The sequence below is a fragment of the Kitasatospora sp. NPDC034023 genome (assembly GCF_055575795.1).
The window spans coordinates 57,106-113,448 of sequence record NZ_JBVIRY010000004.1 but is presented as its reverse complement, the minus strand read 5'-3'; the positions used below and the strand labels follow the sequence as shown (position 1 = coordinate 113,448).

At 72.6% G+C, this 56,343-nt stretch carries 50 protein-coding genes and 1 pseudogene (2 of these 51 cut by a window edge); 25 read left to right on the top strand and 26 right to left on the bottom strand.

Annotated features, from left to right (window positions below):
* Both ACZ52R_RS07620 and ACZ52R_RS07615 read right to left on the bottom strand, forming a co-directional pair.
* Positions 1-164, bottom strand: partial view of a hypothetical protein gene (locus ACZ52R_RS07620; protein ID WP_465616753.1) — the beginning only. The gene continues 973 nt to the left of window position 1, outside the view; the window shows 164 of its 1,137 coding nt (coding positions 1-164); its start codon is at positions 162-164; the stop codon falls past the left edge of the window.
* Positions 165-258: 94 nt separating this feature from the next.
* On the bottom strand, positions 259-1,914 hold the full coding sequence (locus tag ACZ52R_RS07615; RefSeq protein WP_465616755.1) for a M48 family metalloprotease: 1,656 nt from the start codon (positions 1,912-1,914) through the stop codon (positions 259-261).
* Between the two features lie 203 nt (positions 1,915-2,117).
* Between ACZ52R_RS07615 and ACZ52R_RS07610 the strand changes: the two genes are divergently transcribed.
* Complete coding sequence (locus tag ACZ52R_RS07610) at positions 2,118-3,272, top strand: cystathionine gamma-synthase (protein WP_360506445.1); 1,155 nt, start codon at positions 2,118-2,120, stop codon at positions 3,270-3,272.
* Here the strand turns inward: ACZ52R_RS07610 and ACZ52R_RS07605 are convergent.
* A complete protein-coding gene (locus tag ACZ52R_RS07605; RefSeq protein WP_360506448.1) occupies positions 3,269-3,757 on the bottom strand; it encodes a MarR family winged helix-turn-helix transcriptional regulator in 489 nt (162 codons plus the stop codon). The genes ACZ52R_RS07610 and ACZ52R_RS07605 overlap by 4 nt on opposite strands.
* A gap of 123 nt (positions 3,758-3,880) precedes the next feature.
* Here ACZ52R_RS07605 and ilvA point away from each other — a divergent pair, with 123 nt between their 5' ends.
* From ilvA to ACZ52R_RS07590, 3 genes are all read left to right on the top strand, one after another.
* A complete protein-coding gene (ilvA, locus tag ACZ52R_RS07600; protein WP_465616757.1) occupies positions 3,881-5,092 on the top strand; it encodes a threonine ammonia-lyase in 1,212 nt (403 codons plus the stop codon).
* Positions 5,093-5,417: 325 nt separating this feature from the next.
* Positions 5,418-6,494, top strand: coding sequence for an ATP-binding cassette domain-containing protein (locus ACZ52R_RS07595; RefSeq protein WP_465616759.1), 1,077 nt, complete (start codon positions 5,418-5,420; stop codon positions 6,492-6,494).
* A gap of 1 nt (position 6,495) precedes the next feature.
* Entirely contained in the window at positions 6,496-7,353 is an 858-nt protein-coding gene (locus ACZ52R_RS07590) for an ABC transporter permease (RefSeq protein WP_465616761.1), read from the top strand.
* Positions 7,354-7,432: 79 nt separating this feature from the next.
* Here the strand turns inward: ACZ52R_RS07590 and greA are convergent, their stop codons facing one another.
* The gene (greA, locus tag ACZ52R_RS07585; RefSeq protein WP_030055385.1) at positions 7,433-7,933 is read right to left on the bottom strand and encodes a transcription elongation factor GreA; all 501 of its coding nucleotides are present in this window, start codon (positions 7,931-7,933) and stop codon (positions 7,433-7,435) included.
* 340 nt (positions 7,934-8,273) lie between these two features.
* Positions 8,274-8,687 (bottom strand): DUF4307 domain-containing protein, encoded by a 414-nt coding sequence (locus tag ACZ52R_RS07580; RefSeq protein WP_360506461.1) that lies wholly within the window; start codon positions 8,685-8,687, stop codon positions 8,274-8,276.
* A 216-nt stretch (positions 8,688-8,903) separates the two neighbouring features.
* Between ACZ52R_RS07580 and mca the strand changes: the two genes are divergently transcribed.
* The 4 genes from mca to ACZ52R_RS07560 all read left to right on the top strand — a co-directional run bounded on the left by mca (position 8,904) and on the right by ACZ52R_RS07560 (position 13,080).
* Positions 8,904-9,809, top strand: a complete 906-nt coding sequence (gene mca, locus ACZ52R_RS07575; protein ID WP_360506463.1) for a mycothiol conjugate amidase Mca — start codon at positions 8,904-8,906, stop codon at positions 9,807-9,809.
* Between the two features lie 49 nt (positions 9,810-9,858).
* Positions 9,859-10,050, top strand: coding sequence for a hypothetical protein (locus ACZ52R_RS07570; protein ID WP_465616764.1), 192 nt, complete (start codon positions 9,859-9,861; stop codon positions 10,048-10,050).
* A gap of 43 nt (positions 10,051-10,093) precedes the next feature.
* Complete coding sequence (locus tag ACZ52R_RS07565) at positions 10,094-12,136, top strand: thioredoxin domain-containing protein (RefSeq protein WP_465616766.1); 2,043 nt, start codon at positions 10,094-10,096, stop codon at positions 12,134-12,136.
* 83 nt (positions 12,137-12,219) lie between these two features.
* Positions 12,220-13,080: a GNAT family N-acetyltransferase gene (locus tag ACZ52R_RS07560; RefSeq protein ID WP_465616768.1), complete on the top strand. Its 861-nt coding sequence runs from the start codon at positions 12,220-12,222 to the stop codon at positions 13,078-13,080.
* A gap of 55 nt (positions 13,081-13,135) precedes the next feature.
* Here the strand turns inward: ACZ52R_RS07560 and ACZ52R_RS07555 are convergent, their stop codons facing one another.
* A complete protein-coding gene (locus ACZ52R_RS07555; protein WP_465616897.1) occupies positions 13,136-14,068 on the bottom strand; it encodes a hypothetical protein in 933 nt (310 codons plus the stop codon).
* Between the two features lie 258 nt (positions 14,069-14,326).
* On the opposite strand from ACZ52R_RS07555, the gene ACZ52R_RS07550 reads away from it, so the two are divergent.
* Together ACZ52R_RS07550 and ACZ52R_RS07545 are read left to right on the top strand one after the other, a co-directional pair.
* Positions 14,327-14,983, top strand: coding sequence for a papain-like cysteine protease family protein (locus ACZ52R_RS07550; protein ID WP_360506474.1), 657 nt, complete (start codon positions 14,327-14,329; stop codon positions 14,981-14,983).
* Positions 14,984-14,991: 8 nt separating this feature from the next.
* Entirely contained in the window at positions 14,992-15,903 is a 912-nt protein-coding gene (locus ACZ52R_RS07545; protein WP_465616770.1) for a hypothetical protein, read from the top strand.
* An 87-nt stretch (positions 15,904-15,990) separates the two neighbouring features.
* On the opposite strand, the gene ACZ52R_RS07540 is transcribed toward ACZ52R_RS07545, so the two are convergent.
* Complete coding sequence (locus ACZ52R_RS07540) at positions 15,991-16,647, bottom strand: TetR family transcriptional regulator (RefSeq protein ID WP_465616772.1); 657 nt, start codon at positions 16,645-16,647, stop codon at positions 15,991-15,993.
* An 8-nt stretch (positions 16,648-16,655) separates the two neighbouring features.
* Positions 16,656-18,215, bottom strand: a complete 1,560-nt coding sequence (locus tag ACZ52R_RS07535; protein ID WP_465616774.1) for an MFS transporter — start codon at positions 18,213-18,215, stop codon at positions 16,656-16,658.
* 310 nt (positions 18,216-18,525) lie between these two features.
* On the opposite strand from ACZ52R_RS07535, the gene ACZ52R_RS07530 reads away from it, so the two are divergent.
* A complete protein-coding gene (locus tag ACZ52R_RS07530) occupies positions 18,526-19,134 on the top strand; it encodes a hypothetical protein (RefSeq protein ID WP_465616776.1) in 609 nt (202 codons plus the stop codon).
* Here the strand turns inward: ACZ52R_RS07530 and trhA are convergent.
* The gene (trhA, locus tag ACZ52R_RS07525; RefSeq protein WP_465616778.1) at positions 19,105-19,797 is read right to left on the bottom strand and encodes a PAQR family membrane homeostasis protein TrhA; all 693 of its coding nucleotides are present in this window, start codon (positions 19,795-19,797) and stop codon (positions 19,105-19,107) included. The two genes, ACZ52R_RS07530 and trhA, sit on opposite strands and share 30 nt — an antisense overlap.
* 284 nt (positions 19,798-20,081) lie before the next feature.
* On the opposite strand from trhA, the gene ACZ52R_RS07520 reads away from it, so the two are divergent.
* Positions 20,082-21,908, top strand: coding sequence for a phosphoenolpyruvate carboxykinase (GTP) (locus ACZ52R_RS07520; RefSeq protein WP_465616780.1), 1,827 nt, complete (start codon positions 20,082-20,084; stop codon positions 21,906-21,908).
* Between the two features lie 191 nt (positions 21,909-22,099).
* Here ACZ52R_RS07520 and ACZ52R_RS07515 read toward each other — a convergent pair whose 3' ends face one another.
* Entirely contained in the window at positions 22,100-22,669 is a 570-nt protein-coding gene (locus ACZ52R_RS07515; RefSeq protein ID WP_465616782.1) for an RICIN domain-containing protein, read from the bottom strand.
* Between the two features lie 198 nt (positions 22,670-22,867).
* Positions 22,868-24,082, bottom strand: coding sequence for a pyridoxal phosphate-dependent aminotransferase (locus tag ACZ52R_RS07510; protein ID WP_465616784.1), 1,215 nt, complete (start codon positions 24,080-24,082; stop codon positions 22,868-22,870).
* A gap of 306 nt (positions 24,083-24,388) precedes the next feature.
* Here ACZ52R_RS07510 and ACZ52R_RS07505 point away from each other — a divergent pair, with 306 nt between their 5' ends.
* Positions 24,389-25,102: an A24 family peptidase gene (locus tag ACZ52R_RS07505; RefSeq protein ID WP_465616786.1), complete on the top strand. Its 714-nt coding sequence runs from the start codon at positions 24,389-24,391 to the stop codon at positions 25,100-25,102.
* 117 nt (positions 25,103-25,219) lie between these two features.
* Here ACZ52R_RS07505 and ACZ52R_RS07500 read toward each other — a convergent pair whose 3' ends face one another.
* Complete coding sequence (locus ACZ52R_RS07500) at positions 25,220-26,815, bottom strand: chitinase (RefSeq protein ID WP_465616788.1); 1,596 nt, start codon at positions 26,813-26,815, stop codon at positions 25,220-25,222.
* Between the two features lie 434 nt (positions 26,816-27,249).
* Between ACZ52R_RS07500 and ACZ52R_RS07495 the strand changes: the two genes are divergently transcribed.
* From ACZ52R_RS07495 to ACZ52R_RS07480, 4 genes are all read left to right on the top strand, one after another.
* Positions 27,250-28,044 carry an isoprenyl transferase gene (locus ACZ52R_RS07495; protein ID WP_360506502.1) on the top strand — a complete coding sequence of 265 codons (795 nt, stop codon included), beginning with the start codon at positions 27,250-27,252 and terminating at the stop codon, positions 28,042-28,044.
* Between the two features lie 252 nt (positions 28,045-28,296).
* Entirely contained in the window at positions 28,297-29,631 is a 1,335-nt protein-coding gene (locus tag ACZ52R_RS07490; protein ID WP_465616790.1) for a PhoH family protein, read from the top strand.
* Positions 29,632-30,082: 451 nt separating this feature from the next.
* Positions 30,083-30,805 carry an aggregation-promoting factor C-terminal-like domain-containing protein gene (locus ACZ52R_RS07485; protein WP_465753075.1) on the top strand — a complete coding sequence of 241 codons (723 nt, stop codon included), beginning with the start codon at positions 30,083-30,085 and terminating at the stop codon, positions 30,803-30,805.
* A gap of 529 nt (positions 30,806-31,334) precedes the next feature.
* Complete coding sequence (locus tag ACZ52R_RS07480) at positions 31,335-32,870, top strand: AI-2E family transporter (RefSeq protein ID WP_465616794.1); 1,536 nt, start codon at positions 31,335-31,337, stop codon at positions 32,868-32,870.
* Positions 32,871-32,959: 89 nt separating this feature from the next.
* Here ACZ52R_RS07480 and ACZ52R_RS07475 read toward each other — a convergent pair whose 3' ends face one another.
* Positions 32,960-33,502 (bottom strand): alkyl hydroperoxide reductase, encoded by a 543-nt coding sequence (locus ACZ52R_RS07475; RefSeq protein WP_360506514.1) that lies wholly within the window; start codon positions 33,500-33,502, stop codon positions 32,960-32,962.
* A gap of 3 nt (positions 33,503-33,505) precedes the next feature.
* Positions 33,506-34,057, bottom strand: a complete 552-nt coding sequence (locus ACZ52R_RS07470) for a peroxiredoxin (RefSeq protein ID WP_360506517.1) — start codon at positions 34,055-34,057, stop codon at positions 33,506-33,508.
* Between the two features lie 191 nt (positions 34,058-34,248).
* Between ACZ52R_RS07470 and ACZ52R_RS07465 the strand changes: the two genes are divergently transcribed.
* Complete coding sequence (locus ACZ52R_RS07465; RefSeq protein WP_360506520.1) at positions 34,249-35,199, top strand: LysR substrate-binding domain-containing protein; 951 nt, start codon at positions 34,249-34,251, stop codon at positions 35,197-35,199.
* On the opposite strand, the gene ACZ52R_RS07460 is transcribed toward ACZ52R_RS07465, so the two are convergent.
* Entirely contained in the window at positions 35,196-35,816 is a 621-nt protein-coding gene (locus ACZ52R_RS07460) for a TetR/AcrR family transcriptional regulator (RefSeq protein ID WP_360506523.1), read from the bottom strand. The genes ACZ52R_RS07465 and ACZ52R_RS07460 overlap by 4 nt on opposite strands.
* A 137-nt stretch (positions 35,817-35,953) precedes the next feature.
* Between ACZ52R_RS07460 and ACZ52R_RS07455 the strand changes: the two genes are divergently transcribed.
* Positions 35,954-38,149: an MMPL family transporter gene (locus tag ACZ52R_RS07455; protein ID WP_465616797.1), complete on the top strand. Its 2,196-nt coding sequence runs from the start codon at positions 35,954-35,956 to the stop codon at positions 38,147-38,149.
* A gap of 18 nt (positions 38,150-38,167) precedes the next feature.
* Here the strand turns inward: ACZ52R_RS07455 and ACZ52R_RS07450 are convergent, their stop codons facing one another.
* The 3 genes from ACZ52R_RS07450 to ACZ52R_RS07440 all read right to left on the bottom strand — a co-directional run bounded on the left by ACZ52R_RS07450 (position 38,168) and on the right by ACZ52R_RS07440 (position 44,275).
* Complete coding sequence (locus ACZ52R_RS07450) at positions 38,168-40,012, bottom strand: ATP-binding SpoIIE family protein phosphatase (RefSeq protein ID WP_360506528.1); 1,845 nt, start codon at positions 40,010-40,012, stop codon at positions 38,168-38,170.
* A 55-nt stretch (positions 40,013-40,067) separates the two neighbouring features.
* Positions 40,068-40,739 (bottom strand): class I SAM-dependent methyltransferase, encoded by a 672-nt coding sequence (locus ACZ52R_RS07445; protein WP_465753231.1) that lies wholly within the window; start codon positions 40,737-40,739, stop codon positions 40,068-40,070.
* A 575-nt stretch (positions 40,740-41,314) separates the two neighbouring features.
* Positions 41,315-44,275: an AfsR/SARP family transcriptional regulator gene (locus ACZ52R_RS07440; RefSeq protein ID WP_465753073.1), complete on the bottom strand. Its 2,961-nt coding sequence runs from the start codon at positions 44,273-44,275 to the stop codon at positions 41,315-41,317.
* 214 nt (positions 44,276-44,489) lie between these two features.
* On the opposite strand from ACZ52R_RS07440, the gene ACZ52R_RS07435 reads away from it, so the two are divergent.
* On the top strand, positions 44,490-44,774 hold the full coding sequence (locus ACZ52R_RS07435) for a hypothetical protein (protein WP_465753070.1): 285 nt from the start codon (positions 44,490-44,492) through the stop codon (positions 44,772-44,774).
* A 261-nt stretch (positions 44,775-45,035) separates the two neighbouring features.
* On the opposite strand, the gene ACZ52R_RS07430 is transcribed toward ACZ52R_RS07435, so the two are convergent.
* Positions 45,036-45,236: a hypothetical protein gene (locus tag ACZ52R_RS07430; RefSeq protein WP_360506536.1), complete on the bottom strand. Its 201-nt coding sequence runs from the start codon at positions 45,234-45,236 to the stop codon at positions 45,036-45,038.
* A gap of 137 nt (positions 45,237-45,373) precedes the next feature.
* On the opposite strand from ACZ52R_RS07430, the gene ACZ52R_RS07425 reads away from it, so the two are divergent.
* On the top strand, positions 45,374-46,132 hold the full coding sequence (locus tag ACZ52R_RS07425) for a GntR family transcriptional regulator (protein WP_360506538.1): 759 nt from the start codon (positions 45,374-45,376) through the stop codon (positions 46,130-46,132).
* 25 nt (positions 46,133-46,157) lie between these two features.
* Here the strand turns inward: ACZ52R_RS07425 and ACZ52R_RS07420 are convergent.
* Positions 46,158-46,223: pseudogene (locus ACZ52R_RS07420) on the bottom strand (Txe/YoeB family addiction module toxin); the annotation flags it as partial.
* Positions 46,224-46,322: 99 nt separating this feature from the next.
* Positions 46,323-47,990 (bottom strand): fumarate hydratase, encoded by a 1,668-nt coding sequence (locus ACZ52R_RS07415; protein WP_360506547.1) that lies wholly within the window; start codon positions 47,988-47,990, stop codon positions 46,323-46,325.
* A 332-nt stretch (positions 47,991-48,322) separates the two neighbouring features.
* On the opposite strand from ACZ52R_RS07415, the gene ACZ52R_RS07410 reads away from it, so the two are divergent.
* The gene (locus ACZ52R_RS07410; protein ID WP_360506550.1) at positions 48,323-48,934 is read left to right on the top strand and encodes a DUF1707 SHOCT-like domain-containing protein; all 612 of its coding nucleotides are present in this window, start codon (positions 48,323-48,325) and stop codon (positions 48,932-48,934) included.
* A 320-nt stretch (positions 48,935-49,254) separates the two neighbouring features.
* A complete protein-coding gene (locus ACZ52R_RS07405; protein WP_360506580.1) occupies positions 49,255-49,632 on the top strand; it encodes a WhiB family transcriptional regulator in 378 nt (125 codons plus the stop codon).
* A gap of 148 nt (positions 49,633-49,780) precedes the next feature.
* Here ACZ52R_RS07405 and glpX read toward each other — a convergent pair whose 3' ends face one another.
* Positions 49,781-50,821 carry a class II fructose-bisphosphatase gene (gene glpX, locus ACZ52R_RS07400; protein WP_360506553.1) on the bottom strand — a complete coding sequence of 347 codons (1,041 nt, stop codon included), beginning with the start codon at positions 50,819-50,821 and terminating at the stop codon, positions 49,781-49,783.
* A gap of 214 nt (positions 50,822-51,035) precedes the next feature.
* Here glpX and ACZ52R_RS07395 point away from each other — a divergent pair, with 214 nt between their 5' ends.
* Complete coding sequence (locus tag ACZ52R_RS07395) at positions 51,036-51,572, top strand: DUF4245 domain-containing protein (protein ID WP_465753068.1); 537 nt, start codon at positions 51,036-51,038, stop codon at positions 51,570-51,572.
* A gap of 71 nt (positions 51,573-51,643) precedes the next feature.
* On the opposite strand, the gene ACZ52R_RS07390 is transcribed toward ACZ52R_RS07395, so the two are convergent.
* The 4 genes from ACZ52R_RS07390 to ACZ52R_RS07375 form a co-directional block, all read right to left on the bottom strand.
* Positions 51,644-52,246, bottom strand: a complete 603-nt coding sequence (locus ACZ52R_RS07390; RefSeq protein ID WP_465753066.1) for a malonic semialdehyde reductase — start codon at positions 52,244-52,246, stop codon at positions 51,644-51,646.
* A 129-nt stretch (positions 52,247-52,375) separates the two neighbouring features.
* Entirely contained in the window at positions 52,376-52,642 is a 267-nt protein-coding gene (locus tag ACZ52R_RS07385) for an exodeoxyribonuclease VII small subunit (RefSeq protein ID WP_360506561.1), read from the bottom strand.
* Positions 52,643-52,674: 32 nt separating this feature from the next.
* On the bottom strand, positions 52,675-53,904 hold the full coding sequence (gene xseA, locus ACZ52R_RS07380; RefSeq protein ID WP_465616807.1) for an exodeoxyribonuclease VII large subunit: 1,230 nt from the start codon (positions 53,902-53,904) through the stop codon (positions 52,675-52,677).
* A 10-nt stretch (positions 53,905-53,914) separates the two neighbouring features.
* Complete coding sequence (locus ACZ52R_RS07375; RefSeq protein ID WP_465616809.1) at positions 53,915-55,270, bottom strand: APC family permease; 1,356 nt, start codon at positions 55,268-55,270, stop codon at positions 53,915-53,917.
* 109 nt (positions 55,271-55,379) lie between these two features.
* On the opposite strand from ACZ52R_RS07375, the gene ACZ52R_RS07370 reads away from it, so the two are divergent.
* On the top strand, positions 55,380-56,343 hold the 5' portion of the coding sequence (locus ACZ52R_RS07370) for a 4-hydroxy-3-methylbut-2-enyl diphosphate reductase (RefSeq protein WP_360506570.1). It continues 11 nt past the right edge of the window; the window shows 964 of its 975 coding nt (coding positions 1-964); the start codon lies at positions 55,380-55,382; its stop codon lies beyond the right edge, outside the window.

Sequence of the window (56,343 nt, the reverse complement as noted above, 5' to 3'; positions counted from 1 at the left end):
ATGGTGTTCTTCGCCCGCGCCTCCTCGGTGAGCCGCGCCTCGTGGGCCGCGATGGTGGCCTTGGCCCGCTCCAGCTGGGCCAGCTTGCGCTTGGCCAACCGGGTCATGACGACCGGGAACAGCAGGACGAGGCCGACGACGACGAGCACGATGATGCCGATCAAGGAAGCTCCTTCCGAGGTGTGGCGGCCGGTCCGCCCGGTGGGTCGGTCCGCCGGGTGGATCAGAGAGCCGGGCGGGGTCAGGCAGCCGGGTGGGTCAGACGGCCGGGGCGGTGGGCGACGGGAGGCCCGCGCCGGCGAGCAGCGCGCGCATCGGCGCGGTGTCCGGGGTGTCCGTGCAGGCGGCGTCGAGGGCCGGGTCGAAGGCGTCCTCGAAGCCGTCCGGCAGGCGGAGTTCGGCCGGCCCGGACCAGGAGAGCTCCCAGTCGGCCCGTCCGGCTTCGGCCAGGGCGACGACGGCGGCGTGCGCCAGCTCCTCGCGCAGCGCCGGGCGGGCGAACTCGCGGGCGGCCCGGCCGGTGGCGGCGGCGGCCTGTTCGCTCTTCGGCAGCCGGTCGGTGAACTCCCAGGCCCGGCCGGCGTCGACGGCGTCGAGCAGGCCGTGGACGGTGGGCGGCAGGCCCAGTGCCGTCAGTGCCCGGCCGGCCGGGGCGGCCGCCTCGCGGGCGTGCGTCAGCATCGCCCCGCGGACCAGTGCGGGCCACTCGACCCGCTGCTTGCCGGCCGCCTCGGGGATCAGCGAGACGACCTCCAGCTCGGCCAGCACCCGCTCGGCGTCGTGCAGCAGCGCGAGGGCGGGTGCGTCGGCGCCGGGGCCGCGTCCGTCGTCGGGCAGCGCCTCGATCGCGGCGACCCGGCGGTCGATCGGCGGGTGCGAGTCGTACGGGTCGGGCTCGTGCTCGGGCAGTTCGAGCGCGTACTCGGCGAGCTCCTGCCGGCGCTTCGGGTCGCTCAGCAGGTGGAGCAGGCCGCCGTAGACCTGGCCGGGCGGCGGGAGCAGGCCCGCGTCCCAGCCGATGGTGGCGTAGCGGCCGAGGTAGAAGTCCTGGGCGGAGTCCAGCACCGGCATCTTGCGCAGCGCCGAGGCTGTGGCGTCCCGGCCCGCCAGCCGGGCGGCGACCAGATCGGCGGCGTACTCCTGGCGGCGGCCGACCGCCTCGGAGACCCGGAAGTAGAGCTTGGCGTACAGGGTGAAGAGCTTGGCGAGGGCCCGGTCGACACCGCCGCCGGCCTCCTCGCCGGCGGGCTTGCGGCCCTTGGCCAGCCGCTTCTCCGACTTGGCGGCGAGCTTGGCGGCCTCCTCGGCCTGGTGCAGGTCGGCGCGCTGGTGGAGACCGCCGATGGTGTGCAGGACGGCGCGGCGCCCGGCGACCGTCACGGCGGCCAGCCGTACGTCCCGGTTGCTGTAGTGGCCGAACTCGTGCGCCAGGACGGACTCCAGCTCGCCCTCGGTGAGGCCCATCAGCAGCGGGGCGCCGATGACCAGGTGCCGCTTGCCGGGGACCAGGCCGAGCAGCTTGGTCTCCTCCAGCACGCCCGCGTTGACCTCGGGCACCAGGCGGATCTCGGCCGGTCCGCGGACGCCGGTCCGCTCGGCGATCCGGTCGACCATGCCCCAGACGGCGGGCTGCTGCTCGCGGGTGAGGCGGACGCCGGGCAGCTCGCCGTCGTCGGTGCGGCGGCGGGTCAGGAACACCACCCGGAGCACCGGGTAGCCGATGACGGCGGTCACCCCCCAGATCTTGATCAGCCCGGGGTTCAGGTGGCCCGAGGCCTGGAACAGGGCGATGTCGAGGGTGAGCAGGCCCGCGACGATGCCGAGGGCGAGCAGGTAGAAACCGGCGAGCAGGGCCACGGCCGTGACGGCCCGGACGGATGTGCTCATGCCGGTGGAACGCTGGGGCGCGCCCATGCGGTGGTCCTCCCGGGGCGCGACGGCAGGACGGCGCGCGGTTGTTGCGTGGTGAACATGTGTACGGCAGGTGGGGATCGTAGCGGCTGCCGGTGCCCTACGCACCGCAGTTCGTGCCCGCCGTAGCCCCGCCCCGTCCACGGGTCCGGCCCGGCTTCCCGTTCCGGGGGGCGCGCGGGCGTGCGGCCATTAGGCTCGGACTCATGACCGAGCACCAGCTTCCCCAGGGCTTCGAGACCCTCGCCATCCACGCGGGTCAGGAAGCAGACCCCCAGACCGGGGCCGTCGTCACGCCGATCTACCAGGTGTCCACCTACAAGCAGGACGGGGTGGGCGGCCTGCGGGGCGGCTACGAGTACAGCCGCAGCGCCAACCCGACCCGCACCGCACTGGAGGAGTGCCTCGCCGCGCTCGAGGGCGGCGCCCGGGGCCTCGCCTTCGCCTCCGGCCTGGCGGCCGAGGACACCCTGCTGCGCACCATCCTCAAGCCGGGCGACCACATCGTGATCCCCAACGACGCCTACGGCGGCACCTTCCGGCTCTTCGCCAAGGTGCTGACCCGCTGGGGCGTCGAGTTCTCCGTGGCCAACACCCAGGACCTGGCCACCGTCCGCGAGGCGCTGCGCCCCAACACCCGCGCGGTGTGGGTGGAGACCCCGTCCAACCCGCTGCTGGGCATCACCGACCTGGCCGCGCTCGCCGAGATCGCGCACGGCGCCGGCGCGCTGCTGGTGGTCGACAACACCTTCGCCAGCCCGTACCTGCAGCAGCCGATCGCGCTCGGCGCGGACGCGGTCGTGCACTCCACCACCAAGTACATGGGCGGCCACTCGGACGTGGTCGGCGGCGCGCTGGTGCTGGCCGACGCGGCCCTCGGCGAGGAGGTCGCGTACCACCAGAACGCGATGGGCGCGGTCTCCGGCCCGTTCGACGCCTGGCTGGTGCTGCGCGGCATCAAGACGCTGGGCGTCCGGATGGACCGGCACAGCGCCAACGCCGAGAAGGTCGCCGAGCTGCTGGCGAGCCACCCCAAGGTCAGCCAGGTGCTGTACCCGGGCCTGCCCGAGCACCCCGGCCACGACATCGCCGCCAAGCAGATGAAGGCCTTCGGCGGCATGGTCTCGTTCCGGGTCGCGGGTGGCGAGGAGGCGGCCGTCGAGGTCTGCAACCGCGCGCAGCTGTTCACCCTCGGTGAGTCGCTCGGCGGCGTCGAGTCGCTGATCGAGCACCCGGGCCGGATGACGCACGCCTCGGTGGTCGGGTCGGCGCTGGAGGTGCCGTCCGACCTGGTGCGCGTCTCGGTCGGCATCGAGTCGATCGACGACCTGCTCGCGGACCTCAAGCAGGCGCTGGGCTAAGTCTGTTGGCCCTGCTGGTCCGCCGTGTACGACTCCATCGCGTGGTTGAAGCGGGCCAGCAGGGCGCAGAACGCCTGTTGCTCCTCCGGCGGCCAGTCGGCCACCAGGCGGCGGGTCAACTCGGCCCGTCCGTCCCGGACTTCGTCGAGCCGGCCGGCGCCGAGGGAGGTCAGCGCGAGCCGTACGGCGCGGCGGTCGGCCGGGTCCTGCACCCGGCCGACCAGTCCGGCGGCGACCAGCGGGGCGACCTGGCGGGTCACCGTGGAGGAGTCCACGCCCAGTGATTCGGCCAGTGCCTTGACGTTGGCGGGCCCGTGCCGCTCCAGCCGGTCGAGCAGCAGGTAGGCGGCCCGGTCCAGTGTCCCGACCCCGCCGCCGGAGGTCCGGACCTGTTCCATGCGGCGCGCGAACACCGCGAGCTGGTACTGGAGTTGGGTGTGCACGGGGTCGGTGCGGTCGGTGGCCTGGGGCGAGGTCGTCGTCATCGCGGCTCACGATCGTCGTGCGGTGAGTGAGGCTCAGAAGCAGCAGCGTACGCGGGCGCGGCGGACCCGGGAACAGGCCCGGCGTCCCGGATTGCCACCGTCCGGGCCTCTAACCTGGGGGACATGCACAACTGGCCGATCACTCTCGACGACGTCCGCGGCGCCCAGAAGATGCTCGCCGGGATCGCCCGGGTGACCCCGATGGAGGGCAGCCGGCACCTGTCCGGGCTGATCGGCGCGCCGGTCCACCTGAAGTGCGAGAACCTGCAGCGCACCGGCTCGTTCAAACTGCGCGGGGCGTACGTGCGGATCGCGGGGCTCTCACCGGTGCAGCGGGCCGGCGGGGTGGTGGCGGCGAGCGCCGGGAACCACGCCCAGGGGGTGGCGCTGGCGGCCTCGCTGCTGGGGGTGCGTTCGACGGTGTTCATGCCGGTCGCGGCGCCGCTGCCGAAGGTCGCGGCCACCCGCGAGTACGGCGCCGACGTACGGCTGCACGGCGCCACCGTGGACGAGGCGCTACAGGCCGCGCAGCGGTACGCGGACGCGACCGGTGCGGTGTTCATCCACCCCTTCGACCACTGGGACGTGGTCACCGGCCAGGCGACGGTCGGGCTGGAGATCCTGGAGCAGTGCCCCGAGGTGCGCACCATCCTGGTCGGGGTGGGCGGCGGCGGGCTGCTGGCCGGGATCGCGGCGGCGGTCAAGCCGCTGCGGCCGGACGTGCGGGTGGTCGGGGTGCAGGCGGCCGGCGCGGCCGCGTACCCGCCCTCGCTGGTGGCCGGGCGGCCGGTGTCGCTGGAGCACTTCGCCACCATGGCCGACGGGATCATGGTCGGGCGCCCGGGGGACATCCCCTTCGAGGTGATCAACACGCTGGCGGACGGCATCCGCACGGTCTCCGAGGACGCGCTGTCGCGGGCCCTGCTGCTCGGCCTGGAGCGGCTGAAGCTGGTGGTCGAGCCGGCCGGGGCGGCCCCGATCGCGGCGCTGCTGGAGCAGCCGGACTCCTTCGAGGGCCCGGTGGTGGCGGTGCTGTCCGGCGGCAACATCGACCCGCAGCTGATGCAGCGGGTGCTGCGGCACGGGCTGGCGGCGGCCGGGCGCTACCTGTCGCTGCGGGTGCGGCTGGCGGACAAGCCGGGCTCGCTGGCGGACCTGCTGGGCGTGCTGACCAGGCTGGACGCCAATGTGCTGGACGTGGCGCACGTCCGGATCGACCCGAAGCTGGGGCTGACCGAGGTCGAGGTGGACCTGCACCTGGAGACCAAGGGTCCGGAGCACTGCGCGGCGGTGGTAGGCGAGCTGCGGGACTCGGGGTACGTCGTCTCCGGCTAGCCGCCGGGTCTCCGGTCGGGTGTCGTTCGGGGCGTCGGGCGGGCGTCCGACGGGCGTCGGCCGGGGCCGGTGGGGCGGGAGTGGCCACCGGGTTTCCAGTTGCCGGTGGCTCGGGGCCTGATTGCCGGTCGTTGCTGCGGTGGGATGCCGGTTCTCCCTGGAACGATGGCGGAGCTGCATCCCTTGACGCGATATATCGCATCCTGGGAAGCTCGCGATACATCGCGTTCGAGTCCGGCGGGTCGAGAATCGGGTCGCCCGCGCGCCCGAGAGCGGGGCAAAGTGGGACAGATCGCTCCAGACGTCCGAGGAGATGAGGCAGGCCATGGCGCCAGCCATCCAAGCCGAGAACCTGGTGAAGACCTTCGGCGACGTACGAGCCCTGGACGGTGTCAGCCTCGACGTCCCCGAGGGCACGGTGCTCGGGCTGCTCGGCCCGAACGGCGCCGGGAAGACCACCACCGTGCGGGTCCTCACCACCCTGCTCCGCCCCGACTCCGGCCACGCGGTGGTCGCCGGCGTCGACGTGCTCAAGCACCCCGACCGGGTCCGCAGCCTGATCGGCCTGTCCGGTCAGTACGCGGCGGTCGACGAGTACCTGACCGGCTTCGAGAACCTCACGATGGTCGGCGAGCTCTACCAGATGAGCACCCGCGACGCGAAGGCCCGCGCGCTGGAGCTGCTGGAGTGGTTCAACCTGACCGAGGCCAAGGACCGCACCGCCAAGACCTACTCCGGCGGCATGCGCCGCCGCCTGGACCTCGCCGCCGCGCTGGTCGTCCGCCCGCCGGTGATGTTCCTGGACGAGCCGACCACCGGTCTCGACCCGCGCAACCGGCTCGGGCTCTGGGAGGTCATCGAGACCCTGGTCGAACAGGGCACCACGCTGCTGCTCACCACCCAGTACCTGGAGGAGGCCGACCGGCTCGCCCACGACATCGCGGTGGTCGACCAGGGCCGGGTGATCGCGCGCGGCACCGCCGACCAGCTCAAGGCCCAGATCGGCGGCGAGCGGATCGAGGTCGTGGTGCACGAGCCCGGCCTGGTCGCCGACGCCGTCGCGGCGCTGTCCGGCTACGCGCTGAGCGAGCCGGCGGTGGAGAAGAACACCCGCCGGATCACCCTGCCGATCAGCGGTGGCGCCCGGGTGCTCGCCGACGCCATCCGCGAACTGGACACCCGCGGGATCGAGATCGACGACATCGGGCTGCGCCGCCCGACCCTGGACGACGTCTTCCTCACCCTCACCGGCCACGTCGCCGAGCAGGCGGACCAGGAGGGCGGCTCCGACCCCAAGGGCCGGGGCCGGGGCGGCCGGGGCAAGGGCAAGGCCGACGACGCGGACGACGCCGGGAGCCGGGGACCGGACAGGCAGGCCGTCGCGGCCGGGAAGGAGAGCTGAGATGAGCGCCGCCACCGAGCACGCCATCGGCGCGCCGATGCCCAGACAGCGCCGGGGGCTGGCCGCCGCCCTGCACGACTCCTGGGTGGTCGCCAAGCGCAACCTGCGCCGGATGACCCGCATCCCGGAGATCGTCGTCTTCGGCCTGATGCAGCCGGTCATGTTCGTGCTGCTGTTCTCGTACGTCATGGGCGGGGCGATCAAGATCCCGGGGGCGGACTCCAGCTCCCACACGTACATCCAGTACCTGATGGCCGGCATCTTCGCCCAGACCGTCACCTTCGCCACCGCCGGGGCCTCGGCCGGCATCGCGGAGGACATGACCAAGGGCCTGGTGGACCGCTTCCGCTCACTGCCGATGGCTCGCTCGGCGGTGCTGGTCGGCCGCACCCTGGCGGACCTCGTCCAGACCGGGTTCATCGTGATCGTGCTGGGCCTGGTCGCGCTGCTGGTCGGCTGGCGGATCCACGACGGGGTGCTCAACGCGCTCGCCGCCTTCGGCCTGCTGCTCCTGCTCGGCTACGCCTTCTCCTGGATCGGCGCGCTGATAGGCCTGTCGGTGCGCAGCCCCGAGGCGGCCACCTCGGCCGGGCTGATCTGGCTGTTCCCGCTGACCTTCGTCTCCAACGCCTTCGTGCCGGTCGCCTCGATGCCGGGCTGGCTGCAGGGGATCGCGTACTGGAACCCGTTCAGCGCCACCGTCCAGGCCTGCCGGGTGCTGTTCGGCAACCAGGTCGGGCCGGTGGACAGTGCCTGGCCGATGCAGCACGCGGCCCTGGTGTCGGTGCTGTGGTCGGTCGTGATCACGGCGGTGTTCTCGTGGCTGGCGGTCCGCAAGTACCGCTCGTCCACCGGCTGAGCCGGCACCGCCCGGACAACGGAAAGGGCGGCCGCGGAGTCAGTCGACTCCGCGGCCGCCCTCGGCGTCGTGTGCCGGATCAGCCGGCGTGCGGCACGACCTTGACGATCTTCACCATGGCCGGCTTGCCGTTCGGCAGGTCGTAGGTGGCCTCGTCGCCGATCTGCTTGCCGTCGATCGCGCGGCCCAGCGGCGACTGCGGGGAGTAGACGTCCAGGTCGTCGGCGCCCGCGACCTCGCGGGAGGCGAGCAGGAATTCCATGAGGTCGTCCTCGTCGCCGTCGAAGGCGACCGTGACGACCATGCCCGGGGCCACCACGCCCGAGTCGGCCGGGGCCTCGCCGACCTTGGCGCGCTCCAGCAGCTGGGTCAGCTGGCGGATGCGCAGCTCGTACTTGCCCTGCTCCTCCTTCGCCGCGTGGTAGCCGGCGTTCTCCTTGAGGTCACCCTCCTCGCGCGCCGCCTCGATCTTCTGGGCGATCTCGATGCGCCAGGGCCCGGTCAGGTGATCCAGCTCGGCCTTGAGCTGGTCGTAACCGGCCTGAGTGAGCCAGGTCACGTTCTCGCTGGTCTGGGTCACGGGTGCTCCTCGTCGGTGCTGGGGCTGCGCTGAGCGTGTGGGTCGTCAGCAGGGTTGGTGGTGATATCGGTCTCAACTACAAAGCAACGCCCGCTCCCGTACCATCCGGTGCGGAAGGGGCGAAACCACGAGCCTAACAAGTCCTGCCGACAAGCGGGAGAGGCGCCGGCGCGCCATTGACGGTGGCGTTACGCCGCGGTGTACAGGACGGAGAGCGGGACCTCCTACGGATGCCCGCTCGCCCGATCGAATATGCGCCCCACCCGTATCCGCGCCACTCGTATGCGCCCCGCTCGGTTTGGGCTTACTGGGCTTGGGCTTGGGCTTACTCGGCTTGGGCTTACTTGGCGGGCGTGCAGCCCAGCAGTTCGGCGGTGGTGCCGCGCGACGTGGTGCGCAGGGTGACCGTCGCGTCGTAGCTGGAGCCGGCCGCCGGGACCGGGAAGTCGGCCACCCCGACCACCGCGTGGTCGTCGCCCTGCGAGCGGACCGTGCAGGTGCCGGCCTGTCCGTCGCTCTTGCTCACGGTGAGGTGCAGCTGCACCTCGGAGTCGGAGAGCACCTGGAAGGTCGGGACCGAGCCGTTGATCTTCGTCTCGCGCAGCAGGTAGGAGCCGCCCAGCCAGGCGATCAGCCCCAGGCCCAGCACGCCGCAGACCGCGCCGACCACCCTGAGGCGGCGGTCCGAGTCGCGGTTGCCGCCACGTCCGTAGCGTCCCTCGGGCAGCCGGGCGGCGGTGGTCTCTGCGGTCATCGGACTCTGTCCTCTCCTGGGGAGGGGCCGTGCGGGGTGGTGCGGGGAATGCGACGGACCTCCAGTCCGTCACTATAGGAGGGACACGCCCGCGGCCGGTCCGGCGGGGGCGGGGCTCGGCCGGGATCGACGACTTCCGAAGGCCGGCCGGCCCCGCGGCGACGCGGTCCCGTAGTGAGCGGTTGGTGCCCGATGATGTGGAAGGAACGCAAGGCGTTGACTGAGCAGTTGCGACTGATGGCGGTGCACGCCCACCCGGACGACGAGTCCAGCAAGGGCGCGGCCACCATGGCCATGTACATCGAGCAGGGTGTGGACGTGCTCGTGGCCACCTGCACGGGGGGCGAGCGCGGGTCGGTACTCAACCCCAAGCTCCAGGGGGACCCGTACATCGAGGAGAACATCCACGAGGTGCGGCGCAAGGAGATGGACGAGGCGCGGGCGATCCTCGGCGTCAAGCAGGCCTGGCTGGGCTTCGTGGACTCCGGCCTGCCCGAGGGCGACCCGCTGCCGCCGCTGCCGGAGGGCTGCTTCGCCCTTCAGGACGTCAAGGAGGCGGCCGAGCCGCTGGTCCGGCTGATCCGCGAGTTCAAGCCGCAGGTCATCACGACCTACGACGAGAACGGCGGGTACCCGCACCCCGACCACATCATGACCCACAAGATCACCATGCTGGCCTTCGACGCCGCGGGCGACCCGGACGCCTACCCCGAGGCCGGCGAGCCCTGGCAGCCGCTGAAGCTGTACTACAACCACGGTTTCCCGATGGGCCGCATCCGCGCCCTGCACCAGTACCTCACCGAGCACGGCCATGAGTCGCCGTACGGCGAGTGGATCGCGGGCTGGGAGAAGAGCGGCCGCAAGGAGCGTGAGATCACCACCCGGGTCCGCTGCGACGACTGGTTCGAGACCCGCGACCGCGCGCTGATCGCCCACGCCACCCAGATCGACCCGGACGGCCCGTGGTTCCGCGTCCCGCTGGACGTCCAGCGCGAGGTCTGGCCCACCGAGGACTACGAGCTCGCCCGTACCCTGGTCGACGTGGACCTGCCGGAGGACGACCTCTTCGCCGGCCTGCGCACCCCCACCCTGGCGGCCGAGGCCGCCGACACGCGCGACTGAACCACCCCCCGATGGCCCGGCTCCCCGTGAGCCGGGCCACCATAGAGATATGAGTGCCTCCGTGAACCTCGTCCACCTCGCCGCTGACCTCGCCGTCGACGACGCCAAGGTCACCCCCGGCCTCCTCGGCTTCGTCGTCTTCGCCGCCCTCGGCGTGGCGACCTGGTTCCTGGTCAAGTCCATGAACCGCCAGTTCAAGAAGGTCGACTTCGCGGAGGAGTCGGAGGCTCCGAAGGAGTGAGTCACCGGCGCCCCGCCGCCCGTTGATGCGCGAGGATGGGGGCATGCCGAACCGTCTCGCGGACGCGACCTCGCCGTACCTGCTGCAGCATGCCGAGAACCCGGTCGACTGGTGGCCCTGGGCGCCGGAGGCGTTCGAGGAGGCACGGCGGCGCGGGGTACCGGTGCTGCTGTCGGTCGGGTACGCCGCCTGCCACTGGTGCCACGTGATGGCGCACGAGAGCTTCGAGGACGCCGGGCTCGCCGGGTACCTGAACGAGCGGTTCGTCGCGGTCAAGGTGGACCGGGAGGAGCGCCCGGACGTCGACGCCGTGTACATGGAGGCGGTGCAGGCCGCGACCGGGCAGGGCGGGTGGCCGATGACGGTCTTCCTCACGCCCGACAAGGAGCCGTTCTACTTCGGCACGTACTTCCCGCCGCAGCCCCGGCACGGGATGCCGTCCTTCCGGCAGGTGCTGGAGGGTGTGGACGCCGCCTGGCGGGACCGCCGGCAGGAGGTCGGCGAGGTCGCCGGACGGATCCGCGCCGAGCTGGCCGAACGGGCCGCCGTCTACTCGGCCGGCACCCACAACCCGCCCGGCGAGGCCGACCTGCACCAGGCGCTGGTGACCCTCAGCCGGGAGTTCGACCAGGCGCGCGGCGGCTTCGGCGGCGCGCCCAAGTTCCCGCCGGCCATGGTGGTCGAGTTCCTGCTGCGCCACCACGCGCGCACCGGCTCCGAGGCGGCCCTGGAGATGGCCGTCCGCACCGGCGAGGCGATGGCCCGCGGCGGCATCCACGACCAGCTCGGCGGCGGCTTCGCCCGGTACGCGGTGGACGCCGGCTGGGTGGTGCCGCACTTCGAGAAGATGCTGTACGACAACGCCCTGCTGCTGCGCGCCTACCTGCACCTGTGGCGGGCGACCGGCTCGGCGCTCGCGCGGCGGGTCGCACTGTCCACAGCGGACTTCCTGCTGCGCGAACTCCGCACGCCCGAGGGCGCGTTCGCCTCCGCGCTGGACGCCGACAGCCTGGACGAGGAAACCGGGAAGCCCGCCGAGGGCGCCTACTACGCGTGGGAGCCCGGCCAGTTGGTCGACCTGCTCGGCCCCGCCGACGCGGCCACCGCCGCCCGGCTGTTCACCGTCACCGCCGAGGGCACCTTCGAGCACGGCACCTCCGTTCTCCAACTCCTCGCCGAACCCGAGGACTTCGCCGAGTACGAGGCGATCCGCGCCCGGCTGTCCGAAGCCCGTGCGGCGCGGCCCGCACCCGCCCGGGACGACAAGGTGGTCGCCGCCTGGAACGGCCTCGCCATCGCCGCGCTCGCCGAGACCGGCGCGCTGCTGGAGAGGCCTGACCTGGTCGAGGCCGCCGAACGCGCCGCCGACCTGCTGCTCGCCGTCCACCTCACCTCCGACGGCCGGCTCCTGCGCACCTCCCGGGACGGCCGGGCCGGCGCCAACGCGGGCGTGCTGGAGGACTACGCGGACACCGCCGAGGGCTTCCTCGCGCTGTACGCCGTCACCGGCGAGGCGGAGTGGCTGCAACTGGCCGGCGGCCTGCTCGACACCATCCTCAAGCACTTCACCGACGAGGTTTCCGGTGCGCTCTACGACACCGCCGACGACGCCGAGGAGCTGATCCGCCGCCCGCAGGACCCGACCGACAACGCCACCCCGTCCGGCTGGACGGCCGCCGCCGGCGCCCTGCTCACCTACGCCGCGTACACCGGCTCCGACCGGCACCGGACGGCCGCCGAGCGGGCCCTCGGCGTCGTCGGCGCGCTCGCCGGGCGGGCACCGCGGTTCATCGGCTGGGGCCTCGCCGTGGCGGAGGCGCTGCTCGACGGGCCGCGCGAGGTCGCCGTGGTCGGCCCGGCCGGGGACCCGGCCACCGCCGCGCTGCGGCGGGCGGCACTGCTCGCGACGGCGCCGGGCGCGGTGGTCGCGGTGGGCGAGCCGGGGGAGACCGAGGTGCCGCTGCTGGCGGACCGGCCGCTGGTCGGCGGGGCTCCCGCGGCGTACGTCTGCCGGCACTTCGCCTGCGACGCGCCGACCACCGACCCGACGGTGCTCGCGGAGCGGCTGGGTACGGCGGTCCGATAGCGGCGACCACGGGGCGAAGGGGGCTCGGCGCGGCGGCCGGATAATCGTTGGCGGGAGCGGACGGGCCGGGGCGACCATGGTCCATGACCTGGACTTTCAGTACCTCCCTCGACGATTTCCGCGCCCAGGCGGGTGCCTTTCTCGCCGCCCGCCCCGCCGAGAACACCGTCCTGCTCACCATTGCGCACCGGCTGGCCGAGTCCGGGCTGGACGTGTTCGGCGAGCCGCCGGTCTTCGGCTGGTGGCGGGCCGAGGAGGGCGGCCCGGTCGCGGGCGCCTTCCTGCAGACGCCGCCGTTCGACCCCCGGCTGTCCTTCCTGCCGGAGGCCGCGGCCTCCGAGCTGGCGGTCGAACTGGCCGCCGCCGGGGCCGGGTTCACGACGGTCAACGGGATCGGTGGGGGCGCCGTCGCGGTCCGCGCCTTCGCCGCCGCGTGGACGGCGGCCACCGGCGCCGAGCAGTCCGTCCGCTTCGAGGAACGGCTCTACCGGCTCGGCCGACTGACCGACCCGCCGCGCCCGCCCGCGGGCCGGCACCGCCTCGCCGAGCCGGCCGACCGCGAGCTGGCGATCCGCTGGTACGAGGAGTTCCGGGCCGAGGCCAAGGTCCGACTGCCGGACGTGCCGCGGGCGGTGGACGAGAAGACCGCGGCCGGCGGACTGCACCTGTGGGAGGACGGCGGCCGGCCGGTCGCGCTGGCCGGAACCAGCCCGGTGCTCGTCGGGATGTCCCGCATCGGCCCGGTCTACACCCCCGCCGAGCACCGCGGCCACGGCTACGGCAGCGCCGTCACGGCTGCCGCCTCGGCCCATGCGCTGACCTGCGGGGCCGACGAGGTGCTGCTGTACACGGACCTGGCCAACCCGACCAGCAACTCCATCTACCGGCAGATCGGGTACCTGCCGGTGGAGGACTGCCTGATCATGGACTTCCCGGCGCGGTAGGGGAGTTGCGGCGGCCGACGATCGCTCGCAGCCGGCCCCCGTCGGCGCCCGCCCGTCACTCCCAGTCCCAGCGGATCCCCAGGATGCACGGCCGCAGCGCGGTGGCGACGAGATGGACGCAGTGGTGGCCGTCGAGGGTCAGCTCCTCGGTCTCGTACGGGGCTTCGCCCGGGGAGTGGAGGGCGAAGCGGTGGCAGCGCACGGGGAGGGCGTCGGGGTGGAAGGTGACCTGGAGGACGTACTGGCCGGCGCCGGAGTTGAAGCCGCGGACGTACTCGCAGCTGGGGTCCGGGGAGGGCGCGTCGTCGAAGCCGTAGCCGAGCAGGTGGGTGTCGCCCGCGCGTAGCCGGCGGTCGAGGAGCAGTTCGGCGGCGAGCAGGTGGTGGGCCTGGTCGCGGCGGATGCGGCCGGGGCGGCAGTTCTCCTCGGCCCGGACGCCGACGCGGGTGATGTCGCTGCCCGGGTCGCCCTGGTAGAGGGCGAGGTAGCGGTCGATGCCGTCGCGGTGGGCGCGCAGCGCGTGCTGGGAGTCGCGGCGGGCGAGTTGGCGGTCGGGGCCGATCCGGATGCGCTCGATGTGGGTGACGGTGTGCAGGCCGGTGTCGCGCGGCCCGGCGAGGGCGGAGAGCAGGTCGTCGACGGCGGCGGCGGGGGAGATCAGGTCGCGGTACGGCCGGACGGGTGGGCCGGCGGGCGCGGTGCCGACGGCGCGGCGGGGACCGAGCAGCCGGGTGAGGGAGTGCTCGGGCAGGTCGAGGACGTTCTCCAGGGCGGCGACGGCGCGCAAAGACTCGGGGCGTTCGGGCCGGCGGCGGCCCTGCTGCCAGTAACTGAGGCTGGTGAGACCGACATTGACGCCGCGCAGCGCGAGGTGGCGGCGGATCCGGTGCAGCGCGAGGCCCCGGACGGCGATGGCGGTGCGCAGGGCGAGGTGGAACGGGCCGGTGCGCAGGGCGGCGGCGAGGTCGGCTGGGTCGCTTCGGTGGATGGCGGCCTCCTGAGGCGCGGACGGACCGGCTTTTGACCGTGAATATTCACATCGGTACGGCGGTTTGTCACCGGTCCGCGCCTGCTGCGCGGGGGTTTCCCGGGCGGCGTTCACATCCGCGCCCGGCCGTTCACACTCCGGCCCGGGCCCGTCCGAAGGCCGTTGACCCGCCTGCGGCCAGGCGCGATGCTCGGGGCGCGATCCGGACCGCGCCCCCACACAGCACCTCGCTCCACTCGTGCAAGGAGGCATTCCCCCATGCCAGTTCCACGGATACGGCTGCGCCGCGCGGTCTCGCTGCTCGCCCTCGGCGTGCTGGGCCCGGCGCTCACCGCCGCGGTGGCCGCGCCCGCGATCGCCGCCCCCGCCCAGGACCGGGCCCCACACCAGGTCCGCCAGGCGGCGGCGCCCGGCAGCACGGCCGATCTGGCCGGCACGTACAAGAAGCTCAACATCACCATGCAGCAGCAACAGCAGACCAACTGGTGCTGGGCGGCGAGCGGGAACACCATCGCCACCTGGTTCGGCTACAACTACAGCCAGAACCAGTTCTGCAACGCCGCGTTCGGCCGCGCGTCCGACTCCGGCTGCCCCAACAGCCAGGCCACGCTGGCCGATGTGCAGAACGGGCTGGACTGGGTCGGCATCAACCCGGGCTCGTACGTCACCGGCTACCTGCGCTACAGCACCGTGCAGGCCGAGGTGGACGCCAACCGGCCGGTCGAGACCCGCATCCAGTGGAGCTCCGGCGGCGGGCACATGCACGTCCTCTACGGCTACGACACCGGGAACAACTGGGTCTACTGGGGCGACCCGTGGCCGTCCAACTACCGCTACAACTGGGCGGATTACTGGTACTACGTGAACAACGACACGTTCTCGTGGACCCACTCCCTGTACCGGATCGGCGCGTGAGGGCGACCATGACCGAGAGCCGTAACCTCCGTCGGGCCGCCGTCGGCGCCCTGCTCACCGCCGGCCTCGCGCTGGCGCTCGCCCCGGCCGCGCATGCCGCCGCCCCCGGGTCGGCCGCCCCAGCGCCGGTGCCCGCCGCCGAGCTCGACCAGGCCCGCAGCGCGGTCCTGGACCCGGCCGTCCTCGACAAGGTCGGCCACTTCTTCGCCCGCAAGGGCGTCCCGCCGACCCAGCAGCTGACCCTCGGTGCCGCCGAGGAGGCGCGGGTGGCGAGCGCGTCCGCGCCGCGGCTGGCCGGCGACACCGTGCCGGTGTACGTCCTGGACGCCGGCTTCGTGGCCGGCACCCCGGGCGCACCGGTGGCGAAGGCCGAGTTCACCGCCAGCAAGGTGGTCGCGGCGGACGGGCAGACCGCCTCGGTCTGGACGGTCCGGCAGGGCGAGGCCTGGCGGGTGGTGAACATCGCCTCGGGCGGCGACGAGAGCGACTACGCGGCGAAGGCGGCGAGCGGCGGCGGCACCGCCTTCCGCGAGCCGCAGGTCAACGCCTGGTACGTGCTGCGCGACGGCCGGGTGCTGCCGCTGGACGACGAGGCCCGGCGCTCGGTGGGCGCGGACGGGGTGACGCTGGCCGCGTACCAGCAGCTGGTCCACCAGCGGTACGGGGACAAGCTGCCCGGCTCGGCGTACGACCGGGCGGGCAGGGGCGGCGGCTACCAGGCGGACGCCGCAGCCGGCGCCGCTGCCGGCGCCGCGGACGCCGCCGTGCAGCAGGTGGCCGCGCCGGAACCGGCGGCGGAGTCGGCTACGGGCGGCGGCGCGGCGCTGCCGGCCGTGACGGCGGTCGCGGCCCTCGGCGCCACCGCGCTGGCGGGCGCGGGCGCCGTCCTGCGGCGGAGGACGGGCGTCCGCCGCGGGTGAGGGGGAGCGGGGCCCGGCCGAGCGGCCCGGGCCCCGCTGCCTGTCCCCTCTTACCGCGACCGCTCACACCCCGGTTGCCGCGACCGCTCACACTCCGGCGAAGCCGCTCTCCAGCATCGCGAAGGTGCGGTCGACCAGGTCCGCGATGTCCTCCCGGCCTCCGCCGGCGGCCCACTGCAGCAGGGCTTCGGCGGTGGCGGCGGCGATGGCGGCGGAGGTGACCCGCATCTCGTACGTGGGCTCCTCGACGCCGGCCCGCCGGGTGAGCACGGTGAGGAACAGCACCTGCGGGTTGTTGCTGCTCCGGTGCAGTCCGGCCCGCAGCGCGGGGACCTCGGTGACCAGCCGCATCCGGGTGTACAGCTCGTCGCGCTCGTGCTGGAGCAGTTCGCGGATCAGGCCGATCATGGCTTCCCGGCAGGAGGTGAGGAAGGGTTCGTCGGCGGGCCGCTCCAGCAGGGCGGCGATCACCGCCGGGTCGTACTCGTCGGAGAGGACCAGGTCCTCCTTGGTGGCGAAGTACCGGAAGAAGGTGGACGGCGAGACCTCGGCGGCGGCGGAGATCTGCTCCACCGTGGTGTTCTCGTAGCCCTGCTCGGAGAACAGCCGGTAGGCCTCACGGCGGATGCTCTGGCGGGTCTTCAGCTTCTTGCGCTCGCGCAGCGACAGCGGCGCCTCCAGTAGCGCCTGGACCGGGTTGGTCGGGGCGTCCGGGAGGGCCGCGGTCGGTTGCTGGCGAGTCATGCGTCCGATTATCCGTGATCTCCGGTGTCGGCCGAGGTGGCGGTAGCGGGCTCCGTGGGCATCCGGGCCGCTACCAGCACCGCCGAGAGCACCGCGACCAGCCCGGCGAGCAGCAGCACCACCCCCATCCCGTGCACGTACGCCGCGTGCGCGGAGGCGCTGAGCGCGGGCCCGCCCCCGGCCCGGGCGACGGCGTCGGCGGCGACCACCGACTCTCCGGCCCGGTGCGCCGCCTCGGCCGGCAGGCCGCCGGTGTCCAGCGCGTTCCGGTACGCCCCGGACAGCAGACTGCCGAAGACGGCGATGCCGAGCGCGCCGCCGACCTGCCGCAGGGTCTGCAGAAGTCCGGAGCCGACTCCGGCGCGGGCCGGCGGCAGCGTGACCAGGGCGCAGGCCTGGGCGGTGATCAGCGACAGGCCCATCCCGATCCCGAGCACGCCGAGCCAGAGCGCGGCCCGTCCGTAGCCGTCCCCGGCGCCGGTGCGGCTGCCGAACAGCAGGGCGGCGGCGAGCAGGGCCAGGCCGAGGGTGATCACTGTCCGGGCGCCGATCCGAGTGACCAGCGGGTCGGTGAGCTTGGCGGCCACCATCAGTCCGAGCATCATCGGCATCAGCCGCAGGCCGCTGCCGAGGGCGTCGGTGCCGAGCACGCTCTGGAAGTAGAGCGGCAGCACGAAGAAGGCGCCGAACAGGACGAACGAGATCAGGGTGGCCGCGACGGAGGACCAGCGGAAGGTCCGGTCGGCGAGCAGGGCGAGGTCGAGCATCGGCTCGGGCCGGCGACGGCTGCGCAGCACCAGGACGGTGAGGGCGAGCACCGAGCCGGCCAGCGTGCCGGTCACCAGCGGGTCGGCCCAGCCGCGTTCGGAGCCTTCGATGATGCCGTAGGTGAGCGCACCCAGTCCGGCGGCGGCGAGCACGGTGGCGAGCAGGTCGATCCGGGGCGCGGCGGGGTTGCGGCTCTCGGGGAGCAGCAGGACGCAGGCGACGATGCCGGTCACGGTCAGCGGGATGTTGATCGCGAAGACCGAGCCCCACCAGAAGTGCTGGAGGAGGAAGCCGCCGATCAGCGGCCCGAGCGGGGCGCCCGCGGAGAGCGCGGCGGCCAGGACCGCGGTGGCCCGGCGCTGTTCGGCGGGTGGGAAGAGGACGGGGATCACCGCCAGGGACATCGGCATGACCAGCGCGCCGGCCAGGCCCATGCCGGCGCGGGCGGCGATCAGGGTGGTGGGGGAGTCGGTGAGCATCCCGACGGCGGAGGCGAGGCCGAACAGCGCGAGGCCGGCGGTGAGTGTGCGGCGGCGGCCGAACCGGTCGCCGAGCAGTCCGGCCGGGAGCATCACGGCGGCGAAGACCACGGTGTAGGCGTCGATGATCCACTGCTGCTGGCCGGTGGTGGCCCGCAGCTGCGAGGCGAGCGTGGGCAGGGCGACGTTGAGGATCGTCATGTCGAAGCTGATCACCAGGACGCTCAGGGCGACGGCGATCAGGGCGAGCCGGCGGCGCCGGTCGGCGGTGGCGACGGCCGGGGCGGTGGCGGTGGCGGGACTGGGCGGGGCGGCGGGCACGGTGACCTCCAGGGCCCTCTGTCGGTAGTTTCTCTCAAATGACAGTAACTCTCAAAAGATGGTCACCGTCAATATGATGGTGCTGTCATCGCACCGTAACGCTCTGTGATGTGTCCTGTAAGTGCTGCTTCCACACAAGGAATTGACGCAACGTTGATCTGTCGTTCGCCCCCCGTGGGCAGTCGGGAGTGACTGACGGTAGATACCATGTGGCAATCGGTCAGTGCTGGCCGACGCGTGCCGAGAGCGGAGAAGGGGTGGGGCGGCAGGCGCCGACCACGAGCCCGGCACCGGGGAAAGGGGAGCCGAAGTGGCCGACACGGACGACAAGCAGGCGAGCGCCCAGGTGTGGGGTGCGGCGGTGGTGGTGGCCTCCGCGCTGGCCGTGGTCGCGGCCTATCTGATCAACGGGGCCCTGTTGGTCCTGGGGGTCGCCGGGATCGAGACCGTGCTGCTCATGGTCTACGTCGGCCGTCGCTGGCGCGCCCAGCACGGTCGGCCCTCCCCGGTCCGGCACCGCCCGCGCCGCGGCATCCCGGACGCCGCGCACTGCGAGCGCTGCCGCCGGGCCCGGGAGGCACTGGACGCCCGGCAGTCGCGCGGCCGCTCGGCCCGGACGGTTCGGCCGGAGCCGATGGCGCGGGAGTCGTCGGCGTCGGAGTCGTCAGCGCCGACGCGCGCGGGAGCCCAGGGGCACCCGGCGGAGCACGGGCAGCACGAGAGTCACGAGCACCAGGAACCCGGCCCCCGGCCGGAGTCCGGCGCGGCCGACCGCCAGCCGTACGCGCGCCGCCCGCAGGGCCGGGCGCCGTACGAGCGGCCCTGGACGGCCGAACGGGCGGCCGCCCGGTCCGTGGACCGTTCGACCGCCCGTCGGGGTGCGCCGGGTTCAGCCGGCCGTGCTGTACGCCACCAGTGAGACGCCGACGTACTGCACGATGAACGCCCCGAGGGTGAAGGCGTGGAACACCTCGTGGAAGCCGAACCAGCGCGGTGAGGGGTTGGGCCGCTTGAGCCCGTACACCACGCCGCCGATGCTGTAGAGCACCCCACCGACGATCATCAGCACCAGGACGGCGACCCCGCCGGTGTGCAGGAAGTCCGGCAGGAAGAACGCGGCGGCCCAGCCCAGCGCGAGGTACACCGGCGTGTACAGCCAGCGCGGCGCGCCGACCCAGAACACCCGGAACGCGATCCCGGCGAGCGCGCCGCCCCAGACCGCCCAGAGCAGCAGTTGCTGGTTCGCGCCCTTGAGCAGCAGCATCGTGAACGGCGTGTAGGTGCCCGCGATGATCAGGAAGATGTTCGCGTGGTCCAGCCGGCGCAGCACGGCGTCGCCGCGCGGTCCCCAGTTGAAGCGGTGGTACACCGCGCTGACCCCGAACAGCAGCCAGGCGCTGACCGAGTAGATCGCGCAGGCGATCTTGGCGGGCGTGGAGTCGGCCAGGCAGATCAGCACGATCCCGGCGGCCACCGTGGCGGGGAACATCGCGGCGTGCAGCCAGCCGCGCCACTTGGGCTTGCTCTCCCTGTTCTCGGCAGGGCCCTCCGCGAGGCTCTCAGCGAGCGCAGCAGCAGTCATGGACAGCATGTTACCGGCGACCTACGGATCCGTAGGTTACTCGCGCGTAGGAAGTGGCGATCATCACTCTTGGACGTTTTGGAGTATTTGGAGTGTGGTCCCGCGCACTCCGTCCGGGACGTGAGCGACCTGTTACCGATGGGTAACCGTACTTACAGTAGTAAAAGATGCGTCAATTTCGACGCTTCGGGGCGTTCCGGCCTTGAGCCCGGAGCTACGCTGCAAGCACCCTCAGACCCCCGCAACGCCGTCTCTTCGCCGAGATGGCGTGAAACGGAGCGATCGTGTCGTACGAGATCTCTGCTCTCAGCGCATCCGCGCCCACCCACCACAAGCAGCTGCTGGCTTGGGTGAGCGAGATCGCCGAGCTCACCCAGCCGGACCGCATCGAGTGGTGCGACGGTTCCGAGGACGAGTACCACCGCCTCGCGGACCTGCTGGTGGCGCAGGGCACCTTCAAGAAGCTCGACGAGGAGAAGCGCCCCAACTCCTACTACGCCGCCTCGGACCCGACCGACGTCGCGCGCGTGGAGGACCGCACCTACATCTGCTCCGAGCAGGAGAAGGACGCCGGACCGACCAACAACTGGAAGGCCCCCGCCGAGATGCGGGCCGTCTTCCAGGGCGAGCAGGGCCTGTTCCGCGGCGCGATGAAGGGCCGCACGATGTACGTCGTGCCCTTCTCGATGGGCCCGGTCGGCTCCCCGCTGGCCGCGTACGGCGTCGAGATCACCGACTCCGCCTACGTTGCCGTGTCGATGCGCGTGATGACCCGCATGGGCCGGGCCGTGCTGGACCAGCTCGGCGAGGACGGCGACTTCGTCAAGGCCGTGCACACCGTCGGCGCCCCGCTCGCCGAGGGCGAGGCCGACGTGGCGTGGCCGTGCAACAGCACCAAGTACATCTCGCACTTCCCGGAGACCAAGGAGATCTGGTCCTTCGGCTCGGGCTACGGCGGCAACGCCCTGCTCGGCAAGAAGTGCTACGCGCTGCGCATCGCCTCGACCATGGCCCGTGACGAGGGCTGGCTGGCCGAGCACATGCTCATCCTGAAGCTCACCCCGCCGAACGGCGAGGCCAAGTACGTCGCGGCCGCCTTCCCGTCGGCCTGCGGCAAGACCAACCTGGCCATGCTCCAGCCGACCGTCCCGGGCTGGAAGGTCGAGACGATCGGCGACGACATCGCCTGGATGCGCTTCGGCGCCGACGGCCGCCTCTACGCCATCAACCCCGAGGCCGGCTTCTTCGGCGTCGCCCCCGGCACCGGCGTGGACACCAACGCCAACGCCATCGAGACCCTCTGGGGCAACACCGTCTTCACCAACGTCGCCCTCACCGACGACGGCGACGTGTGGTGGGAGGGCCTCACCGAGGAGCCCCCGGCGCACCTGACCGACTGGCGCGGCAACGACTGGACCCCCGAGTCCGGCACCCCGGCCGCCCACCCGAACGCCCGCTTCGCCGTCCCGGCCGCGCAGTGCCCGACCATCGCCCCCGAGTGGGAGGACCCGGCGGGCGTGCCGATCTCGGCGATCCTGTTCGGCGGCCGCCGCGCCACCGCCGTCCCGCTGGTGACCGAGTCCTTCGACTGGCAGCACGGCGTCTTCCTCGGCGCCAACATCGCCTCCGAGAAGACCGCCGCCGCCGAGGGCACCGTCGGCGAGCTGCGCCGCGACCCGTTCGCGATGCTGCCGTTCTGCGGCTACAACATGGGTGACTACTTCGCCCACTGGCTGAAGGTCGGCGCCCAGGCGGACGCCGCCAAGCTGCCGAAGATCTACTACGTCAACTGGTTCCGCAAGAACGCCGAGGGCGCCTTCGTGTGGCCCGGCTACGGCGAGAACAGCCGCGTGCTCAAGTGGATCGTCGAGCGCCTGGAGGGCACCGGCGAGGGTGTCGAGACCCCGATCGGCGTGCTGCCGACCGTCGAGGGCTTCGACCTCGGCGACCTGAAGCTGACCCAGGACGACCTCGACCTGCTCTTCACCGTGGACGCCGACATCTGGCGCCAGGAGGCCGCCCTCGTGCCGGCCCACCTGGAGACCTTCGGCGACCACACCCCGAAGGAGCTGTGGGACGAGTACCGGAACCTCGTCGCGCGCCTCGGCTGAGCCTGAGCCTCAACCGAGCGAGAGGTGGGCGCGCGGCACGAACCGCGCGCCCGCCGATGCGACAGGACGGCCGGAGTTCCTCCGGACGATCTTTCCCCGACCAAGGAGATCGTCCGGACCGGGACTCCGGCCGTAGTGCTGTCCGGGCCCGGGCGCCGATCCGCGCCGGGCCCGTCAGAGCAGGACCAGGATCAGAGCGCCTTGGCGTTGACGATGGTCCAGTACTTGTTCCAGCCCAGGCCGCCACGCCACTGCCGGACCGGCGCGCCGTTGTCCAGGCGGTAGTCGGCGACCTCCAGGTAGCTCATGGAGTTCCAGTTGATCAGGCCGACCTCCTTCGGGCCGGTCCGGACCTCGCCGGCACTGCCCAGCTCCCAGGCCTGGTTGTCGCCGCCGGTGCAGTCCCACTGGCGGGCCGGGGCGCCGTCGTCGGTGCTCCAGTCGGCGATCTCCAGGCACTTGCCCGAGTTCCGGTTGCGCAGGAAGTACGCGGCCTTGCCGGGCGCCTGGATCATGTCGAAGAGCTGGTTGGTGCCGCCGGTGCAGTCCCACTGGCGGGCCGGGGCGCCGTTGTCGGTGCGCCAGTCGGCGATCTCCAGGCACTTGCCGCTGTTGGAGTTGACGAACGGGCTGGCCTTCGGAATCTGCAGGCCACCGAGGGCCGAGGCCGGCGTGGCCGGCAGGGCGGTGGTCAACGCGATGGCGGCGACGGAGACGGCCGCGGCGGCGCGGGCACGGGTGAGCGGAATGCGGATGGTCAAGACGGACCGGTCCCTTGCGGAGGAGTGGGGGCAGGGGAGCGGAGCCTTCCGGGCGGTTGAGCGCTCCGGTGTCCGCGTCGGCCCGGGCCCCGGCACACTGCCGACCGGCCCGTCCCCCCTACGGCCCGGAGAGGAACCCGGGCCGCCGACGCGCGGGAATCATATGGTCCGCCCGGTGGTCCGTGGTTAAAGGAGAGGTCAAGGCTGGGCGTAGCCGCTGAGGAAGTCGCCGATGCGGGTCACGGCGTCGGTGATCTCCTCGGGGCGGGGCAGGGTGACCACCCGGAAGTGGTCCGGCTCGGGCCAGTTGAAGCCGGTGCCCTGGACCAGCAGGATGCGCTGGGAGCGCAGCAGGTCGAGGACCATCTGGGCGTCGTCCTTGATCTTGTGGACCTTCGGGTCCAGCCGGGGGAACGCGTACAGGGCGCCCCTGGGCTTGACGCAGCTGACGCCGGGGATCTGGTTCAGCAGCTCGTACGCGGCGTCGCGCGAGGCGAGCAGGCGTCCGCCGGGCAGCACCAGGTCGCGGACCGACTGTCGGCCGCCGAGCGCGGCGGCCACCGCGTGCTGGGCGGGCATGTTGGCGCACAGCCGCATCGAGGCGAGCACGGTGAGGCCCTCGATGTAGCTGCGGGCCCGGGACCGGTCGCCGGACAGCACCATCCAGCCGGAGCGGAAGCCCGCGACGCGGTAGGCCTTGGACAGGCCGTTGAAGGTGACGCAGAAGAGGTCCGGGGCCAGGGTGGCCAGCGGGATGTGCTCGACGTCGTCGTAGAGGATCTTGTCGTAGATCTCGTCCGCGTAGACCACCAGGTCGTGCCGACGGGCGATCTCGACGATGCCGTCCAGCACCTCGCGCGGGTAGACCGCGCCGGTCGGGTTGTTCGGGTTGATCACCACGATGGCCCTGGTCCGGTCGGTGACCTTGGCCTCGATGTCGGCGAGGTCCGGGTACCACTCGGACTGCTCGTCGCAGCGGTAGTGCACGGCGGTGCCGCCGGCCAGCGAGACCGAGGCGGTCCACAGCGGGTAGTCCGGCGCCGGGACGAGCACCTCGTCGCCGTCGTCCAGCAGCGCGGTCATGGCCAGCTGGATCAGCTCGGAGACGCCGTTGCCGAGGAAGACGTCGTCGACGGAGAGTCCGTGCAGCCCGCGGTCCTCGTAGTGCATGACCACCGCGCGGCGGGCGGAGAGCAGGCCCTTGGAGTCGCCGTACCCGTGCGCGTTCGCGAGGTTGCGCAGGATGTCCTGGAGGATCTCCGGGGGCGCCTCGAAGCCGAAGGCGGCCGGGTTGCCGGTGTTGAGCTTGAGGATGCGGTGGCCCTGTTCCTCCAGCCGCATCGCCTCGTCGAGCACCGGGCCACGGATGTCGTAGCAGACATTGGCGAGCTTGCTGGACTGGATGACCTGCATGCCTGCCTACTTTAGGGGTACGGACGACCCCTGCGGCGGCTCTCCGGGAAGGTGCCCCGGAGGGCTCGGTAGGGGCTCCTTGGATCGGCAGGCGGGGGCCTCGGCGGGCCTTCCAAAGGGGGAGCGCGGTGTCCGGAATGCTCCCGTACGCGAGGAACGCGGGCGGGTCGTGGTCCGGAACGAGACGGACGGCACATCGGACGGCGACAGACGCCGGCGGACGGCGGACCGGACCGCCCGCCGGACGGCACCCCGCTCGGCGCGGGAGGATGGGGCCGGTGCGTCGATCGAGGAGGGGGTGCGCCGGTGGTGCCGGTCGTGGTCGCGGCGGTGCTGGTCGGTCTCCTGGCGGCTCCGCCGCTGCGCGGGCTGGTCGCCCGGTTCGCGGTGCCGGAGGGCGAACCGTGGCGTGAGGCGTGCCCGACCTGCGGGCGAGCGGCGCGCCTGCTGCCGCCGACCGGGCGCTGCCCGGGCTGCCGGGAGCGGCTGGGCGCGGGCCCGTGGTCGGTGGAGTCGGTCGCGGCAGCGGTCGCCGTCGCGGTGGCGTACGCGGCGCACGGGCCGGTGGCCGCGGCGCTGGGCTGGGCGGCCGCGCTCGGGGTGGCGCTCGGTTTCGTCGACGCGCGGGTGCGCCGGCTGCCGTACCGGCTGACCCTGCCGCTGCTCGGCGGGGTGGCCGCGCTGCTGGTGGTGGCGGCGCTGGCCGAGGGGCGCACGGGGGTGCTGCTGCGCTGTCTACTGGTGGCGCTGACGGTCGGCGCGGTGCTCGAACTGGCCGTCTGGGCCCGGGCGTTGGGGCCCGGGGACTCCCCGCTCGGGTTCACGCTGGGTGGACTGCTCGGCTGGTACGGCTGGTCGGTGGCGCTCGGCGGGATGGTCGCCGCGGTGGTGCTGGCCGGTCTCTGGGCGGTGCTGCGGGCCGTCGCCGCCCTGGTCCGCCGGCGCCCGGTGCGCGGACTCGACGTCCCGGTGGGCCCGTTCCTGCTGCTCGGCGCGCTCACGGCGGTGCTGGCCGGGTAGCCCTTCCGAGCGTCGGCGGACGCGGCAGGGCCCGCCGTACCGGAGTGGTACGACGGGCCCCGCCGCCGGCGCGCGGGCCCCACCCTCAAGGAGCGGCGCGCCGGGGAAGGTGAGTCCTTACGGCATCTTGTGGACGAACGGGCCGACCGCGTCGGAGAACGCGTTGCCGTTGGCGGCGTCCCAGTTGGTCGACCAGGTCATCGCGCCGCGGATGGTCGGCCACTTGGCCGGCGGTACGAAGCTGCCGCAGTTGTTGCCGGTGGCCAGGCAGTCCAGCGCGTTGTTCACCACGGTCGGCGGGACGTAGCCGCCGCCCGCCGCCTTGCTCGAGGCCGGGACGCCGATGCCGACCTGGTCCGGCCGCAGACCGCCCTGGATGTGGGTGCAGACCTGGGAGGTGATGAAGTCGACGGTGCCCTGGTTGTAGACCTTGCCGTCGCAGCCGTTCATGCCACCCGAGTTGTAGAACTGGGTGTTGACGACGGTGAGGATGTCCTTGGTCTTCAGCGCCAGCTGGAAGTAGGCGCCGGAGGTGCTGTACATCCCGATGGTCTCGGGTGCCATGGTCAGGACGAAGCCGGCGCCGACCTTGGCCTGCAGGGCGTGCAGGGCGTCGCCGAGCGGGCCGGCCTGGACGCCGTTCTCCAGGTCGACGTCGATGCCGTCGAAGCCGTAGTCCTCGATGATCGCGTAGGCGCTGTTGGCGAAGTCGGCGCCGGCGGTGGCATCCCCGACGGTGATCGCGCCGTTCTGGCCGCCGATGGAGAGGACGACCTTCTTGCCGGCCGCCTGCTTGGCCTTGATGTCGGCGCGGAACTGGGCGTCCGTGTAGCCGCCGAGCGCCTTGGACAGGCCCGGGTCCAGGGTGAAGCTGATCGCGCCGGTCCGGGTCGGCACGGCGTCGGCGAAGGAGACCGCGATGATGTCGTACGCGTTCTGGACGTCGCTCAGGCGCTGCGGGGTCGAGTTGTTGTCGAAGTTCTGCCAGTAGCCGGTGACCGCGTGCGCCGGCAGGCCGGTGGCCGGCGGGGTGGTGCCGGTTGCCGTGGCGGTGGGGGTGGGCGTGGCGGTGGGGGTCGGGGTCGCCGTCCGGGTGGGCGTGGCGGTGGCCGTGGGGGAGGCGGTGGCCGTCGCGGTCGGCGTGGCGGTCGGGGACGCGGTCGGCGACGGGGTGCCGGTGCCGCCGGGGCCGATCAGCGCGACGTCGTCGGCGAGGTAGGCGCTCTGCCCGTACCAGCCGTGCAGGTAGACGGTGACGCTGGTGGCGTTCGCCCCGGTGGTGAAGGTGGTGGACAGCTGGTTCCAGCTGTTCTGGTTCGACCAGGCGGACGGGTCGGTGCCGCCGGTGCCGCGCGCGCCGAGGTAGACGTACGGGCCCTGGACCCAGGCGCTCAGCGTGTAGCTGGTGTTGGGCAGCACGCTGACGGTCTGGGTGCACTCGGCGGTGTCGCCGGCGCTCGGGGTGGCCTGCAGCGCGCCGGTGCCGGAGTGGGCCGGCGAGGAGACGGCGGTCGCGGCGCCGGTGCAGCTCCAGCCGCCCAGCCCGCCGTCGAAGCCGCCGTTGGTGACCAGGTTTCCGACCGCCGCGCTGGCACCGCCGGCGAAGAGGGCGAGGCCGCCGCCGGCCAGGGCGAGGGCGGTGGCACCGGCCGCGACGGCCGGGAGGGGGCTGCGCCGGCGCTTGTGCGAGGGCTGGTTCAGCGTACGGGCCATGGGGTGGCGCTCCTGGGGGAGGAGCGGCCGCCGCGGTGGGGGTCGCGGCGGCCGCGTGTGGGGGAGGGGAGGTCCGAAGTGAGCCTGGGGGAGGGGACCGGAGGAGGGTCGTTCCGTCCCGGGTCACAAGCTGGACTAGACCATTGCTGGTCGTCAAGCATCGGACGGACGGCTTACGGTTCCGTTAAGGATCCGGAGACCGTTCCGTGTCCGCACCGCCCCGGCTTCCGCATGGCTGCCGCACCACTCCCGAACGGCTCCCGGGCGGCCCTCGTACGCCCCCTCGCGTCCCGCGACGCGCCCGTCGCGACAGACTTCGTACAGGACCGTGACCAGACCGCTACCTGCGGCTTTACCGTGTGCCTGCGTGCCGGAGTAGGCTGCGCCGGGGCGGTGACGCACCAGCTGAACGAGCACGGAGGGGTCCGGGAACCATGGGTCTGCGCGATGTCGCCGAACGGACGCCGGGGCTGCGCACCCTGCTGGGCGGGATGTACGGGCTCTACGGCCGCCGGGTCGAGGTCCACCTCGCGCGCACCCCGCACCACATCGGCGTGATCCTGGACGGCAACCGCCGCTGGGCCAAGGCCACCGGCGGCTCCACCGCGTACGGACACCAGCGCGGCGCCGACAAGATCACCGAGTTCCTCGGCTGGTGCGACGAGACCCACGTCAAGGTCGTCACCCTCTGGATGCTCTCCACCGACAACCTGGACCGCCCGGCCGACGAGCTGGTCCCGCTGCTCGGCATCATCGAGGACGCCGTCACCGGCCTCGCCGCCGCCCGCCGCTGGAAGGTCCACCCGGTCGGCGCGCTGGACCTGCTCCCGCAGCACACCGCCGACGTGCTCAAGCGCGCCGCCGACGAGACCGCCGACATCGACGGCATCACGGTCAACGTCGCGGTCGGCTACGGCGGCCGGCACGAGATCGCCGACGCCGTCCGCTCGCTGCTCCAGGAGCAGGCCGGGCGCGGCACCTCGATCGAGGAACTGGCCGAGATCCTGACCGTCGAGCACATCTCCGAGCACCTCTACACCCGCAACCAGCCCGACCCGGACCTGATCATCCGTACCTCGGGCGAGCAGCGGTTGTCCGGTTTCCTGCTCTGGCAGAGCGCGCACAGCGAGTTCTACTTCTGCGAGGCGTACTGGCCGGCCTTCCGCAAGGTCGACTTCCTGCGCGCCCTGCGGGCGTTCGAGCAGCGCAACCGGCGGATGGGTCTGTAGTCCCGGCCCCACGGGCCCGTGGGGAAGGGGCCCCGCTCGCCGGCCCCAGGGCGAAGTGACCGCCGTAGGGCTGGCCTACCCGGCTGCCACACGAGGCCAAACGTTCACCGGCAATGATCCGTCAGTTCGCCGGGGGCGTGAATGCACCGCCCCCCGCCTGGGAATACTCCAGTCAGTCCGGTTCCGAGGCCACCGGGGCAGCGGGGACCGGCTTGCCGCGGATGACGCAGGGTCATCCGCTCTGGAGGCCTAGTGGTCAGTTCCAAGAGCCGCCGGACACCAGACCGGCGCACGTACGTTCTCGACACCAGCGTGCTCCTGGCGGACCCGCTCGCCATGACCCGCTTCGAGGAGCACGAGGTCGTCCTTCCGGTGGTGGTCGTCACCGAGCTGGAGGCCAAGAGGCACCACCCGGAGCTGGGCTACTTCGCCCGCCAGGCACTGCGGTTGCTCGACGACTACCGCATCCGCCACGGCCGGCTCGACGAGCCGATCCCGGTCGGCGAGCTCGGCGGCAGCATCAGGGTCGAGCTCAACCACTCCGACGTCTCGATACTGCCGGCCGGGTACCGCGCCGGCGGCGGCGAGGCGGACACCAGGATCCTGGCGGTCGCCCGCAACCTGCAGGCCGAGGGCTACGACGTCACCGTCGTCTCCAAGGACCTGCCGCTGCGGATCAAGGCCAGCTCGGTGGGCCTGCTCGCCGAGGAGTACCGGGCCGAGCTGGCGATCACCTCCGGCTGGACGGGCATGTCCGAGCTGCACGTTCCGGCCGACCAGGTCGACTCGCTGTTCGCGGCCGGCCACGAGGCCGCGGTGGACCTCGACGGGGCCGCCGAACTGCCCGTCCACACCGGGCTGGTGCTCACCTCGGAACGTGGCCGCGCGCTCGGCCGGGTCACCGGTGACGGCCGGGTCCGGCTGGTGCGCGGGGAGCGCGAGGCGTTCGGGCTGCGCGGGCGCAGCGCCGAGCAGCGGGTGGCGCTGGACCTGCTGCTCGACCCGGACATCGGCATCGTCTCGATGGGCGGCCGGGCCGGTACCGGAAAGTCGGCGCTGGCGCTGTGCGCGGGTCTGGAAGCGGTGCTGGAGCGGGGGCAGCATCGCAAGGTGATGGTCTTCCGGCCGCTGTACGCGGTCGGCGGCCAGGAACTCGGCTACCTGCCGGGCTCCGAGGCGGACAAGATGGGCCCCTGGGCGCAGGCGGTCTTCGACACCCTCTCCGCCGTCACCACCCCGGACGTGATCGAGGAGGTCATCTCCCGCGGGATGCTGGAGGTGCTGCCGCTGACCCACATCCGGGGGCGCTCGCTGCACGACGCGTTCGTGATCGTGGACGAGGCGCAGTCGCTGGAGCGCAACGTCCTGCTGACGGTGCTGTCCCGGATCGGGCAGGGGTCGCGGGTGGTGCTCACCCACGACGTGGCGCAGCGGGACAACCTGCGGGTGGGCCGGTACGACGGTGTGGTGGCGGTGGTCGAGAAGCTGAAGGGGCATCCGCTCTTCGCGCACATCACGCTCACGCGCTCGGAGCGTTCGCCGATCGCGGCGCTGGTCACGGAGATGCTGGAGGACATCAACCCGTGATCCGTCCCTGATCGGGACATAGTCGGACAATAGGGTCAACTTGCGCCCTGGGGCTCGCTCCTGACGGAGCGGGCCCCATCCGTTTCATCACATCGAGTGCTTTCCGTCCGGAAAACTCCGGGGCGGTGAATGTGACATGCGCCACGCGGACGGGAATTGCGTCGACCGCACCCGGTGCGGCATGGTGAGGGTTCTGTCAGGCCCCGCGTACGGCGCGGCAGGGCTTCCGGACTCCGGGAGTCAGGCCCCGGAACGTCCACCAACTCCGGTCGGTGGACACACAATTGAAGACCGATGAGCCGTACGCCGCCCGATTCCAACGCCCGGTCGCCTCACCTCGGCCGGACGCCGGGCCAGCACCTCCCGTGACCAGAGCACCGTGCGGAGGTCCGTGCCAAGGGGCATGTTGCGTCCGCACGGTCACGCGTGGGCGATGCTGGAAGGAATCCATGTGACTCGGATCTCGGTCCGGGGAGTTGCTGTGGCCTCCGCCACCGCCGTCACCGCTGTCGGTGCCGTCGTGGGCATGGCCTCGGGCAGCGAGGGCAAGACCATGCAGACGGTCGACGTCGCCGGTGCGACCCTGCTTGCCGAAGTCCCCTCTGGCGCCCAGGCGCAGACCATCAGTGACAACATCGGCCAGCAGGCATCCGCCCAGCAGGCCTCCGCCGACGCGGCTGCCAAGGTCGCCGCGGAGCAGAAGGCCGCCGAGGAGGCCGCGCGCCAGCAGGCCGCCGCGGACGCCCAGGCCAAGGCCGACGCGGACAAGGCCGCCAAGGCCGCCGACGACCAGCGCAAGGCCGCCGAGGCCGCGAACCGGTCGAAGGCCCGGTCGGCGATGACCGCCGTCGACGACAGCACGCCCCCCCCGGTCTCGGTCAGCCCCGGCTCGGTCCAGGACGTGGCCCGGCAGATCGTCGGCGACGACGCCCAGTTCCAGTGCTTCAGCCAGATCGTGAAGCGCGAGAGCGGCTGGGACTACACCGCGACCAACAAGAGCTCCGGTGCGTACGGCCTGGTCCAGGCGCTGCCCGGCACCAAGATGGCCTCGGCCGGTGCCGACTGGCGCACCAACCCGGCCACCCAGATCAAGTGGGGCCTCAGCTACATGAACAGCCGCTACGGCAGCCCCTGCGGCGCCTGGTCGTTCTGGCAGGCCCACAACTGGTACTAGGAGCGGCAGCCGCTCCGGCGGCGCACTCCGTACGGCCCCCGGCCGCTCGCCCTTCCCGGGCGGGCGACCGGGGGCCGTCGCTTTTCGGGGCGCCGGTTCCGGGGCGCCGGTTCCGGGGGTGTCGACGTTCGGCCGGGCCGGGAAAAGGCGAACCGCGCCGCCCGGGCTGCGCTGACCAGTGCGCTCTCGGGCGGTGCGGTCCTGGGTGCGGACGCGGGGCGCGGGAAGGGGTCCTGGTTGCTTCCCGCACCGGCCGGTCCGCCGGCGGTTGGCTGTCGGCTGCCCTCCGGAGGTGTGGCCTCCGGGTCTCGTCGGGTCTTGTCCCGACTCCTCCCCAGCGAAATGGGTCCGAAACCACCTGGAACAGGGCGATTTGTCCATGTTCTCGGGGTGAGGTGTTCGAGTCGAACCCACCGGCGGCCGGACTCGCCGCACCCTCGCCGGGTAGCGTCATCCCTTGACGGCCGCGGCAGGACCGCGGCGTACCGCCGGGCACGGCGGACCGGGCAGGGGATCGGTGGTAGCGAGGATGGCGCGGGGCGGAAAGGCCTTCAAGGCCGTGGCCAAGGGCATGGCCGTGGTGGCGAGCGCGGCCGCCGTGATCGAACGGCGCCGACGCGCCGCGATGGCGGCGGACCCGCATGAACTCGCCGTCCCCGCGCTCGCCGAGGGACCTGCACTCGCCGCGGGACCTGCACTCACCGAAGGGCACGGGCCCGCCGTCGTCGAGGCGCCCGGCCCGGTGCCGGTGCCCCGGACCGATCCCGCCCCGCCGCCGGCGGGGCCGACGGGCACCGCGGTCGCCGCGGCCCCCGCGCCCGCCACCCCGGCCCCGGCCGCACCCGCCGCGCACGCGGGCCTCGGCCGCGAGTACCACCCCGGCCGGCCCGCCACCCCCGCCGAGGCGGTGCCGTGGGGGCTGCGGGTGGCCGCCGAGTCGACCTGGCGGCTGCTGCTGCTCGGCGCCGCGCTCTACGTCGTCTTCTACGTGGTCGACATGCTGCGGCTGGTCGCCTTCTCGGTGCTCGCCTCGCTGCTGATCGCCGCGCTGCTGGAGCCCTCGGTGTCCTGGCTGCGCCGGCGCGGGGCGCCGCGCTCGCTGGCGGCGGGCGGGGTGTTCCTGAGCGGTCTGGCCGGGATCGGACTGGTCGGCTGGTTCGTGGTCTGGCAGGTGAGCACCAACCTGCCGGACGTCACCGCCCAGGTCAAAGACGGCGTCAACCAGCTCCGGGACTGGCTGATCACCGGGCCGCTGCACCTGACCCAGCAGCAGATCAAGGACTTCGCCGACCAGATCACCAAGGCGATCACCACCAACACCGATCAGCTCACCTCGGCCTCGATCACCGGCGCGCAGATCGCCGTCGAGGTGCTGACCGCGCTGCTGATGACCTTCTTCACCACCTTCTTCCTCCTCTACGACGGCGAGCGGATCTGGAACTGGGCGCTGCGCGGGCTGCCCCGGCACTCCCGCTTCGCGATGGCCGGCGCCGGCCCGAAGGCCTGGGCGACGCTCACCGCCTACGTGCGCGGCACCGTCTGCGTGGCCTTCATCGATGCGGTCTGCATCGGCACCGGCATCGAACTGCTGGGCGTGCCGCTGGCCACGCCGCTGGCCGTGATCATCTTCCTGGGCGCCTTCGTCCCGCTGGTCGGCGCGTTGGTCACCGGCACCGTCGCGGTGCTGATCGCCCTGGTCACCCAGGGGCCGTGGACGGCGCTGATGGTGCTGGTGGTGCTGATCGCGGTGATGCAGGTGGAGAGCCACATCCTGCAGCCGCTGATCCTCGGCCGGGCGGTCCGGGTGCACCCGCTGGGCGTGGTCCTCGGCGTCGCGGCGGGCGGCATCATCGGTGGCATCGGCGGCGCGGTCGTCGCCGTCCCGCTGATCGCCGTCACCAACACCGTGATCACCCACTTGCGCCGCCGCAACGAGGCCGGCCAGGCCGTCTTCACCGCCCTCGAAGCCGCCCGCGAAGCCGCCGCCGCCCGCGAAGCCGCCCAGCACACCGCCGCCGCCCACCCGGCCCCACCCGCCCAGCCGGCCCGGCCCGCCACGGACTGAGCGCGCCTCGGCGCCGGAGGGCCGGAAACGGCGGCGGGCCCCTCGCGGACGTGGTGTCCGGGAGGGGCCCGCGCGGGGTGCCGGGTGGGTCAGGCGGTGACGGCGGCGAGGGCGGCCTCGGAGTCGAGGACGCCGGCCACGGCCTGCAGGACGGCGGCGATCTTCATCGAGGCCTGGACGACCTCACGCTCGACGCCGGCCTTGCGCAGGACGGCCTCGTGCGAGTCGAGGCACTGGCCGCAGCCGTTGATGGCCGAGACGGCGAAGCACCAGAGCTCGAAGTCGACCTTCTCGACGCCCGGGGTGCCGATGATGTTCATCCGCAGACCGGCCCGCATCGTGCTGTACTCCTTGTCGGAGAGCAGGTGCAGCGTCCGGTAGTAGACGTTGTTCATCCCCATGATCGCGGCCGCGCCCTTGGCGGCGGTGTACGCCTCGGGGGAGAGGTTGGCCTTGGCCTCGGGCTCCAGCGCGCGCAGCAGACCGGGGCTGCGGGTGGCCATCGCGCAGGACAGCACGGTGCCCCAGAGCTGCTGGGCGGGGAGGTCGGAGTTGCCGATGACCGAGCCCAGGTTGAGCTTGAGGTCCTTGGCGTAGTCCGGGAGGGCGGCCTTCAGGTCGTCGAGGGCCATGGATCAGCCCGCCAGCAGGGCCTGGGCGTCGAGGGTGTCCTCGCCCTTGGTCCAGTTGCACGGGCACAGCTCGTCGGTCTGCAGGGCGTCCAGCACCCGCAGGACCTCCTTGGGGTTACGGCCGACGGAACCGGCGGTCACCATGACGAACTGGATCTCGTTGTTCGGGTCGACGATGAAGACGGCGCGCTGGGCGGTGCCGTCCTCGCCCTCGACGCCGCAGTCGCGCATCAGGTCGTGCTTGACGTCGGCCAGCATCGGGAAGGGCAGGTCGCGCAGGTCCTTGTGGTCCTTGCGCCAGGCGTGGTGCACGAACTCGGAGTCGCCGGAGACGCCGAGGATCTGGGCGTCGCGGTCGGCGAACTCCTCGTTCAGCTTGCCGAACGCGGCGATCTCGGTCGGACAGACGAAGGTGAAGTCCATCGGCCAGAAGAAGACGACCTTCCACTTGCCCTCGTAGGACTTGTGGTTGATGTCAGCGAAGGCGTTCGCGGCGTCCAGGTCGACACAGGCCTTGAGGTCGAACTCGGGGAACTTGTCACCGATCGTGAGCACGTTCGCTTCTCCTGAAGTGAGATGAGGGGAGCTTTGTCCGGATTCCGGACACGCATCACAATTCCACATCGTGGACTGATCGGAGAAATAGCTACACTGGATGTGTCTGATCGGAGATTGTTATCAGTACCGAATCCCCCACGTCGCGGCCGGGCTCCCGGCGGGGCGCCGCCGCCAAGGCCGACCCGACTGTGACGAGCGCCACGGCCCGCAGTCCCCGCAGCCCGACCATCGCCCAGCTGCGGGCCTTCGTCGCGGTGGCCGAGCACCGGCACTTCCGGGAGGCCGCCGCCGCGACCGGGACCAGCCAGCCGGCGCTGTCCGGGGCGGTCGCGGCGCTGGAGGAGTCGCTGGGCGCGCAGTTGGTCGAGCGTACGACACGCAGGGTGATTATCACCCCGCTGGGGGAACGCGTGCACCAGCACGCCCGCCGGGTGCTCGCCTCGCTGCAGGTCCTCACCGAGGAGGTCGAGGCCGCCCGCCGCCCGTTCACCGGGCCGCTGCACCTGGGCGTCATCCCGACCGTCGCGCCCTACCTGCTGCCCATCGTGCTGCGGCTGGTCCGCGATCGCTTCCCCGAGCTGGAACTTCACGTCCACGAGGAACGCACCCCGTCGCTGCTGGAGGGCCTGGCCGCCGGGCGCCTGGACGTCCTGCTGCTCGCGCTGCCGGCCGGCGGCACCTCGCCGACCCTGGACATCCCGCTGTTCGACGAGGACTTCGTCCTGATCACCCCGCCCGGCCACCCGCTCGCCGGGCGGATCGACGTCCCCCGCGACGTCCTGCTCGACCTGGACGTGCTGCTGCTGGAGGAGGGTCACTGCCTGCGCGACCAGGCGCTGGACATCTGCCGTGAGGTCGGCGCGGACCCGGCGGGCTCGACCACCCGCGCGGCCGGTCTGTCCACCCTGGTCCAGCTCGTCGCCGGCGGCCTCGGGGTGACCCTGCTGCCCGCCACCGCGCTGGACGTCGAGGCCGGTCGCGCCGACCGGCTGGCCGCCGTCCGCTTCGCCGCCCCGGCGCCCGGCCGCCGGATCGGGCTGGCCGTCCGCCCGGGCTCGGCCCGCGGCGCCGAGTACGGGCGCTTCGCGGCCGCGCTGCGCGAGGTGCTGGCCGAACTGCCGGTCCGGATCGTCTCCTAGCGGGCGGGCGTGCCCAGGCAGAGCCCGACCGTGGTGGCCACCAGCAGGTCCAGCGCCCGCAGGGTGTCCGGGCCGGGCTGCTCGCCGGGGGCGCGCAGCGACAGGTAACGGTCGGTCAGGCCGTGGAAGCCGGTCAGGAAGTGGACGGCGATCTCCTCGGCGGGCACGGGGAGCCGCAGGCCGTGTGCCTCGGCGAGCGCGGTGATCATCTCGACCGCGGTGCCCTCGGTCTCGTACTGCAGGGCCCGCATGATCTCCTGCAGGTCGGGGTCGCGCATCGCCAGCGCCGCGAACTCGCTCAGCAGCATGCAGCGCCCGTCCTCGCCGGTGGAGCTCTCCCACAGGGCGTGGACCAGTGCCCCGACCTGCTCGCCGAAGGGGCCGTCGCCCGGGGAGGCGGCGCGGACGGAGCCGATGAACTCGGCGGTCAGCTGCTCGATGACGGCCCGGTAGAGGTCCTTCTTGGTGCCGAAGGTGTAGTGCACCGTCGCCTGTGCCACGCCCAGCTCGGCCGCGATCGCCCGGGTGCTGCCGGCGGCGATCCCCTCCCGGGCCATCAGGTCGATGGCGGCCTGGACCAGCTGCGGGCGGCGTTCGGAGGCGGGGACATGAGCCATTGGGCCAGGGTATCGCCACGGTCGAGCAACTGTGTCGAGCAATCCTGTCACTCGCTCCTGTCGGCCGACTTTGTCACCCGACAAACTTGAGCGTACGGTGGAACGCGACCTGCCCTGACCGACCCGAGGGACCGCCCATGGCCACGTACCTGTACCGACTGGGCCGCTTCTGCTTCCGGCGCCGGCGCGCCGTCCTGGCCGTCTGGATCGCCGTCCTGATCGCGATCGGCGGGGCCGCCGGCGCCTTCGCCGGCAAGACCAGCGACGAGTTCACGGTGCCCGGCACCGAGGCGCAGAGCACCCTGGACCGGATCAAGGACACCTTCCCGGTGCAGGGCCACGGCTCCGCCCAGGTCGTCTTCGCCGCCCCGGCACCCGGCGGCGCCACCACGCCCGAGGCGGCCGAGGCGATCGGCGCGGCCGTCGGCCGGATCGCCCACGTCCCCGGCGTGGCCACGGTGCCCGACCCGTACGCCACCGGCGCCGTCTCGCCGGACCGGCGGGTCGCGATCGCCCTGGTCTCCTTCGACCGCAAGCTCGCCGACGTCACCGACCGGCAGCGCGACGCGGTCAAGGCCGCCGCCGAACCGGCCCGCGCCGCCGGGCTGGAGGTGGCCTTCGGCGGCGACGCGTTCAACAGGTTCGCCCAGATCGAAGGCGGCTCCGAGTCGATCGGCCTGGTGGTCGCCGGGGCGGTGCTGGTGATCACCCTGGGCACGCTGGTCGCGGCCGGGCTGCCGCTGCTGACCGCGCTGGTCGGCGTCGGCGTGGCGATGGCCGGACTGCTGGCGCTCACCGGCTCGTTCCGGATCATCACCACCGCGCCGGTGCTCGCCCTGATGGTCGGCCTCGCGGTCGGCATCGACTACGCGCTGTTCATCCTGTTCCGCCACCGCCGCCACCTGGACGAGGGACTGGAGCCGGAGGAGGCCGCCGCCCGTGCCACCGCGACCGCCGGCAGCGCCGTCGTCTTCGCCGGCCTGACCGTGGTCGTCGCGCTCGCCGGACTCGCCGTCGCGGGCGTCCCGTTCCTCACCGTGATGGGCCTGGCCGCCTCCGGGGCCGTCGTGGTGGCCGTCCTGGTCGCGATCACGCTGCTGCCCGCCGTGCTGGGCTTCGTCGGCCGCGCGATCGACCGGCTGCCCGTCTGGAAGCGGGCCCTGCACACCACCGGCAGGACCACCATGGGCGAGCGCTGGGCCCGCTTCGTGGTCCGCCGCCCGCTGCCCGTCCTGCTCGTCGGCCTGGCCGGGCTGGGCGCCATGGCGGTGCCCGCGGCGAGCCTGAACCTCGGCCTGCCGGGCGGCGGCTCGCAAGCCGTCGGGACGGACGCCCGCACGGCGTACGACCTGGTCAGCGGCGGCTTCGGGCCGGGCTTCAACGCGCCGCTCGTGGTGGTCGTGGACGCCAACGGGGCGCCGCGGCCCGAGCAGGCGGTGCAGGAGGTGGCGGGCAGGCTGCAGACCCTGAAGGGCGTTCAGACGCTGCTGCCGCCACAGGTCGACCGGAGCGGCCGGACCGCCCTGGTGCCCGTCATCCCGCGGACCGGCCCGGACCACGAGGACACCAGGGCGCTGGTCAACGAGATCCGCGACCAGCGCGCCGAGTTGAAGGCCGCCACCGGCGCGGACATCGCCGTCACCGGCACCACCGCCGCCAACATCGACGTCTCCGCCAAACTCGGCCAGGCCCTGCCACCGTTCGTCGCGGTGATCGTCGGCATCGCGCTGGCGCTGCTCGCCCTGGCCTTCCGCTCGGTGCTCGTGCCGCTCAAGGCGGTGCTGGGCTTCCTGCTCAGCATCGGGGCCTCGCTCGGCGCGGTGGTCGCGGTCTACCAGTGGGGCTGGCTGGACGGCCTGATCGACGTGCCGAAGGTCGGTCCGGTGGTCAGCTTCGTGCCGATCCTGCTGATCGGGGTGCTGTTCGGGCTGGCGATGGACTACGAGCTGTTCCTGGTCTCCGGGATGAAGGAGCAGCACGTCCACGGCACGGCGCCGCGCGAGGCGGTCGTGGGCGGGGTCAAGGGCGGCGCCCGGGTGGTGACGGCGGCCGCGCTGATCATGATCTCGGTGTTCGGTGCCTTCGTCTTCGGCCACGACCCGATCGTCCAGCCGATCGGCTTCGCCCTCGCGGTGGGCGTCCTGGTGGACGCCTTCGTGGTGCGGATGGCGCTGGTGCCGGCCGCGATGGCGCTGTTCGGCAAGGCCGCCTGGTGGTTCCCGAAGTCGCTGGAGAAGGTCGTGCCGAAGGTGGACATGGAGGGCGAGCAGCTGATCGCGCGGCTGGCGGAGCAGCCGGCGAAGGAGCCGGGGAAGGAGCCGGCCGGGGTCTGACACCCCGGTTCGGGGCGCCTACGGCTGCGGCAGCCGCTGCTCGAACCAGACCACCTTGCCGGTGCCCAGCCGGGTCGCGCCCCAGCGGTCCGCGCACCGGGCCACTATCTGCAGGCCGCGCCCGCGTTCGTCGTCCGGCCCGGCACGGCGGGGGCGCGGCAGCAGCGGGCTGTCGTCGCCGACCTCGCACCGCAGCCGGGTGGTGCGCACCAGGCTCAGGGTGACCGGCCGGGTCGCGTGCTGGACGGCGTTGGTCACCAGCTCGCTGACCATCAGCTCGGTCGCCTCGCTGAGCTCGTCCAGCCCCCAGCGGCGCAGGGTGTGCGCGACCAGCCGGCGGGCCCGGCCCGGCGTCTCGTTGCGCGGCTGCAGGTACCAGTGCGCGACGTCCCCGGCCGGGATGCCGTCGAAGCAGGCGCCGAGCAGGGCGATGTCGTCGCCGCGGTCGCCGGGCGGCAGGATCCGCAGCGCCTCCTGGCACAGCTGCTCGGGGGACTGCCAGCGGGCGGCGGCGATCCGGGCGCGCAGCACCTCCAGGCCGTCGCTGATCGGGCGGCTGCGGGTCTCCACCAGGCCGTCGGTGAACAGCAGCAGGGCCGAGCCGGGCGGCGCGGGCAGTTCGACCGAGTTGAAGTCCACCCCGCCGACCCCGATCGGCGCCCCGGAGTCCAGCTCCACCAGCTCGGCGGTCCCGTCCGGGCGGACCAGCACCGGCGGGACGTGTCCGGCGTTGGCCAGCACCACCCGGTTGGCGATCGGGTCGTAGACCGCGTACACGCAGGTGGCCAGGTGCTGTTCGCGGCCGAGCCGCTGGGCCTGCTCGTCCAGGTGGTAGAGCACCTCGTGCGGCGGCAGGTCGAGGGCGGCCAAGGTCTGGGCGCTGGTGCGCAGTTGGCCCATGATGGCGGCCGAGGTGAGCGAGTGGCCCATCACGTCGCCGACGATCAGGGCGACCCGGTTGCCGGGCAGCGGGACGGCGTCGTACCAGTCGCCGCCGACCTGCGCGCCGCGCTCGCCGGGCAGGTAGCGCTGGGCGAGCCGGACGCCGTGCGGCTGCGGCAGGCGCAACGGCAGCATGCTGCGCTGGAGTTCGTTGGCTATCTCCCACTCGCGGGCGTACCGCAGGGCGGTGTCCACGGCCAGCCCGGCCTGGGTGGCGAGGTGCGTCGCGGTCGCCGTGTCCGCGGCGTCGAAAGCCGGGCGGCCGGTGCGTTCAGGAGGACGGCGGATCAGCACCAGCAGCCCGAGGACGGCCTTGCGGCCGCGCAGCGGCAGAGCGAGGACGGAGGTGCCCGCGGCCAGCCGGGCCACCCCACGGGTGCCGTACAGCTCGCGCAGCAGCACCTCGGTGCGCTCGGCGCCGGGCGTGCCGAGGACGGCCACTTCGGCGGGACGGCGGCTCAGCAGGGCGTGCGCGAGCGCCCCGCCGCGGGTCACCGGGGTGGCCGGGCCGCTGTCGGCGGTCGAGCGGGCGCCGTAGCGGGAGCGGCGCCGGTCGTCGAAGCCGCCCGGGCGGCCGCGGCGGCCGATCCGGGTGCCGGTGCTGTGGTGGATCCGCAACTCCTCCGGAAAACCGGGTTCGCGCTCGACGTTGGGCAGCGGGTCGCGCAGGTGGACCACGGCGGCGTCGGCCAGCGTCGGGACCAGTACCCGGCCGATGTTGCGCAGCGTCGCGGCCAGGTCGAGGGCGGTGTTGATCCGCCGGGTCGCCGAATCGAGGTACGCGAGGCGGTCCGCCACGTCGGCGCGCTCCGGCCGCGCGGACGGCGGCTTCGCCGGGGCCTGCCCCCGTACCGGGACCTGGCGGCGCTGGCCCGGGACGGCGGGCGGCTGCTCCGCCTCGGTCTTGAGCTGGTCGCGCACGGCTGCCTGTCCTGGATTCGGTGTGGTCGGTGGGTGTGCTGGGCCGGTCGGTCGATCAGCCGACGCGTCGACAGCACAGGAACAGCTGTTCCTCCGGCGGCAGCGAGGTACTGGCCGGCGCGTACGGATGCCCCGAGCACTCCTCGACGGCGAAGCCGGCCGCGACCAGAACCCGTTCCAGATCCTCCCTCAGATACCCACTGATCCGCAGCTCTCTGCCAAGGAACGGAAGCGGAACGTGATCCAGGTCCGCCTCGACCATACCGAGCGCCAGCAGTCCGCCCGGCCGCAGGAGTTCGCGCAGCCGCCGGAGCACGGTCGGGATCTCGTCCTGCGGCAGCAGGATCAGGGAGAAGAACGCGGTGACGGCGGCGAAGGTGCCGTGGCCGTCCGGGCCGAGTGCGGGCGCGCTCCAGACCCGGTCGGCGCGCTCGGTGGCCAGATCGTACAGGTCGATCCGATGGAACACCGGTGGGAATGCGCCGGGGAACGCCGCCTGCCGGGCGAGGGTGAGCATCACGTCGGAGAGGTCCACGGCGGTCACCCGCAGTCCGGCCCCGGTCAGCTGGCGGACGGTCGGCTCGCCGGTGCCGCAACCCACGTCCAGCACCCGGGCACCGGGTTCGAGCCCGGCGAGCAGCCGCCGGCCGCAGGCCAGCTGCCCGTCCTTCGCGGGGAAGGCCTCGCCGTACCCCGCGCCGATGGTGTCGAAGGCGACCGCCTGCAGGGCCCGGGCCGCGCGGCGCCGCCGTACCTCGGGCTCGTCGCCCCCCGCGTCCTCGCCGACGGGGAACGCGTCGGATATCTGTCCGGTCGTCACGTTGAGAGGCACCCTTCCACCCGTGGCCTCCGGTCGGCTCCTCGGCGGCCTCGCGGGCCGCTGCCGGTGGCGGTGTGTCACGCTCCCCGCAGCACGCAGACGGACTGCACCCCGGTGTGCTTCCGGCGGACACTCGTGTGCGTACTGGCATCTGAGAATATGCGTGATCACTGCGCCGTGGGGTCCCTTTCCGGCCAACTCGTCATACTTGGGTCGATGCGGCCGGGCTTGCGGAAGCACGACGGTGCGGGCCGGGGTGGTGCGCGGGGCCCCGCACGCCGCATGACGCGCCGGGGTGGCCGCGCTGACCTGCGGTTTCTCCGGACCGCAGGCCGACAATCGGGCGTTTATCGAACGTCAATCGGTCCGGCGCACACTGGAGTCCAGCGCCGGGGAAGCGTTGAGGGCGCTCCCGCAGCCGGGGGGCTGCGGGAGCGCCGACGCGCGGAACGGGGGAGGTTCTCCGTGGGGGAACGGAGGCCTTACGGCGCGGGGGGAGAGAAGGGCTCGGTGTGCTGTCGGGCGATGAGGTCCGCCACGGGGGAGGCCTCGGGCACACCGAGCCGCGTGAAGATCACATGTGCCTCCTGGAGGCACGCGAGCCCGCGCGCGGGTTGGGCCAGGGCCAGCAACGCCTCGCCCAGCGCGGCGTTGGCCAGGCCCTGGCAATAGGCGAAGTCCATCTCCCGGGCGATCGCCAGCGACTCGCCGGCCGTCTCGGCGGCCTCGACGGGCTGCTCGTCGGCGAACAGGGCGGAGGCCAGGCGGGCCAGGGCGTAGCCCTCCCAGAGCGCGTTCTGCTGCGACTGGTACAGCCGGTGCGCCTCGCGTAGGTGCGGGACCGCCTCGCCACCGGAGAGCACCACGCCCAGCTGGTAGAGGGTCTGGGCGAGCAGCGGTCCGTTCTGGGACGCCCGTGCGGCGGCGACACCGTCGCGGGCGGACTGGACCGCCGTCCCGGTCATGCCGAGCCGGTGCTGCACCCGGGCGATGTTGCTGATCAACCTGGCCTCGCCGATGGCCGTGCCGACCTGCCGGTTGATGGCGAGGGCCTGTTCGAGGAACGGCAGGGCCTCGGCCGGACGGTTGCCCACGCTCAGGATCACGCCCAGCATGTTGGCCGTGGCCAGGAGCAGGACGGTCGGGCCGTCCGGCGCCTGGTGGCCCAGGCTGCGGCGGAAGGACCGCTCGGCGCCCTGGAAGTCGCTGGTGACGGACTGCAGATTGCCCAGGGCGAAGTGCACCCGGGCGAGCACGGCGCTGTCGCAGCAGCGCTCCGCCTCGAAGCCGACGGTCTCCAGAATCTGTCGAACCTGGGGACCGTGGGTGGCATCCGGGCCGAGGTTGTACAAGAGGATCAGCAGGTCGATTGCCGCGTGCTGCGAGGCGCGAGGCCCGTCTGCCGCCGCAGCCGTCGCGTTGAGCAGCAGAGCGCCCTCGGTTCGCAGCCATTCCTGAGCGGAGCCGCTGGTCGGCAGGCTGATCCCCGGCGAGGAGGGCGTGGTCAACAGCTCCGGCTCCGCGTCATCCGGTTCGATGGTCCGGGCCGCGTTGCGTACGGTCGGGATCAGCAGGTCGAGCAGCCGCAGCACCGCCCGCTCCTGCTCCCCGGTGTCCCCGATCCGTTCGTTCTGCCGCTGCGCGTAGAGCCGGAGCAGGTCGTGGTAGCGGTAGCGGCCGGGGGTGAAGCACTCCAGCATGTTCGCCTCGACCAGCGCCTCGGCGAGGTCCTCGGCGGTGTACTCGTCCACGCCGAGCAACGCCGCGGCGGCCGCCAGCGGAATGTCGGGGGAGTCGATCAGGGCGAGGAGCCGAAAGGCGCGGGCCTCGTCCACGGACAGCTGTCCGTAGCCGAGGCCGATGGTGGTCTCCACGGCGAGGTTGCCGAGCTGGAGTTCGTCCAACCGGCGTCGCTGGTCGGCTAACCGACTGGCCAGGTCGGAGACGCTCCAGCGCGGGCGGCTGGCCAGCCGGGCGGCGGCGATGCGGACGGCCAGCGGCAGGAAGCCGCAGGCGGTGACCACCTTCATGGCGGCTTCCGGCTCGGCGGCGACCCGTTGCTCGCCGACGATGGCCGAGAACAGCGCCAACGCCTCGGCCGGGGTCAGCTCCTCGACGTCGAACAGCTGCGCGCCGGGGATGCCGGCCAGCCGGGACCGGCTGGTGGCGAGCACGGCGCAGCCGGAGACGCCGGGGATGAGGGGCTGGATCTGTTCGGCGTCGCGCGCGTTGTCGAGCAGGATGAGCATCCGCCGGTTGGCGAGCAGCGAGCGGTACAGGGCGGCGCGCTGTTCGAGCGAGTCCGGGTTCTCGGTGACGCCGAGCGCGTGCAGGAAGTCGCCCAGGACGACCACCGGGTCGGCCGGGGAGGCACCGGCTCCGCGCAGGTCGACGTACAGCTGACCGTCCGGGAACTCGGCGCGGACGCGGTGGGCGACGTGCACCGCCAGCGTGGTCTTCCCGACACCGCCGATACCGGCCAGCGAGGTGACCACCACGGCCTGGCCGGTGGCGCTCATCAGGACTGTCGAGAGGTCGCCCACCAGCTCCGAACGTCCGCTGAAGTCCGAGACGTCGGCCGGGAGTTGGGCCGGTGCCGGGGGTGCGGCCGGGCCGTCCTCGCGGGCGGCGATGGCAGCCGCGGCCGGGAGGGCGAGCGCCGGGTCGGCGGCGAGGATGCGATTGTGCATCGCGGACAGGCCGGTGCCGGGTTCGACTCCGAGCTCCTCGATCAGGAGCTTGCGGGTGTCGGTGTAGACGCCGAGCGCCTCGGCCTGACGTCCGCAGCGGTACAGGGCCAGCATCAGCAGCTCGCGCAGGCGTTCGCGCAGCGGGTACTCGGCCGTCAGGCTGTTGAGCTCGCCGACGATCTCGGCGTGCAGGCCGACGTCGAGGGCAGCGGCGCACAGCTCCTCGGCGGCGGTCACCTGGCGCTCGGCGAGCCGCAGCCGTTGGGCGTCGGCGTAGGGGCCGGGGATGCCGGTGAGCGGACGGCCGCTGAACAGGTCCAGTGCCTGGACCAGCAGCCGGTGCGCCTCGTGCTGGTCGCCGGCGGTCCGGGCGGCCGCGGCCTCGGCGGAGAGCCGTTCGAAGACCGCCAGGTCGAGGGACTCGCCCGGGATGCGCAGCGCGTAGCCGTCGGCGACCGAGACCAGCAGCTCGGCGGGTCGGCGCACCTCGCGCCGGGGCTCGATGACGGAGCGCAGGCGGGAGACGTAGGTGCGGAGCGCGGCCACCGCCTGGGTGGGGGGCCGCTCGCCCCAGAGCGCGTCGACCAGGCCCTGCGTGGTGACCGGGCGTCCGGAGTGCAGCAGAAGGGTGGTCAGAACGGCCTGTTGCTGGGGGGAGCCGAGGGAGAGGGGCTTGCCGTCGAGCCAGGCCTGGACCGGACCGAGGACTTGGAAGCGCAGCGCAGAGGTCTGCGGCGTCTCCCGAAACTCCATGAAGTCCCCCGATGGCCTGTGGTGTCGATTCCGTGAAAGGGCGCTCGGCGGTCCGCCGCGGTGCTTCAGCTTAGGCGGAGGCCCGACTCTGCCGGACGGCGGCGCAAGCCACACGATGTTTATCGGACATTTAATCAACCCTACGATACTGTCCGCGCGCCCGCGCCACGGAGGTCGGGCTGATCACATTTGATGACGGAAAGGTGGCCGCCCCATGGCCAACGACCAGAGCGAGACCCCGGCGGCGTCGGCGCCCGAGACCGCGGCGAAGACCGAGGCCCCGGCTGCCGCTGTGGAAGCGGGCAAGGCTGTCGAGGGCGCGGTGGCCGCGGCCTCGAACCCCACCGAGTACACCGCGCCGACCGACGAGCAGAAGTCGGACATAGAGGATGGCCTCTTCGGTGACGAGGCCGAGCACGTGGTGGAACCCGCCACCCCGGCCACCGGACAGCCCGGTAAGAAGTACGTGCCGGAGAACGTCATCGGCGGCCACCCGTAAGCAGTTCCGGGTGAATGCCCGCGCCCCCGTGCCCCCGTCCGGGCGCGGGGGCGCTGTCGGTTATGTGCACGCCAGTTCGTGTGCTGGTGCGCCGGTGGCGGATTCCCGCCCCCGGTGCACACATGGTGACCGGCGTTATCCGTAACGTGCCCGGCGGCGTGCGCGGGGCGTTCCGGAATTCCGGATTCACCGGGGGGATAGCAGGGTCCGGAATGTAGCCGTTCGCGCGGATTTCGCCGGAATTACCGAGGTCGAACTCATTCAGGCGGAATCGCGGGGTCCGGGAACGGGCGAGACGTGGTTCGGTTCGGCGGTCCATTCGCGGCCGCCGCCCTCGGGGCGCAGGTAGTGCTCGCCGCCGATGGTGTCCATGTAGATGCCGGTGCGTCCGGTCCTCCGGTCGAGGACGAGTTCACCCGCGTTCGGTCGGTAGGCCGAGGCGTTGCGCTGTCGGATGCTCACCGCTGTGCTCCTCGCTCCGGAAGGCGACTGGCCGACATCTCTAGAGAAGCTAATATCTCTAGAGATGTCAACGGTCGTATCTCCTTACTAGCGGCCGCGGGCGCGCCTACGATTTGTCCGAGGCAGAGGGAGCGGTGATGACCGGCAGCAGAGGCGACAAGCAGCCCAAGTACCAGCGGATCGCCGAAGCGCTGAAGGCGGCCATCGACACCGGCCTCTACCGCGCCGGCGACCGCCTGCCCGGCGAGAACGACCTCATGGACGAGTACGGCGTGGCCCGGATGACCGCCCGCCAGGCGCTGGGCGTGCTGCAGAGCGAGGGCATCGCCGAGGCGCGCCGCGGCGCCGGGGTGTTCGTCCGGGACTTCCGGCCGCTGCGCCGGCGCGGCATCCAGCGGCTGGCGCAGGGGCAGTGGGGGTCCGGCCGGTCGATATGGTCGGCGGACATCGACAACCGGTCCCTGGTGGTCGACCAGGTGTCCGTTGCCGAGCAGGGCGCGCCCGAACACGTGGCCCGGGTGCTCGGGGTGGACCCGGGCGCCCCTATGTGCGTACGGCACCGCCGCTTCGTCCTGGACGGCAAGCCGGTGCTGCTCTCCACCTCCTACCTGCCCGCCGTCCTGGTCGCCGGCACCCCCATCACCCGCGAGGACACCGGCCCGGGCGGCACCTACGCCCGGCTGGCCGAGATCGGCGCCAAGCCCGTGCACTTCCGCGAGGAGGTCCGCTCCCGGATGCCCAGCGGGGAGGAGGCCACCCGCCTGGAACTGTCCGCCGGCACCCCGGTGATCCTGATCTGCCGCACCGCCTTCGCCGACGAGGGCCAGGTCGTCGAACTCAACGAGATGATCCTGGACGCCGCCTCCTACGTCCTGGAATACGACTTCGACGCCTGAGCGGCGCCGGACCGGTCGGTGCCTGTCACCCGTAGTGGTAGCGAGCCTTGAGGATCTTCACTTCCTTCTCGTCGGCGCGGTACACCAGCCTGTGCGCGAGTTGTCAGTACCGGGTGCCACGCGACAGCCACACGAAAACCGCCCCGGTCGCGGTGGGTGCGACCGGGGCGGTGGGTGGAACCGGGTGTGGCTACTCCTTGGAGCGGACGCGGAGGTTGGTGATCAGCGGGCCCTCGGTGGTCTCGCGGAAGAAGTCGTTGCCCTTGTCGTCCACCACGATGAACGCGGGGAAGTCCTCGACCTCGATGCGCCAGACGGCCTCCATGCCGAGCTCGGCGTACTCCAGCACCTCGACCTTCTTGATGCAGTCCTGGGCGAGGCGGGCCGCGGGGCCGCCGATGGAGCCGAGGTAGAAGCCGCCGTGCTGGGCGCAGGCGTCGGTGACCTGCTTGCTGCGGTTGCCCTTGGCGAGCATGACCATGGAGCCGCCGGCCGCCTGGAACTGGTCGACGTAGGAGTCCATCCGGCCGGCCGTGGTCGGGCCGAAGGAGCCGGAGGCGTAGCCCTCGGGGGTCTTGGCCGGGCCCGCGTAGTAGACCGGGTGGTCCTGCAGGTACTTGGGCATGCCCTCGCCGGCGTCCAGGCGCTCCTTGATCTTGGCGTGGGCGATGTCGCGGGCGACGACCAGGGTGCCGGTGAGCGAGAGGCGGGTCTTCACCGGGTACTTGGAGAGCTCGGCGCGGATCGCGGACATCGGCTGGTCGAGGTCGACGCGCACCACGTCGTCGTCGAGGTGCTCGTCGGTGGTGTCCGGCAGGTACTTCGCCGGGTCGGTCTCCAACTGCTCCAGGAAGACGCCCTCGGCGGTGATCTTGCCCAGCGCCTGGCGGTCGGCGGAGCAGGAGACGGCCATGGCGACCGGCAGCGAGGCGCCGTGGCGGGGCAGGCGCACCACGCGCACGTCGTGGCAGAAGTACTTGCCGCCGAACTGGGCGCCGATGCCGATCTTCTGGGTCAGCTCGGTGACCTTCTGCTCCAGCTCCAGGTCGCGGAAGCCGTGGCCGGTCTTGGCGTCGCCGGAGGTCGGCAGGTTGTCGAGGTAGTGCGCCGAGGCGTACTTGGCGGTCTTCAGCGCGAACTCGGCGCTGGTGCCGCCGATCACGATGGCCAGGTGGTACGGCGGGCAGGCCGCGGTGCCGAGGGAGCGGATCTTCTGCTCCAGGAACGAGAGCATGCTCGCCTCGTTCAGGATGGCCTTGGTCTCCTGGTACAGGTACGACTTGTTGGCGGAGCCGCCGCCCTTGGCCATGAAGAGGAACTTGTACGCGTCGCCGTCGGTGGCGTACAGCTCGATCTGGGCCGGCAGGTTGTTGCCGGTGTTCTTCTCGTCCCACATGGTCACCGGGGCCATCTGGGAGTAGCGCAGGTTGAGCTTGGTGTACGCGTCGTACACGCCGCGCGCGATGGCGGACTCGTCGCTGCCCGGGGTGAGCACGTTCTGGCCGCGCTTGCCCATGACGATCGCGGTGCCGGTGTCCTGGCACATCGGGAGGATGCCGCCGGCCGAGATGTTGACGTTCTTCAGCAGGTCGAGCGCGACGAAGCGGTCGTTGGGGCTGGCCTCCGGGTCGTCCAGGATGCGGCGCAGCTGGGCGAGGTGGGCCGGGCGCAGGTAGTGCGAGATGTCGTGCATCGCCTCGGCCGTGAGCAGCCGCAGGGCCTCGGGCTCGACCTGGAGGAAGGTGCGACCGCCCGCCTCGAAGGTGGAGACACCTTCGGAGGTGAGCTTGCGGTACGGGGTCGGGTCAGCGCCCAGGGGGAGCAGGTCGCTGTACTCGAAGTCTGGCGTGGGAGCCATCGGGGCGGTCCTTAGCTATCCAGTGATCCGGCTGCGTCGGCGAAGCACCATCCAGGGTAGGACCCGGTCGGAGTCGGCATGCGGACAGGTCAGCCTTGCGTGACCGGGCTCACTCGGGCTGGAGTGCGAGCGACTAGGCTGGGCCCGTGGACAACTCGCCGTCGCACGACGATCCGGGGCAGCCGGTGCCGGCGCCCGTACCGATGACCAAGTCCGAACTCGAGCCGGAGCCCAAGCGGGGATCCGCGCCTGAAAGCAAGCCTGAACTCAAGCCTGACGCAAGGCCCGAGGCCACGCCGCAGCCGTCGCACGCGCCGGTGGCGGAGGCGGAGATGCGTGTCTCGGACGCCGACCGCGAGCGGATCGCGGAAGTGCTGCGGGACGCCTACGCCGAGGGCCGCCTGGACGCGGACGAGCACGCGGAGCGCATCGAGGCCGCGTACGGTGCCAAGACCTTCGGCGACCTGATGCCGCTGACCCGGGACCTGTCGCCCCGCCCGCTGTCCTTCGAGAAGCAGCCGCTGGGTGCGGCGGCCGCGACGCCCCAGCCGCCCGCGCGGCAGGAGTCGCCGGCGGTGGTGGCGATCTTCGGCGGTGCGTCCCGCAAGGGCCGCTGGCGGGTGGGTTCGCACCTGAAGGCCTTCGCCGCGTTCGGCGGGGTGGAGATCGACCTGAGCGACGCCGTCTTCGAGTCCCCCGAGGTGGAGATCGTGGTCATGGCGATGTTCGGCGGGGTCGACGTCCGGGTGCCGGAGAACGTCAGCCTGCAGGGTGCGGGGGTCGGTCTGTTCGGCGGTTTCGACGTCCGTGAGCAGACCGCGGCGGACCCGTACGCTCCGGTTGTCCGGGTCAAGGGCCTTGCGCTGTTCGGTGGTTGCACCGCCAAGCCGCGCCGGGGCAAGAAGCTCAAAGAGTGGGCGCGCCGCCAACTCGGCACCGACTAGCCCCTGTTGCCCAGCACTGCGCCCGGCCGTGGATCAACTCGCGGTCGGGCGCTCGACGTTGCGGCCAGTGCACTCCGTAGTCGATTGCGTGCAGTGTGCATGAATCGCGGCCGGGCGGGGTAGTTCCTTCCGCACATCGCTTCTTGCACGGCTGCGCACCGGAGGCGGCCGAGCGGCCGTTCCGGGGGGTTGGACAGCGGGGGCTCGCAGCCGGGCAGGGGAGCGAGGGTTCCCCCGTGTCCGAGAGCCTCGTCAGGAGTACGGCCGTGCTGCATCCGATCGAGTCCCGCACCACCTCGCCAGTCGCCGCCGCGCAGCTGCTGGAGCGCCGCCCCGACGTCCGCCCGCAGCCGCAGCCCCCGGGCGGCCCGGCGGGTGCCCCCGCGGGTGAGGACAATCCCTGGCACACCGGTGCGGCGTGCCGACGGGACGAGGCGGGGCTGTTCTTCGCGCCGTCCAAGGAGCCGACGGCGGCCCGGTTGTCCCGTGAGGAGCAGGCCAAGCAGGTCTGTGCCCGCTGCCCGGTGCTGCTGGAGTGCCGCGAGCACGCGCTGGCCCAGCCGGAGCCGTACGGCGTCTGGGGCGGGCTGACGGCCGCCGAGCGGCGGGTGGTGCTGGCCCGGCGCCGCCGCCGGGACGCGGAGCTGATCGAGACGGGCCGGGTGACGGCGTCCGCGGGGCGCCGGATAGCCGGGTGACGGATGGCGGGGTGACGGCGGGTCGAAGACCCCGGGACCGGGCACCGGGGGCCCGGCGGCCCGGGGCCGGACGTGCCGCGGCCCCGGCGGAAGGGGATTCCGCCGGGGCCGCTGCCTGCTGTCCGCAGGATGCGCCGTTCGCCGGGCGTCAGTTGGCGCGGTCGAAGTCGATCGCGCTGTAGGCCCGCAGCTTCGAGAGCTTGTGGGTGGAGTGGATCTCGCGGATCGTGCCGCTCTTGGAGCGCATCACCAGCGAGCTGGTGGTGGCGGTCTCCGAGCGGTAGTGCACACCGCGCAGCAGCTCGCCGTCGGTGATGCCGGTGGCGACGAAGAACACGTTCTCGCCGCTGACCAGGTCGTCGGTGGTGAGCACGCGGTCCAGGTCGTGGCCGGCGTCCAGGGCCTTCTGCCGCTCGGCGTCGTCCTTGGGCCACAGTCGGCCCTGGATCACGCCGCCCATGCACTTCATCGCGCAGGCCGCGATGATGCCCTCCGGGGTGCCGCCGATGCCCATCAGCAGGTCGACGCCGGTGCCCTCGCGGGCGGCCATGATGGCCCCGGCCACGTCGCCGTCGGAGATGAACTTGATCCGGGCGCCCGCCTCGCGGATCTCCCGGACCAGGCCGTCGTGGCGCGGGCGGTCGAGTACGACGACGGTGACGTCCTCGACGGCGCTGCCCTTGGCCTTGGCGACCCGGCGGATGTTCACCGCCGCCGGGGCGGTGATGTCGACGAACTCGGCGGCCTCCGGGCCGGCCACCAGCTTGTCCATGTAGAACACGGCGCTGGGGTCGAACATGGTGCCGCGGTCGGCCACCGCCAGCACGGCCACGGCGTTGTTCATGCCCTTGGCGGTGAGGGTGGTGCCGTCCACCGGGTCCACGGCGACGTCGCACTCGGCGCCGGTGCCGTCGCCGACCCGCTCGCCGTTGTAGAGCATCGGGGCTTCGTCCTTCTCGCCCTCGCCGATGACGACGACGCCGTTCATCGAGACGGTCGAGACGAGGGTGCGCATGGCCTTGACGGCCGCGCCGTCCGCGCCGTTCTTGTCGCCACGGCCGACCCACCGGCCGGCGGCCATGGCGGCCGCCTCGGTGACCCGGACGAGCTCGAGCGCGAGGTTCCGGTCCGGAGCCTCGGGCGCGACCTCCAGGGCACTGGGAAGGTGGTGCGGGTACTGCGCGGTCATCGTCGTTACCTCTCTGTACGCGACGGCCAGTAAGCGCCCGACTACTGCCTGGTCGAACGCCGTGGTGAGGGTCCTGCGATCGTATCTGCCCACGAGATGACTGTCTGTGGCGCGGGTCGCCCTGCCGGGGCGAAAGCTCCGGTTCGTCCTGGTTCACCCGTACGTGGGCACCCCGGGTGGCCGCACCGGAATGTGGATGAGTCACCATGTGGGGGTGGCTGCAGACAGCAAGGGCATGAGGGGCCGCCAGACCGTACGGGACATGGTCCTGTCGATGCTGGCGGTCGGTTTCGTCGTCTGGATCGGGTACCTGTTCCTCCCGCACGACGCCAACGGCGACGGGGTGCACGTGGTCGAGTACAAGGTGGCCGCGGCCACCGCCAAGCGCGCCGCGCCCTACCCGCTGCTCTCCCCGGACGGGCTGTCCGACAAGTGGCGGGCCACCTCGGTCGGCTACCGGCCTGCGGACCAGAACAACGGCAAGGGCAACGCCTGGCACCTGGGCTTCGTGACGCCCTCCGGCCAGTACGCGGCGGTCGAGCAGAGCGACGCGCCGCGCGACTCGCTGGTCGCCGACAAGGTCGCCGGCGGCAAGGCGGACGGCACCTCCGACGTGGCCGGCCGCACCTGGGACCGGGTCCAGGGCGAGAAGGCCCGCGCGCTGACGGCGCAGACCGGCTCCGGGACCACCCTGCTCACCGGCACCGCCTCCTACGAGGAACTGGCCGAGCTGGCGCAGGCGCTCAAGTAGCGCCGGCCCGCAGGAACGCCGAAGGGCCCCGCACCGGACGAACCGGTGCGGGGCCCTCGCGCATCGGCGCGTCAGACCGTGGTGACGACCTGGTCGTACTCCAGGCGCGGCGCACGCGGGAACCAGGCCTCGTCGCCCGGCTTGCCGATGTTGACCACGGCCAGCACCGAGTGCTCGCCGTCGGTGAAGAACTCCTTGTTGATGCCCTCGGCGTCGAAGCCGGTCATCGGGCCGGCGGCCAGGCCGGCGGCGCGCACGCCGATGATGAAGTAGGCGGCCTGCAGGGCGCCGTTCAGGCGGGCGGACTGCTCGCGGACCGGGCGCTCGGCGAAGAACACGTCCTTGGCCTGCGGGAAGTGCGGGAGCTGGGTCGGCAGCTCCTCGTGGAACTCGTTGTCTGCGGCCAGGACGGCGACCAGCGGGGCGGTCGAGGTCTTGGACTTGTTGCCGTCGGCCATGTGCCGGACGAGGCGCTCGCGGCCCTCGGCCGAGCGGACCAGGACGACGCGCAGCGGCTGCCCGTTGAAGGCGGTCGGACCGTACTTGACCAGGTCGTGGATGGCCTGGACCTGCTCCTCGGAGACCGGCTCGTCGGTGAAGGTGTTCGCGGTGCGGGCGTCGCGGAACAGCAGGTCCTGAGCGGCGGCGTCGAGTACCAGGGCGTCGGTGGTCATGCTTCTGCACCTCATGCGGGAGGGGGTTCGTCGGGGTGACCGGCTGCGGCCGATCACTCCATCCAACATAGGTGAATATTCAACGATTCCCCAAGTGGATGTGACCCGCGTCACTCCCGGCGGTCCTCCTCACCGGTCGCCCGGGGCCCCGTCCTCCTCGGCGGCCAGCGCGGCGTCCAGCCGGGCGCGGGCGCCGTCCAGCCACCGCTGGCACACCTTGGCCAGCTGCTCGCCGCGCTCCCACAGGGCCAGCGACTCCTCCAGCGACGTCCCGCCGTTCTCCAGCTGCCGGACGACCTCCAGCAGCGCGTCCCGGGCGTGCTCGTAGCCCAGCGCGTCGTCCGGGTTCGGCGCCGCCGCGTCCTGCTGCTCCTGCTGTCCCTGCTGCTCTGCCATGCGTGCCAGCGTAGGCGGTGGGACGGACAGCGCTACCCTTCCTCGGCCCCGGCGGCCTCGGCCGCAACGACGTTCAAACCGCCGCCCGCCACCCGGGCGTGCAGCCCCTCACCGGGCGCGACCTGCGCCGGGTCGGTCACCACCGCGCCGTCCGCCCGCTGGAGCACCGCGTAGCCGCGCTCCAGGGTGGCCGCCGGGGAGAGCGCGACCACCCGGGCGAGGGTGTGCCCGAGGTCGCTCTGGGCGTGGTCCAGCCGGTGCCGCAGGGTGCGTCGGGCCCGCTCCAGCAGGCCCTCCACCTCCTGGCCGCGCCCGTCCAGCATCCGGTGCGGGGCGGCCAGCGACGGGCGGCTGCGCAGCCCGTCCAGCCCGTGCTGCTCGCGTTCGACCCGGGCCAGCACGTGCCGCCGGGCGCGGTCGCGCAGCTGGCGGACCTTGGCCAGCTCCTCGCCGACGTCCGGAACCACCCGTTTGGCGGCATCGGTCGGGGTGGAGGCGCGCAGGTCGGCGACGAAGTCCAGCAGCGGCTGGTCCGGCTCGTGCCCGATCGCGCTGACCACCGGTGTCCGGGCGGCCGCGACCAGCCGCACCAGCCCCTCGTCCGAGAACGGCAGCAGGTCCTCCACGCTGCCGCCGCCGCGGGCCACGATGATCACGTCGACCTCGGGGTGCTCGTCCAGCTCCCGCACCGCCGCGCTCACCCGCTCCACCGCGCTGACCCCCTGCACCGGGACGTTGCGGACCTCGAAGCGGACGGCCGGCCAGCGCCGCCGGGCGTTCTCCAGCACGTCCCGCTCGGCCGCCGAGCCGCGCCCGGTGACCAGCCCGACGCACTGCGGCAGGAACGGCAGCGGCTTCTTGCGCTCGGCCGCGAACAGCCCCTCCCCGGCGAGCCGCCGCTTCAGCTGCTCCAGCCGGGCCAGCAGCTCGCCCAGCCCGACCGGCCGGATCTCCGAGGCGCGCAGCGACAGCTGCCCGCGCGCCGCGTACCACTCCGGCTTGGCGTGCACGACGACCCGGGCGCCCTCCTGCACGACGTCCGCGACCTGGTCGAACACCGAGCGGAAGCAGGTCACGGTGAGTGACACGTCCGCCTGCGGGTCGCGCAGGGTGAGGAACACCACGCCCGCCCCGGGCCGGCGGCTGAGCTGGGTGATCTGCCCCTCCACCCACACCGCGCCGAGCCGGTCGATCCAGCCGCCGATCAGCGCGGAGACCTTGCCGACCGGGAGCGGGGTTTCGGGGGAGCTGGTGTTGGCCATGCGTACGAGGCTAGCGGCGTCCGCCGACAGGTCCCGGGGAACCCTGGACGCCCAGCACCACCAGGCCGGCCGCCAGCCAGATCAGTCCGACGAGCTGCGCGGTGGTCGAGGCTTCGTAGACCACCGCGCCGATCACCGCGATCCCGAGCAGCGGGACGACCAGGTGGCGCAGCCGGTCCCGCGAGCCGTGCCGCACCGTGTACCAGCCGATCACCGAGGCGTGCAGCAGCGCGAAGGCGGTCAGCGCGCCCATGTTCACCACGGAGGTCAGCTGGTCCAGCCCGTCGTCCCGGTTCGCCGCCCAGACCGCCGCCGCCATGGTGATCACGGCGGCCGCCAGCAGTGCCCGGCGCGGCACCGCGCTGGTCGGGTCGACCGAGCCGAGGACGCGCGGCAGCCGTCCCTCCCGGGCCATCGCGAAGACCAGCCGTCCGGCCGCGGCCTGCCCGGCCAGGGCCGCGAAGGCCGCGCCGATCGCCTTGCTGCTCGCCACCAGCACGTGCAGCCAGTGCCCGATGCCGCTCTCCACGGTGTCGTAGAAGGCCGAGCCCTGCGCCGCCGGGTCGGCGGCCAGCTGCTGGGGGCCCATCGGCTCCAGCACCGCCGCCAGGTAGGTCTGCGCGACGAACAGCACCCCGGCCAGTGCCAGGCACCAGAGCACCGCGCGGGCCACTGCCGCCGAGGCGCCGACCGCCTCCTCGACGAAGGTCGCGATCGCGTCGAAGCCCAGGTAGGAGAGCACCGCGACGGACACCGCCGAGATCACGGCCGTCAGCGAGAAGCCGCCGACGGCTGTGAACGGGGTGTCCCAGCCGCGCCGGGCGCCGTCCTGGACCAGTGCCACCACGGCCGCCGCCATGAACACCAGCAGCACCACGATCTCCATCGCGAGCACCGCGAAGCCGACCACCGCCGCCGTCCGCACCCCGACCAGGTTGAGCGCGGTGGTCACCACGACCGCGATCGCCGTCCACAGCCAGCGCGAGACGCCCGGCACCAGCGAGTGCAGCGCGATCCCGGAGAACAGGTAGGCCACCGCCGGGATCAGCAGGTAGTCGAGCATCGCCATCCACCCGGCGATGAACCCCGGCCCCTCGCCCAGCCCGGCCCGCGCGTAGGCGAACACCGAGCCGGTCTGCGGCACCGCGCGCACCATCTGGGCGTACGAGAAGGCGGTGAAGCCCATCGCCACCGTCGCGGCCAGGTAGACCGTGGCGACGGCCCCGTGGCTCTTGGCGTCCAGCACGCCGAACACGCCGACCGGGGCCATCGGGGCGATGAACAGCAGTCCGTAGACCATCAGATCGCGGACGCCCAGGCTGCGGCGCAGACCGCTTGGCGTCGCCTGATCGCTCACAGAGCTCATAAACACCACATTTGATCACTTATGAGCGGGTCGGTATGGAAAATGCCCGCCGTCGGCGCGGCTCGCGGCCGCGGCAGGCGCCGCCCGCGGCCGCCCGTACGATGGAGCCATGTCCAACACCGCGCAGCGCCGTGTCCTGCTCGCCGCCCCCCGGGGCTACTGCGCGGGTGTCGACCGCGCCGTGATCGCCGTGGAGAAGGCCCTGGAGCAGTACGGGGCGCCCATCTACGTTCGCAAGCAGATCGTCCACAACAAGTACGTGGTGCAGACCCTGGAGAAGAAGGGCGCGATCTTCGTCGACGAGACGGAGGAGGTGCCCGAGGGCTCGATCGTGGTCTTCTCGGCGCACGGCGTCGCCCCGTCCGTCCACGACGAGGCGCGGGCCGGCAAGCTCGCCACCGTCGACGCCACCTGCCCGCTGGTCACCAAGGTGCACAAGGAGGCCGTGCGCTTCGCCGACGAGGGCTTCGACATCCTGCTGGTGGGCCACGAGGGCCACGAGGAGGTCATCGGCACCATGGGCGAGGCCCCGGACCGGATCCACCTGGTGGACGGCGCCGAGGACGTCGCCAACGTGCAGGTCCGGGACGAGTCCCGGGTCGTCTGGCTGTCCCAGACCACCCTGTCGGTGGACGAGACCATGGCCACCGTCGGCGAGCTGAAGAAGCGCTTCCCGGCACTGGTCAGCCCGCCCAGCGACGACATCTGCTACGCGACCCAGAACCGCCAGGTCGCGGTCAAGCAGATGGCCCCCGAGACCGACCTGCTGATCGTGGTCGGCTCCAAGAACTCCTCCAACTCGGTCCGCCTGGTCGAGGTCGGCCTGGAGTACGGCGCCAAGGCCGCCCACCTGGTGGACTTCGCCGAGGAGATCCGGGAGGAGTGGCTGGAGGGCGTCGGCACCGTCGGCCTGACCAGCGGCGCCTCGGTCCCGGAGATCCTGGTCGAGGGCGTGCTCGAGTACCTGGCCGCGCGCGGTTACGACACGGTGGAGACGGTCAAGACCGCCGAGGAGCACCTGATCTTCTCGCTGCCCAAGGAACTGCGCCGTGACCTGCGCGCCGAGGCGGCCG

Coding starts and splice junctions, on each gene's coding strand:
- ACZ52R_RS07615 (WP_465616755.1), bottom strand. CDS start 1,914: ATGGGCGCGCCCCAGCGTTCCACCGGCATGAGCACATCCGTCCGGGCC.
- ACZ52R_RS07610 (WP_360506445.1), top strand. CDS start 2,118: ATGACCGAGCACCAGCTTCCCCAGGGCTTCGAGACCCTCGCCATCCAC.
- ACZ52R_RS07605 (WP_360506448.1), bottom strand. CDS start 3,757: ATGACGACGACCTCGCCCCAGGCCACCGACCGCACCGACCCCGTGCAC.
- ilvA (WP_465616757.1), top strand. CDS start 3,881: ATGCACAACTGGCCGATCACTCTCGACGACGTCCGCGGCGCCCAGAAG.
- ACZ52R_RS07595 (WP_465616759.1), top strand. CDS start 5,418: ATGGCGCCAGCCATCCAAGCCGAGAACCTGGTGAAGACCTTCGGCGAC.
- ACZ52R_RS07590 (WP_465616761.1), top strand. CDS start 6,496: ATGAGCGCCGCCACCGAGCACGCCATCGGCGCGCCGATGCCCAGACAG.
- ACZ52R_RS07580 (WP_360506461.1), bottom strand. CDS start 8,687: ATGACCGCAGAGACCACCGCCGCCCGGCTGCCCGAGGGACGCTACGGA.
- ACZ52R_RS07570 (WP_465616764.1), top strand. CDS start 9,859: ATGAGTGCCTCCGTGAACCTCGTCCACCTCGCCGCTGACCTCGCCGTC.
- ACZ52R_RS07565 (WP_465616766.1), top strand. CDS start 10,094: ATGCCGAACCGTCTCGCGGACGCGACCTCGCCGTACCTGCTGCAGCAT.
- ACZ52R_RS07560 (WP_465616768.1), top strand. CDS start 12,220: ATGACCTGGACTTTCAGTACCTCCCTCGACGATTTCCGCGCCCAGGCG.
- ACZ52R_RS07550 (WP_360506474.1), top strand. CDS start 14,327: ATGCCAGTTCCACGGATACGGCTGCGCCGCGCGGTCTCGCTGCTCGCC.
- ACZ52R_RS07545 (WP_465616770.1), top strand. CDS start 14,992: ATGACCGAGAGCCGTAACCTCCGTCGGGCCGCCGTCGGCGCCCTGCTC.
- ACZ52R_RS07540 (WP_465616772.1), bottom strand. CDS start 16,647: ATGACTCGCCAGCAACCGACCGCGGCCCTCCCGGACGCCCCGACCAAC.
- trhA (WP_465616778.1), bottom strand. CDS start 19,797: ATGACTGCTGCTGCGCTCGCTGAGAGCCTCGCGGAGGGCCCTGCCGAG.
- ACZ52R_RS07510 (WP_465616784.1), bottom strand. CDS start 24,082: ATGCAGGTCATCCAGTCCAGCAAGCTCGCCAATGTCTGCTACGACATC.
- ACZ52R_RS07500 (WP_465616788.1), bottom strand. CDS start 26,815: ATGGCCCGTACGCTGAACCAGCCCTCGCACAAGCGCCGGCGCAGCCCC.
- ACZ52R_RS07495 (WP_360506502.1), top strand. CDS start 27,250: ATGGGTCTGCGCGATGTCGCCGAACGGACGCCGGGGCTGCGCACCCTG.
- ACZ52R_RS07480 (WP_465616794.1), top strand. CDS start 31,335: ATGGCGCGGGGCGGAAAGGCCTTCAAGGCCGTGGCCAAGGGCATGGCC.
- ACZ52R_RS07475 (WP_360506514.1), bottom strand. CDS start 33,502: ATGGCCCTCGACGACCTGAAGGCCGCCCTCCCGGACTACGCCAAGGAC.
- ACZ52R_RS07460 (WP_360506523.1), bottom strand. CDS start 35,816: ATGGCTCATGTCCCCGCCTCCGAACGCCGCCCGCAGCTGGTCCAGGCC.
- ACZ52R_RS07455 (WP_465616797.1), top strand. CDS start 35,954: ATGGCCACGTACCTGTACCGACTGGGCCGCTTCTGCTTCCGGCGCCGG.
- ACZ52R_RS07440 (WP_465753073.1), bottom strand. CDS start 44,275: ATGGAGTTTCGGGAGACGCCGCAGACCTCTGCGCTGCGCTTCCAAGTC.
- ACZ52R_RS07435 (WP_465753070.1), top strand. CDS start 44,490: ATGGCCAACGACCAGAGCGAGACCCCGGCGGCGTCGGCGCCCGAGACC.
- ACZ52R_RS07425 (WP_360506538.1), top strand. CDS start 45,374: ATGACCGGCAGCAGAGGCGACAAGCAGCCCAAGTACCAGCGGATCGCC.
- ACZ52R_RS07415 (WP_360506547.1), bottom strand. CDS start 47,990: ATGGCTCCCACGCCAGACTTCGAGTACAGCGACCTGCTCCCCCTGGGC.
- ACZ52R_RS07410 (WP_360506550.1), top strand. CDS start 48,323: ATGCGTGTCTCGGACGCCGACCGCGAGCGGATCGCGGAAGTGCTGCGG.
- glpX (WP_360506553.1), bottom strand. CDS start 50,821: ATGACCGCGCAGTACCCGCACCACCTTCCCAGTGCCCTGGAGGTCGCG.
- ACZ52R_RS07390 (WP_465753066.1), bottom strand. CDS start 52,246: ATGACCACCGACGCCCTGGTACTCGACGCCGCCGCTCAGGACCTGCTG.
- ACZ52R_RS07385 (WP_360506561.1), bottom strand. CDS start 52,642: ATGGCAGAGCAGCAGGGACAGCAGGAGCAGCAGGACGCGGCGGCGCCG.
- xseA (WP_465616807.1), bottom strand. CDS start 53,904: ATGGCCAACACCAGCTCCCCCGAAACCCCGCTCCCGGTCGGCAAGGTC.
- ACZ52R_RS07375 (WP_465616809.1), bottom strand. CDS start 55,270: ATGAGCTCTGTGAGCGATCAGGCGACGCCAAGCGGTCTGCGCCGCAGC.